The organism is Anaerotignum propionicum, from assembly GCF_024461735.1.
GTDB lineage: Bacteria > Bacillota > Clostridia > Lachnospirales > Anaerotignaceae > Chakrabartyella.
On record NZ_JANGAD010000013.1, the window covers coordinates 1 to 55,978 of the forward strand.

The following is a 55,978-nucleotide window of genomic DNA, read 5'->3' on the forward strand; positions in this document are numbered from 1 at the left end:
TAAAAGCCCCTTCTAGGGGCAGAGCAAACCACCAGCTGAGCTGGTGGTGATGATTGTTATTTATTTCTTGAGAAGACCTGCTCTGTGAGGGATTCCTATTTATAAAACTTTTTTCCCGCTTGACGATTTAAAGATATGCTCTTCACATGAGCAAACCCTTTATAGGAAAAAAAGGGAAGGCAAGCTTTACGGCTTATCTTAAGATATAAGGGAAGTTGGAGTCTTTTCTTTTTAAAAATCAATTAATAAACAATTGGGTTAGATTTTCCCTAACAGGGTTTATTGACGATAATTGTTTTTTATGCTAGAATTTTAGTAAAAAATGGTTATTTATGTATTAACAGTCCAATTTAAGGGTATTTCGGCTTAAATTATGCAAAGAAATGCAAATGCCCAAAAAGATTTTAAAACTGCTAACTGCATTTTTGTAACTGATTCTTATGTTTTATTGCTATTTAAGGCACAGGAGAGAGAATAATTTACCAACACTATTTTTAAAAGTTTATTTGTCTGATTAGCCAAGAAACAGTGATTAGAGTTTATGTGAATGAAATACATTCCTTTGACGAAACAATAATGAAGATGGTGGGAATCCTCATTTTGTTATGGCTTGATACCAAGTGAAATGAGGATATTATGAAACATATTTATAATGTTGTGAAAGAATTAAATAGTTTTTTAAGAAAAGGTAGGACGAAACCGCTGAGCTCCAGCGGTTCGTCGTGCATACAGGGGGTTTCGCATAATGGAAATTTCCTTTAAGAAGAATGCAACAAATCTTCAATGAAATAAGTTAGGCCAAAAAAACTGGAAACATTATTATATAATGTTATAAGACTGGGTAGGGATGCTAATTATGTTCTGATGCAAGGACGGAATTGTATAAGATGAATCCTTATGTAGCAGTATTCAAAACAATAATCTGATATTTCTTTTAGCAGAAGAGAAATAATCTAAGGTTAAGTAATTGCCATAGTAGCATTTTGAGGAGTTTTGAATGCTGATATTGAGCGAAAGATTTCGTAATTGGGCGTAGGGGCATGGTATTTTTATTGAGTGTTTTAATATTTATAGAATCACTTGTTAGTTTATTTTATAAGCTCTTTGCGTTTGGAATCAATCAGGGAATGGTTTCAAATGAAAGGATAAGTAAGTGTTAAAGAGGTATTGAACGATTGAGGAGACAGATATGTTTTCATTTTTAGAAATTTTAAAACAGACAATGGATTTGGGTGCATCTGATATTTTTATTGTTGCCGGCAAACCGCTGTCCTACAAAAAAGGGAAAATGATTTATCAATTAAATGAGGAAAAGGTCATGCCTGATTACTCCAAGCTTTTGGTGGAAGAAGCATATAAACTTGCCCAGCGGGAATTAACACGTTTGACAACAGATGGGGATGATGATTTTGCTTTATCAGTTCCAAACTTAGCGAGACTAAGGATTAGTTGCTATAAACAAAGAGGATCTCTGGCAGCGGTTTTGCGCATTGTGGCATATGGTATTCCTGATTATCATACAATTGGAATTCCCGAACAAGTTTTGGCCTTAGCAAATCAGAATAAGGGCTTAGTTTTGGTTACTGGTTCTGCAGGAAATGGTAAATCAACGACTCTGGCATGTATCCTTCAAAGAATTAATGAGACAAGAAGTAACCATATCATTACCCTTGAAGATCCGATTGAATTTTTGTTCCGCAATGAAAAATCCATTGTCAGCCAGAGGGAAATTGGCTTAGACACCGCAAACTTTGTAACGGCATTGCGTTCCAGCCTGCGTCAATCTCCCGATGTAATTTTGGTAGGAGAAATGCGAGATTATGAAACCATACAAATTGCAATGGCGGCTGGTGAAACAGGACATCTTATTCTTTCTACACTACATACGGTGGGAGCGGCAAATACAATAGATAGAATTATTGATATTTTTCCACCAAACCAACAGCAACAGATTCGTATTCAGTTATCAATGGTCTTAAAAACTGTTGTATCTCAACAGCTTATTCCAGCTATTGATGATACATTGATTCCTGTTTTTGAAATCATGCATATGAACAATGCAGTGCGAAATATGATTAGGGATTCCAAAGTTCATCAAATTGAATCGGTGATTGGCATGTCTGGGGAAGAAGGCATGATTTCTATGGACAATAGCTTATTCGAATTGGTTTCGAATGGTAAAATATTGGCAGAAACGGCATTGCAATATGCCCTTCATCCAGAGCTTTTAGAAAAACGAATTCGCATGAACCTAAAAAAATGATTTACGACGGCAAATAAACTGGGACATGTTGCATGGATTCCTATTGAGATTACATTCTTAAGTAGATTTGCTTTATGGCCAAGTTCATATATTATTCATCGATATGTGCATTATGCTGTTCATGAATTAGGAGACATATTTCAAAAGAAAAGAATGCTGTGAACTTATGAATGAAACGAGCCAGAGAATTATATTTCTGATTATTCTCATTTATAATACGTTAAAGCAGTATGAAAACTAAGTTTTAAGTGATAAGAAAAAGGGGGAGGCCTGTGGGCGAAGAATTTAGAGTTACATTATTAGGTGAATTTACCATTGAATATGGAAATAGTATTATTTCCGACCAAACGAACCGCTCAAAGAAAGTGTGGACACTGATGGAATATATTATTGTTCACAGAAAGCGATTTATAACCCAAGATGAATTGATAGAGTTGCTATGGTCAGACAGCAATTCTCGAGATCCAATTAACACATTGAAGGTGCTGATGCACCGTGTAAGAGCAGCTTTAGATGAACTGGATTTTGATAATAGCCGACGCATGATACTGTATCGGAATGGAGCTTATGGCTGGAATCAAGATTATAAATGTATCACCGATGCCGATGAATTTCAAAGACTAATTTATGAAAGTGAATTGGAAACAGAAGATGTTTCACGAAAGATTTCCCTTTTATTACAGGCTGAAAGCCTTTATAAAGGCCACTTCCTGCAAAAAAAATCATCAGAAGCTTGGGTTATACCAATTGCCACTTTTTATCGATCATTATATAATAGAGTTGTGGCTGATTTGGCTAAATTGTTGTTTGAGCATAAAAAATATGAACAACTTTCTGCTATTTGCCAAAAGGCTATTCTTTTAGAACCGTATGAAGAGCAATTATACATTTATTACATACAAGTATTGATATGTACAGGACATTTAGAAAAAGCCTTGGATTTATATCATCAGGTGACAGACTTATTTATGAAAGAGTTGGGAATAACGCCATCTGAGGAGTTTTTGGCGTTATATAAAGATGTTGTTCGGACAATTAAAACACCAGAGATGAATCTGGAAGTAATTAAGAACAAGCTGGATGAAAGCAAAGATGAAATTGGTAGCGTGTATTGTGAGTATGAATTTTTTAAGCTTGTGTACCACTTGGAGTCTAAAAACATAGGAAGAACAGGCGTGACATCTAATTTGTGTTTAATCTCTGTGGTAGACAAAAATGCCATTAGCATTCCCACCAGCAGAGTTTTAAATCGAGCAATGGATGCATTAAGAACGACAATTCAATACAACATACGTGGTGGAGACGCATTTGCCAGATACAGTGTGAATCAATATTTGATTATGCTGTCCAATACCACAGAAGAAACAGCAAATGTGGTTGCACAGCGCTTATTGAAAGCTTTTCGGTCTGAGTTTCCAAATATAAATATCGTTTTAAAATATTCAATACAGCAAATTACACCAGGCTCCGATCGTTTTAGATAAATTGAAATGGAGACTTAAATTTGTAGAATGAATTAAATCAATTATTCAAAAACAAATAGATTCAAAAATTGTATGAAAATTTCAATCAGGAAACAGTTTTTGATATCAACAATCGGAGTGTGGGCAGTATAATAGTTAAAAAAATGAATGTTTGAAAAAAGCCTCTTATGAAAAATCATAGGAGGTTGTTGTTTTTCATAGAAATAATTTAAATGATGTGAATATAATTTACATATCTTTTTTGTCATAAGTGAAAGCTTAAAACTCTACAATAAGCGTATTATATGGCGCAATAAAGCATGACATGCTATAACAACATTAAAAGAATCCGTTCCTCACAACTTTTTTCTGCATAAAAAGTAATGAAATATGTTTGCGATTTTATACATAATGTATAAGGCCCCTGAATGGTTTTTCAGAGATTGAAATTTAATATATATTGTTTGTGCAAAAAAACCATGGCAAATTAAATTAAAAATTGTAAGATATGGTATTTTTTTAGGGTAAATTCATTGATTAATATTTTCTTTTATGTTAAATTAAGAGTATACAATTTTTAACAGGTATTCACTCGGCATATCGTTAAATTGCCTATTGTATTTGATACCCATTATGTTATTTATGAACATGATTTTATGCTAATGTTATCGTACTTTTTATAGTGAAAGTGATTTATATAATTACATTTTGTTGAAATAGTAGCTGTGACAACGGGTATTAGTACAAGGGAGGGATAGCATCGAAAGGATTTTAATTATTTAAAAAGGCCCTCCAAAATTTGCTATGCAGAACAACGACACTGCGTTTTCAAAAGAAACATTTGGACAAGGTATGTGAGGTTTAGTCTGCAAGAAGCAAAAGGGGGGGATGTCCGTTTTGGAACGATATTCTAAAGGGATAGAGAATATTGTTTTGGAATTAAGCGGAAAGTAGAGAGTGCAAAGAAGAGGGGAAAATGAGGTGTTAGAATGAAAGTGTTTACAAAGAGTATTGCAAGAAAAATGATTTTGGCAACAATTATACCATTAGTTATTTTATTTCTAATTCTAATTATTGTGGTATCCGGTCATGTGAAGAAAAGCATTAACGTTCAATCAAATGAGGTAATTAAAACAACCTCCAATAGTGCTGCATGGCAAATTAATCAATATTTGGCTAAATATTTATCTTTGGTTGAAACTGGTTCAAAAGATTCTTTGTTTCGGGATTTTATGGTAAAGGCTACACCTGAAATAAACGTGAAGGAACTTCCAGAATTTCAAAGTGTTTTTAATGAATTAAAAGAAATTGCTAAAATTGATTCAACAAATATACAGTCAGTTTGGATGGCAGATCTTGATTCCAGCCAGCTAATTATGTCTGATGGATATGTGTCTCAATTGAATGGAGACTGGCAGATAACACAACGACCATGGTATATCAAAATGATGGAGAAAAAGGGATTAGCCATTTCTGAGCCTTATGTTGATGCAAGTACAAAAAAATTGGTCGTAACAATAGCAATTCCTGTTAATAACAATGGGCAAATTGTTGGTGCATTTGGTATTGACATGGCTCTTGATCAGGTTTCAGTAATATTGAGTAGCTTAAAGTTGGGAGAAACTGGGTATTTCTGCTTCGTTACAGAAACCAACACCATAATTTATCATCCCAATGGTGACTACGTAATGAAAAATATTGATGAGCTTCCTGTTTCTGATGATGCGAAGAATTTTGTAAAAAATGTATCTACCAGTGTTGTTCAATATGAAATAGATGGAAAAACTCTTACAGGATTTACTTCTGCTGTAGGCACAACGGGATGGAGGGTTATTTCCACAATACCACAAGAAGAGGTTGATATACCTTACGTTGAAGTGCGCACAATTTTATATTCCATTATTTCAGTAATTATGCTAATTCTTTGTGCACTTGTATATTTTACAGCAAAGAAAATGATAAGTCCTTTGCGTAAGTTGGTGGCTGCTTCAGACAGAATTGCAGCTGGTGATCTTGATGTGGAAATAGATATTAATACACATGATGAAACGGCTTTCTTAGCTGAATCTTTTGATAAAACTGTCGTCCGCTTAAAGGGCTATATCGCATACATAGATGAAATCTCCGAATTACTGAGACAGCTTGGTACAGGTAATTTTAATCTTGAGTTTAAGCAAAGCTATGAAGGTGAATTTGCAGTCATTAAAGATGCTTTGGTTTCTACTACAGAAATGATTCGGGAGACATTGATTCAAATTAATTTGGCTGCAGAACAGGTTGCTTCTGGTTCCGATCAGGTATCCAGCGGAGCTCAAGCTCTTTCTCAAGGCGCAACAGAACAAGCAAGCTCTATTGAAGAACTGTCTGCAACTATGAATGATATTTCTAATCAGATTGTTCAGACTGCAGAAAATGCAACAAAGGCAAAAGCAATTGCTCTGGAAGCATCAAATGCTACAACCTATGGTCAAGAGCAGATGAAGCATATGGTTGAAGCGATGGAAGATATCAGCCGTACTTCCAATGAGATTGGAAAGATTATTAAGAATATTGATGATATTGCGTTCCAAACAAATATCCTTGCACTGAATGCCGCGGTTGAGGCTGCTCGAGCAGGAAATGCGGGAAAAGGTTTTGCAGTGGTTGCTGATGAAGTTCGTAATCTTGCTAGTAAATCTGCTGAAAGTGCAAAGAATACAGCTACTTTAATTGAAGGTTCTTTAAGAGCCATTGAAAAAGGAACAAAGATTGTAAATGGAACAGCAAAATCACTGGAAGATATTGTTCAGGGCTCCGAACAGTCAACAAGAATTATCCAATTTATTGCTGATGCTAGCAATGAGCAGGCTCAGGCAATCAATCAGGTTAATCTTGGTGTAGAGCAAATTTCTGCGGTTGTTCAAACAAATAGTGCAACAGCTGAGGAGGAAGCAGCTGCAAGTGAAGAGCTGTCTGCTCAAGCACAGTTATTAAAAGAGCTTATGTCAAGATTTGTATTAGATGAAAATGGCTCTGGAAAGAGCAGTTATTCAAATTATTCTAATACCAAGAGCGTAGAGGAATTTGATTTTAATGGTGAAAATGACGATGAATTCAAATATTAATCGCCCTTGACTGTTATTGAAACTTAAATGAACGGATACATATAACAATGTACATGTTAACCCCCAGATCATAATCGAATGGTTTGGGGGCTTTTATATGGAAAGAAAACATGGGTTAGACGCATGTTTGAGAAGAGACTAGGGCGATAGGATAAAAGGAAATAAAAATTGTAATCAGCTAACCACAAAGATACAGGAAGATATAATAGCAGACCATTTTTCATTAAAAGAATATATTAACCCCTTTATGGGTGATTAGAATTAAAGGATAAAAAAAGCCGTTTTAGAGGCTCTATGCGAATGGCGAAATTTTAACGTGTCTAAAGGGCACGTGCCAGTAAAATCCTGCAAAGGCTAGTTCAAACCACCCGTTTATCTAGGGGTATTGATTAATTAAATCTAGAAAAAACAATCTTATTATAGGGATAAAAGAGGAATGTGAGTTACAAGACTGGGACTTTATATGGTCAGGTCTTATTTTCACATTTAGCATGACATTTCTTTAGGAATTCTTCATAATTCTGCTGCTCTTCTTCCATATCGCTTCCTTGACGCCCCATTCGGTCGCAAAAACCTAATAAAGCAATTTCTTCAATTTCGGTTTCTGCTTTCATTCCATGTATATCTCCGAAGGGTAGGCTTTTCAGGACATATAAGGGGTGCATATGATACTTTACCAGCACACTAACCATTTTAATAAATACTTCATCCTTTGTGAATTGGGATAAAAATTCAATAGAAAGCTTTGCGCCAACAGTATCATGGTCATAAGCAGTAATTTTTCCTCGACGAGTGCGGGTAGTCTGTACTTTTCCAACGTCATGTAAGAGTGCCGCCCACATAAATACTTTGGGATTTTGGCTTTTATGACGTACCACTGCTGCTTGATCTACTACAAGACAGACGTGGTTCCATACGCATCCTTCAGGGTGATGTATTGGCGATTGAGGAACCGTTTCCAATTTTTTTAACATGGAGAAGGGGAAGTCGTTAAGTCCGCCTGAATGAGATACCAAATTTAAGTATTCGGAAGGTTTGAAGTCCTCACATAAATGCTTTGTTAATTCTGTATAAAGTTGTACCGACGTCATATTTTTAATAGAGTTCTGATTATCTGAATTGTTATTTAATGCATAACTAAGCGTTTCTGTTTTTAGATTTCCCATTACGTTCACCTCAGAGATTATTTTTCACAGATGGTAAGCCACTTATACACATAAAAAGATAGAATAAAAAACGATGCAGAAACAATCCTAAATCGGACGTCTCTGCACCGTTTTTTGCAAAATTACAAAGGGAAATTTATTAATATAAAATATTAATCAGGAACGTTGAAACTACTGGTATATAAGTAATCACTAACAAATCGATCACCAACAGAATATAGAAGGGCACAGCTTCTTTAATGAAAGCCGCTGTTTTGCACTGGGTTATTCCGCAGGTAACAAACATCAGAGTTCCCATAGGAGGGGACAATGCGCCGATTGCGTTATTGAAAATATAAATCATAGCAAACTGAATTTCATCAATGCCATAGTTTGCTGCAATCGGTGCCAGCAAAGGTACAAGGATTATCATGGATGCGTTACCCTCAATGAACATACCAACAATTAATAAGAAAATATTAATAACCAATAAGAAGATATACTTATTATCAATGGTTGTTACAATCCATTCTGTTAACTGCTGAGGGATACGTTCTTTCGTCAAAATCCAAGAAAATGCACTTGCAGCTGCAACGATCAGCATAATGGATGATGTTGTGCAAACGGTTTCTCTTAAGCCTGTGAAGGTATTTTTTAAATCCAACTCTTTATAGACTGCACCAAGAATGATTGCATAAAGAATTGCGATTGCACCTGCTTCTGTGGCTGTAAAAATACCCAAACGGATACCGCCGATGATGATAATAGGCAAGCACAAAGGTAAGATTGCAGGCTTTACAGCAGCGATGAATTCTTTTGCTGGAACTTTTTCGGTATAAAGAGGTTGATATCCACGTTTTACTGAGATAAAACGTACCAGAATCATCATAGAAACACATAGGAAGGTACCGATTCCAAGACCTGACATGAACAGCTTGCCAATAGATACATTGGCAATACAGCCGTATAAAATCATGGCAATACCTGGGGGAATCAATGGTGTGATCATAGAAGAAGCTGCGGTAACAACTGTTGAAAATTCTTTGGAGAAGCCTTTTGCCTCCATTTCAGGAACTAACATTTTTGCTTCCATGGCAGCATCAGCCAAATTGGAACCAGATAACCCGCCCATTAGTGTAGATAGAAGAATGTTTACCTGGGCTAAACCACCGGACATACGCCCTGTAAGTACGGAACAAAAATCTAAAATTCTTTTTGTTACACCGGTGTAGTTCATTAAAATGCCGGCACATACGAAGAAGGGAATTGCCAACAATGATATACTTTCAACACTGGTAATTGCTCTTTGAGCAAACATAATGGTGTTTATTGTCGGATTTAGAATGAAATAAACTGCAGAACCGCCTAATACGGATAAATAAACCGGAACTTTCAAGAATAAAAGTACCAGCAAAACAATGGCGGAAAGAGCAAGAACACTATTCACTTTCTACCGCCTCCTTTGCTTCAGATTTTACACCTTTAATAAGGGCATAGAAGTAATTAAAAATCATTAAAATATAAGATACAGGTGCAATACCGTAAATAAGTGCATAAGGAATTTTTAACATAGGGGTTGTACGCCCACTGTTTACGAAAAGCTGTATAAACCCGATGCTTTGAATAAATAAGTAAGAAATAACGGCTACTACAACAGCAGAAATAAAAACTGTAAAGGCTTTCTGAATCTTTTCAGGCATGAGATCTACAATCATTTCAATTGCAACGTGATTGCCATAGCGGAATGCTGCACCCGCTGCTGCAAATACAATCCAAACCATGCATGCAAGCTGAACTTCTTCTAACCATGTAAAGGGCGCACCAAAGACACGACGCCAAACAACGCCTAAAAACGTAAGGAGGATCAGTAGTGCTAATACTATAGATGCGACCAATACGTCTAAATTAATAAGCTTAGATAATTTATTATTATTTTTCATATTCGCTCCCTCGAATCTAATTCTGAAAATTACGGCGGCGGGAGGTTTCCTGCCGCCGTAGAGGTCAGATTATTTGTGTGGATGTTATTTATTTTGCACCCATTGCAGCGCGAACTGTGTCATAAAGGCCTTCGGACCAGCCAAATTTGTCGCCCATTGCATAGAATGCTTTTGCTTTTTCACGGAAGCCAGCCATTACTTCTTCAGAAGGTTCTACAACTGTTACGCCTTCATCTTTCATCTTCTGCAGATAATCAGCTTCGGATTCTTGCTGAATCTGATTGTTGTAAATACCAGCTTCTTTACCTGTTTCAACAAGGAGGTTCTGCTGTTCTTCTGTCAAAGAGTTAAACCAGTCATTAGAGCAAACCCATGTTGTAAAGTTCAAAACGTGTGCATCTAAAATAAGGTTTTTTGCAACTTCATGCAATTTACGGCCATACAGTGTAGCAAGAGGGTTTTCAGCGCCATCAATTGTCTTTGTCTGCAATGCCTGATAAACATCACCAAGGCTCATACCTGTGGAAGCAGCACCTAAAACATCGAAGCCAAGGGACTGAATCTGGTTACTTGGTACACGAATCTTCATACCGGCCAAGTCTTCTACTTTGTTTACGGGTTTTACTGTCAAAGTATGACGAGCGCCGTATGCCCAGTTGGAAGCAATAATCTTTAAGCCTTTTTCCTGCAATTTTGCTTCCTGTCCTTTGTACCAATCGGATTCAATCAAAGTCCAGCACTGATCCCAATTGTCAAACAGGAAAGGTCCGAACACGATACCAAAATCAGGCACACCATAATCAGCGTAGAATGCACCATCAGCTAAAGTTGCTACATTTTCGCCCAAAAGCATGGAATCGATTAAGTCTGTCTTGCTACCTAACTGAGAGTCAGGGTAGAGTACAATTTCCATTGCGCCGTTTGATTTTTCAGCCAATAAATCAGACCATTTCTGCAAAGCTTGACCGATAGGCTCGGACATAGAATTTTCAAAACCAATTTGCAATGTTACTTTCTCCTGTGGAGTTTCTGCTGGTTTTGCCGCATCCTCTGCGGGCTTACTGGAACAACCTGCGAAAGAAGCGACGGAGATTGCTGCAATACACATAGAAGCTACTAATTTTTTAAATTTCATTTCTTTTTCCCCTTTCAAGTCTTGTTTTTTCCATGTTTATATGAATACACGCCAATTCTCATTGGGTGAAATCCAACACAACCTTTAGCATTTTATCAGCATTTTCAGAGAAATCTGCAAGTGCCTGTGGTCCATCTGTCCATTTATAACGATTTGTAACCACTTTATTCAATTTTACATCATTGTTCAATACTAAGTCGATTAATTCTATAAAATCTTTTTTCAATGCATTACGAGAGCCATAGATATTAAGTTCCTTTTTCTGAATGATGGTGAAGAAGAAATCTTCAATATTTTTTTTGGAAACGCCAATTAAAACAACTTTACCGCCAAAGCAAGCAGCATCGATACAGTTTTGGAATGTAACAGGCAAACCAACAGCCTCTATTGTAACGTCAAAACCATTATTGTTTGTCAATTCCGCAACACCTTTTTGAAATGCTTCGGGGGAGGTGTTTAAGAGCTTATGGTCAATTTCAAAGGTTTCGTAAGCATAATTTAATTTTTCTTCTGCAACATCACAGATGGTTACTTCGGCACCTTTTGCTTTTGCTGCAATAGCCGCCAAAACGCCAATGGTACCTGCGCCCATAATTAAGACTTTATCTCCAGCCTGAACCTCAGCACGGGATACACCGTGATAGCTGATGCAAAAAGGTTCAATTAAAGCCAAGGTTTCGGCGTCTAAACCCTTACCATCATAAATTCTTTCCACGGGCATGGTGATATATTCACTAAATGCGCCTTCACGCTGCACGCCCATAGTTTGATTATCATGACATACGTTGACTCTGCCTTTTTGGCAGGAATAGCATTCGCCGCAGTTAAAGTAGGGATTACAGGTTACGATCATGCCTGCTTTTAACCCATAGCTGTTTTCACCCACTTCGATGATTTCCGCAGAAAATTCATGTCCCGGAATACGAGGGTAAGAAACATAAGCATTTGCACCACGATAAGAGCTTAAATCACTGCCACAAATACCGCCATACAAAAGTTTTAGCAAGGCTTCGCCTTCCTTTGGGACGGGCTTTTCGATTTCGGCAATCGAAACATCGCCCGGTGCATTAATTCTTAGTGCTTTCATAATATTTTGATACCTTCCTTTTTCAGCAACAATTGGTGCTGTTTCATTTGATGTATACATCACTCTATAAAAGGAGTATAATTGGTTTTCGTGGTTGGTGTCAACTTAAAATTAATTTTCTTCTTAATTTTGAATAGTATAAACAATTTTGAGGTATGCTATTTAAACAAAATACACAATAAAAACAACTATATTACAAAAAATGTATTCTGTAAATGTTATTTCTGTATAACTATTTTTGAAGTTTGCTTATGATGTATCCAAAAGCCTTTTTCTATTCAAAAATTGTTATATTAAAATATTTACAATCTTTTTATTTTTTATTTCTTGTTGTAAAATAGATTCGAGTTATAATAGAATAATAATTGTAAAAAATCAATTCTCAACAGACGCTACGTATTTTTTCTTTGCAAGAGCAGAATTATGTAGTATACTTATGCAAATTTGGGGGAGGCACAATGAAATGTCTGGGAAAGAAAGCTTAAAGCAAAGAGCGTACCATGCAATAAAAGAAAAAATTATTTCCTGTGAATATGCACCGGGAATTATGTTGAATGAGGAGACTTTGCGGGATGAGCTGCATGTAAGCAGAACGCCCATCCGTGATGCGCTGAGTCGTTTGGAACAAGAGGGGCTTATTTCTATTTTATCGAAAAAAGGAATTGTGGTATCAGGTTTAACCATTAACGATATTAACTTTATTTTTGAAGTTCGTCTCCTTTATGAACCATATGCAATTATGAACTATGGCCCTAAAATTGGAGATGAGGTAATTCACAAATTTTTTGAAACATTTTCTTTACCGGTGAATACCCACGGGGAAGAGGAGTATTACTCTCTGGATGATGCTTTTCATGTGGCTATTGTTGAAGCCATTCAAAACCCTTATCTTTTAAAAACGTATGATTGGATTCATAATCAGAATTTACGTTTTCGTGTAATGACGGGACAATTTGTGGATTCTCGACTGGAGAAAACAAATGAAGAGCACTTAAGGATTGTAACTGCGTGTTTAAAACATGACTGGGTCCTTGCGGCAAAAGAAATGGAAGCCCACCTTCTTGCATCGAAAAATGCCACCTTTGATTTGGCATTGAATAAAAACAGCGGGATGCAAAAAGGCAGATAAGTTTTTTACTCGGGATAAAATAAGAAACTTGAGCAATTTTGCATAAAGAACGAATAAGAAGAGAAATTAAGGTATGTCTTTTTCTATGAAAAAGGCATATTTTTTTAGCATTTATTCTTACAAAAACAGATTGTATACATCAGTATAAAATAAAAAAATCTGGTTTATCCTAAAAATGCACAAAAATTTAAGTTGGATATTGTTTTGATTCAACAAAAAAACATTTTTTTTGTTTTTGTTGTATACAACACCATGTTTCTTGTTGTATACTGTTCCTGAGATTATCTTAAACCAGAATAACTTGGAGGTATAAGGTTTATGAAAAAAATAAATGAAGTATTGACTCCGCAAGCACCAGCTTTCAAGGAGAAGGTATTACAATTTGGAGAAGGAAATTTCCTTCGTGCTTTTACAGATTGGATGATTGATAAAGCAAATAGACAAGGGCATTTCGATGGTTCCATCGTTTTATGTCAGCCTATTGCTAAAGGTATGGGAGAGGTTATTAATTCTCAGGATGGTATGTATACCTTAATTATGCGTGGCATTGAAGACGGTAAGCCTGTAGAAAAAATTGAGCCAAATACATCGGTTTCCCGCTGTATGAATCCTTATGAAGATTATGAAGGGCTGTTGGCAATGGCTCGCTCTGAAGATTTAAAGGTGGTTATTTCCAATACAACTGAGGCAGGTATTTCCTATAAAGCAGGTGATAAACTGACGGATAGACCGGCACAGTCCTTCCCAGCAAAGGTTTGCGCTTTTTTATATGAAAGATATCAAACGTTCAATGGTGCAACAGATAAGGGTTTATTGTTTTTGCCTGTTGAACTGATTGACAATAATGGGGCAAATTTACTGCGTATCGTTTTGCAGTATGCAGAAGAATGGGGTTTAGAAGAAAGCTTTAGAACTTGGATAAAAGATAGCAATCATTTTTGTTCCACTTTGGTTGACCGCATCGTAACAGGTTACCCCGGTGACGAATTGGAGTATCTGTATAGTGAAATGGGCTATGAGGATAAATGCCTTGTAACAAGTGAGGTCTTTAACCTGTGGGTAATTGAAGGGAAAAAGGAATGGGCAGAAATATTGCCAATTCATAAAACAGATGCAAACGTCATTTGGACGGAAGATGTGACACCCTACAAAAAACGTAAGGTTAGAATTTTGAATGGTGGACATACGGCTACTGTTTTGGCAGCATATTTGGCGGGACACAATATTGTTTTGGAAATGATGAATGATCCATTATTTGAGAAATTTTTGGATCAGCTTCTTTACGGTGAAATTATCCCCACCTTGGATCTGCCAAAGGCGGATTTGGAACAGTTTGCTTCTGATGTAAAAGATCGTTTCCGCAATCCATATATTAAACATAAACTATTAGATATTTCTTTGAATTCTTGCTCAAAATGGTGCGCAAGATGTATGCCAAGCTTGTTGGGTTATGTGAAGGAAAAAGGCCAGTTACCGAGGGCATTAGCATTCTCTTTAGCAGCTTTTATTCGTTTTTATAAAGGGAAGATGGAAGACGGCAGCTATGTTGGTTCTCGTGCAGACGGAACAACTTATACCATAAAGGATGACAGCGACGTATTAGAATTCTTCGCTAAGCTTTGGGCAGAAAATGATGTCAATGGCATTGCAGAGGCGGTTTTATCCAATTCAGCATTTTGGGATGGCACAGATCTAAATGCCATTGAAGGTTTGACAGATTTGGTTGCATCTTATTTAAAGGAACTGGAAGAAAAAGATGTGAAGGAAGTTTTAACTTCTCTTCTGGCTTAAGGAGTGTTACACCATGAAGGATAACATAATTATTGTAAATCCAAAGGACAGTGTTGCGGTGGTTCTTTGTGATATAAAACAAGGAGCTACTTGCCAATTTGGTGAAACTACCCTCGTAGCGAAAGATGATATTGCTTTTGGCCATAAGATTGCTCTTTTTGATATCAAAGAAGGGGAAGACGTATTAAAATACGGAAGTCCCATTGGTCATGCCACAAAAAAGATTGAAAAAGGACAACATGTACATGTTCATAATGTAAAAACCAATCTAGCGGAAAGTGGTGCCTATGAATTTCACAGTACCCAGGAATACCTTTGGAATGAACAGGATGGGTTTTTCATGGGATATCGCAGAAAAAATGGTGGGGTTGGCATCAGAAACGATATTTGGATTGTACCTACCGTGGGCTGTGTAAATAAAACTGCAGAACGATTAGCAAAGGAAGCTGAAAAATTGGGTATGCCTGTACTGGCAATGACCCATCCCTACGGTTGTTCCCAGATGGGCGAGGATCAGACTACAACGCAAAAAACTTTGGCGGCTTTGGCAAAACATCCTAACGCTGGTGGTGTGCTTGTTTTGTCTTTGGGCTGTGAAAATAATAACCTTGATGTTTTTAAACCTTATTTGGGTGAGTATGACAACGAGAGAATTCGTTTTATGATTACACAAGAGGAAGAAGACGAGATGGAAAAGGGATTAGCCCTTTTAAAAACTCTTTTCCAGCTGACAGAAAAGGACAAAAGAGAAAAAATTCCTCTTCAGGAATTAATTATTGGGTTTAAGTGCGGTGGTTCCGATGCTTTTTCCGGTATCACCGCAAACCCCCTTTGCGGTCGTTTGACAGATTTGCATACATCCGCAGGAGGAAGGGCAATCTTAACAGAGGTTCCGGAGATGTTTGGGGCTGAAGACAGTTTATTTGCTCGTTGCCAGAGCAAAGAGATTTTCGAACAGGCTACAGAAATGATAAACGAGTTCAAAAATTATTATGTAAGCCATAATCAGGTTGTATATGAAAATCCTTCCCCGGGAAATAAGGCGGGGGGCATAACGACACTGGAGGAAAAATCTCTTGGCTGTATACAAAAAGGTGGTTCGGCCACTGTTACCGATGTTTTAGGCTATGCAAAACCTGTAAAAAAGGCAGGACTTTCCCTACTGACAGGCCCTGGTAACGATATGGTATCTTGCACTAACCTTGCGGCTTCAGGTGCTCATATCATTTTATTTACGACAGGGCGTGGAACACCCTTTGGCACAGTGGTACCTACATTAAAAATTTCTTCAAACTCTGCATTGGCTGAGCACAAAGCTAATTGGATTGATTTTAATGCTGGTATGATTTTAGAGGGAACAAGCTTTGAAGAAGCAACGGAAAAGCTTATGAATTTGTTAAAAGAAACTGCAAATGGAAAGCTTGCAAAAAATGAAGAAAATGAGTATAGAGAAATTGCAATTTTTAAAGATGGGGTGACATTATAATGATTCAGTTAAGACCAAAAGAAGAGTGTATGTTTGATCAGGTTTCCTTAGGTGAGGTAATGCTGAGATTGGATCCCGGTGAGGGGAGAATCAAAACAGCAAGACAGTTCCGTGCTTGGGAAGGCGGCGGTGAATATAACGTTGCCCGTGGACTCCGTCGTTGTTTTGGCTATAAAACTGCTATCTTAACAGCTTTTGCCGATAATGAAATCGGCCGTTTGATTGAAGATTTTATATTGCAAGGTGGCGTAGATACCTCTTTTATCAAATGGTTACCATATGATGGTATAGGTAGAACCACACGTAATGGTTTGAATTTTACAGAAAGAGGCCATGGTGTCCGTGGTGCTGTGGGTGTTTCAGACCGTGGTAACACAGCCATTGCGCAGATGAAGCCAGGCGATTTTGATTTTGATTATCTTTTTGGAACTTTGGGTGTTCGTTGGTTGCATACCGGCGGCATCTTTGCAGCATTATCTGAAAACAGTGCAGCAGTCACCATTGAAGCAGTAAAGGCAGCAAAAAAATATGGAACCATTGTATCCTATGACTTGAACTATCGTCCCTCTATGTGGAAATCCATCGGCGGACAAGAAAAGGCTCAGGCCGTTAACAAGGAAATTGCCAAATATATCGATGTTATGATTGGTAATGAAGAAGATTTCACAGCTTGCCTTGGTTTTGAAATTGAAGGTAATGACGAAAATTTGGTGGAATTAAACTTAGACGGTTATAAAAAGATGATGGCAAAAGCCGCAGAAACATACCCTAACTTTAAGGTAATGGCAACCACATTAAGAAGTGTAAAAACTGCTACAGTAAACGACTGGGCGGCAATGTGCTGGGCAAATGGAGAAATTTACTTCTCTAAAAAGTATGATGGTTTGGAAATTATGGATCGAGTTGGTGGCGGCGATAGCTTTGCTTCCGGTTTGATTTTTGGACTAATGGAGACCGGAGAGCCTGAAGTAGCAGTAAATTATGGTGCGGCTCATGGCGCATTGGCGATGACAACTCCTGGGGATACCAGCATGGCAAGTCGTAAGGAAGTAGAAGCATTGATGGGTGGCGCAGGTGCTAGAGTACAGCGCTAAGGAGGAAAAAATATGACTATCGCAGAAAGAATTTCTAAAATCGGTGTAGTACCTGTTATTAAATTAGAACGTCCGGAGGAAGATGCATTGCCTTTGGCGAAAGCTCTTATTGAGGGTGGGTTGCCTGTTGCAGAAATCACCTTCCGTGCTGAGGGCGCAGATAAAGCAATGAAGCTGATGCGAGAAAATTATCCTGATATCATTGTGGGTGCAGGCACAGTTTTGTATAAAGAGCAAGTTGACAGAGCGTTGGAAGCAGGAGCACAGTTTATTGTTTCTCCTGGATTTAACCCTAAAATTGTATCTTATTGTATTGAAAAAAATATTCCGATTTTCCCCGGCTGTGTTACACCTACGGAAATTGAAGCTGCCCATGACTTGGGTTTGACGACCTTCAAGTTTTTCCCAGCACAGCAATATGGTGGTTTGTCTACCATCAAGGCATTATCCGGTCCATATCATCAGTTTCAATTTATGCCTACGGGTGGCATCAGCTTGGACAATTTAAAGGAATATCTGTCCTTTAAAAGCATTTGTGCTGTTGGGGGCTCCTTCATGGTTACCGATCAATTGATTAATGCCAAGGACTGGGCTGAGATTACCTCTCTTTGCCGTAAGGCCGCAGACATTGTTGCAGAGGTAAGAGGCTAATCGTATAGCATGTCACTATAAAGGATTAGGCTTTTCTATGAAAAGTAGTTTTTTGATTCCCGCTAGTAATATTTATTTTAATAGAATCATGGATTCACCACTGCCTGAGAATACCCCGTTCATACTCTGGCAGTGGGTGTAGACACAGAAAAAAGACTGGAGCAATTTTCATGTTTGTTTGCTTCAGTCTTTTTTTGATTTATTTCATTAAATGAAGTTTTTCGAATTCGCCGCTGGGCACAGGCTTACCGAAAATATAGCCCTGCACTTCATTACAGCCCAATTTTTTTAAAATCTCCAGTTGTTCAGCATTTTCTACGCCTTCGGAAATTGTTTTTAGATTCATACCAGTTGCCATCATGATAATAGCTTGAACAATCAAGAGGGCGTTTTCATCATATGCAATGGCATCAATCAGCTCTTTCGCAATTTTCAAGCGGTCGATATTATATTTTCGAATATAACTAAGTGAGGAATATCCTGTACCGAAATCATCAATTGAAATGCCAATTTCCATCTCATTTAAGAAATGAAATATCTTTTCAATGGAATTTGTGGAAATCATAGCAACGCTTTCAGTAATCTCTAAGTCAATCCATTCCGCATGAATCCCTTCTGCCTTTATTTTCTCCTCTAACCATTCAATGAAACCAATATTTTTAATTTGAACAGGTGAAATATTAATACTCATTTTTAAATTCATGGAATAGGTCTCATTCCATTTTTTTATTTGGGAAAAAGCAGTTTCAGCAACCCATTCTCCTATATGAATGATCATTCCTGTTTCCTCAGCAATCTGAATAAATTCAGACGGTGAGATAAGTCCTTTTTTCGGGTGCTGCCAACGAATTAAGGCTTCCATGCCAACGAGCTTTTGACTTTCGATATTGTATTGAGGTTGGTAAAATAGCATAAATTCTTTATTGTAATCAGCATTTTGCAGTAAAAATTCGATTTCCTGTTTTTTATTTATTTTTTCTATAAAGTTCTTATCAAAAAATAAATAGTTGTTTCTATGATGACTTGATTTTACTTCATACATTGCAATATCTGCATATCGTATTAGAACATCTTTATCAGTAGAATCTTCCGGATAGAGAGTAATTCCAATACTTGCCGTTAAAGTAAAGATGTAAGGGGAAATAGAAATAGGCAATTGCAGTATTTCAAATATTTTATCTGCGATGTTGGATATTTCTAATTTATCCTTATAATTTTCAATGATTACGGCAAATTCATCGCCGCCAATACGAAAAGGTGTGCACTTAGCAGAGCAGAATGATGAAAAGCGGTTACCCAAGGCGGCCAAAACCTTATCTCCAATTGCATGTCCGTAAGAGTCGTTAATTGGCTTAAATCGGTTTGCATCTATGTAGAGCAGTGCAAAGTTTTCAATTTCATTGGCTGAAATTAAATTATCTAAATGATAAATCAGATATCTTCGGTTGTATAGACCTGTCAGGACATCACGGTTTGAAATTTCCTCTAAATTCTGATTTGCTAAATTTAATGCTTTTGTTCTTTCAGTGATTTGTTTTTCAAGATATTCATTGATTTCTTTCTCTGTTTTCAGCATTAGCCGATCAAGCACATTAGCTCGAATATTTGTAGATAATACCCAATAAATCACACATAACATGATAATTTGAATGTACGAATTAAAGCTTAAATAGTCAATAAAGTAAAAGAATGAAAATAATACAAGCAAAATGAATATTACTTTGTCTGGTTTTCTTAAATTTTCGGATATCTCTTTTTGTTTCTGATGTTTATGGAATGATGGATTTATCATGTCATAAAAGGTACCTAAGGAGAAAAGCACTAGGCATAGTATATATGTTATATCTACCAGTATATTAGCAGTATACTCGTTATCTATGCTAAGGAATGCATAATAAAAATCCGTCAAAGTGAAAATAAATATTCCTACTAGGATAAGTAAAAATCCAAACTCAATTTTAAAATCTTTCGAGAGACAAATGATAAGTATTTCAATTAAAACATAAAAATCTAAAAAGATATAAAATGCAATGAATGCATGATCAAAATTAAATAAAACCTTAAACTCCATACTAGAAAATATGGTTGACCAAAGCAAAAGCATACCTAGTGCACAAAAAGCCAATATATCAATAATCAATTGATATATATTCCAGTTAATGTGACTTTTATAAATGTAATGAGTTAAGAAAATAGCGAAAAAAATATTTGGAAATACATAAAGAGAATAGTAGAGAGGAATATACGTGGGATTCGCTCTTACAAAATCCTCAGAAATGAACCACAAAAAATCTGCTGCTCCCCATATAAAACAGCAAAGCAATAGTAAAATGCCCTGTATTTTGTTGCTCCTCTTATCCAATATTGAAAGAAAAATAAATAAGGAAGATAATAAGGCAATTCCAGGGGAAAGGACATCACTCCATAATTCATTTTTTAAGATAATGCTAGCTATGTAAAAGAAAAAGGCAAGAAGCAATGGAAACACTAAAAAAAGATTCCTTTGATAATTTTGCATAAGGCATATCCTCCTAGAGATATGATGGCTTAAACCCTTCATTTGAGAATAAAGTGGATTTAAAAGCTGCAAATATCAAATTGATATTTGCAGCTGATTGTTAGATTTTTTCAGTGAAACATGGGTGAAAATACGCAAGTCATTCCTTTTATGTTACATCATTCATTTACTTTCTTTTCCTATGCTACTAAAGTTTTAATTACATAATAGAATCATCAAGCTTAAATTCTGAGATAAGATCATTTAATATATTAGATTGACCAGACAGCTCTTGGCTTGCTGCTGCACTTTCCTCAGCGGTAGCAGCATTGGTTTGAACAACAGTAGAAATTTGCTCTATCCCCAAATTAATTTGTGCAATGGCTGCTGCTTGCTCCTGAGAGGCTTGGGCAATCTGTTCAATGAGAACAATGGCCTCGTTGGTAACATCGGCACTGGTAGCTAAGGAACCTGCAGTCTTTTCAGTAATCTGAGAGCCGTTTTTTACAGCATGGATAGTTTTCTCAATCAAAACAGTTGTGTTTTTAGCGGCCTCAGCCGATTTTCCAGCAAGATTTCTTACCTCATCTGCAACAACTGCAAATCCTTTTCCTGCCGCTCCTGCACGGGCAGCTTCCACAGCGGCATTTAACGCAAGGATATTCGTTTGGAAAGCAATGTCGTCAATAATTTTTATGATTTTAGAAATTTCCATTGACATAACTGATATGTCATTCATTGCTGCAGTCATTTGTCTCATATCACTATTGCTTAAAGTCATTTCTTTCCCAGCAAATTCAGCTTTTTCTTGTGCAACTGTTGTATTTGCTGCATTTCTTTCAATTTGTGCCGCTACCGCAGCAATAGATGCAGATAATTCTTCAATGGAACTTGCTTGTTCTGTGGCGCCCTGAGATAGAGCCTGCGCAGCGTTTGCTACCTGTTCAGCACCACTATGTACTTGGTCAGCAGATTGGCTGATTTGCAGTAAGGTTCCATTCAAATTGTTAACAAGAATATCCATACTATCTTTCAGCTTCTTAAATTGGCCATTATATTCTCGATGTAACGTAACTTTAAGATCTCCCAAAGAAACCTTATGCAAGGCTTCCGCTATTTCATTAATATAGCCTTGGTAATTTTCCAATTGCTCAATGGTTAGCCGAAAGGCTTTGGCAAGCTGTCCAATTTCATCTGTCGAATGTAGAGAAAGCTCCACATTGAAATTACCTTCTGCTATTTGCTGTGCTGCAGAGGTAACCTTTTGAATAGGTCTGGCGATTCCCCTGCTTATAAAATAAGTAATGATACCCACAAGCAGTAAAACCAAGGCAGCCAAAGCAAGCACAATTTTTATTGTTGCTATCAGTCCATTGGTCAAGATACTATGTACATCTTCTACAGGGATACCTACAAAATAAACACCAATGATCTGTTGTTTTCCATCATAAATGGGGCGGTAACTGGTCATGTATTTAGAACCAAGAATATCTGCTTCTCCCCAAAAGGTGTTACCCTTAGATACTTCTTCGTATGCCTTACCTGTTGTATCTAGATTAGTACCGATTACGCGGTCTCCATTTTCATCTTTGATTGTAGTAATGATTCGTTTAAAATCACTGCCTTTTTTCACAAAGACCGTTGCAACAACATTCATTTCCTCGGAAAACTTATCAATATAGGCAAAGTTTCCTTCTAAAGGCTGTTGATTCAATCCAACCAAATCACTGTTTGCATTTAAATTTAGAGTGCCAAATTGTTCCTTTAGATAAGTCTCTAGCATATTGTTTGAACTGGTCAGCCTATCCTCAATTAAGGTGTCCATAATTTGTTCCGTATATTTAAAGCTTTCTGCTACTCCGATGAATCCAGTGAGGGATGATGAAATAATTACTAAAATCAGTATGGTAAAAATAAGTTTACTTTTGATGCTTTTCAAGTTTTTTCCTCCTCAAAACCATTGTTTTCCATGTGTATGCTCTATTTCTTCAATTGACGTGTAAAAGAAATAATCTTAAGTAATAATAGATCATTTCTATTATAAACGATGTTTTTGGAAAAGTATAGATTAATTTGCCTATACCGAAGATAGGATTTTAAATAGAATTAATGCTTAATCAAAGTTATTATTTATTACAAAAAATTGCAAAAGTTACAAATTTTCTTTATTTTTACCATATTTTTGATATAATTATATTGAATTTCTTTTATTATGTAATGCTTCATTTTTTATTTAGATTCGAAAGTACCTTTTCTGATAATATAGGGGGCAATCAAATGGGTGGTTTAAGAAACAGTATAGTTAAAAAAATCGGATTGACCATATTTCTATTTATTTTTCTGTTGTTTATTATTTATTATAATTTTTTGAATGTTCAAATTAAAGATTATTTGGAGCAAAGAGGCATGGAGCAGCTTAGTAAAGAGTCTGAAAATATTTGTTCCGAAATTGAGGTCTTTTTGCAGAAATATATTTTGATTGTTGAACAAGGGAAGAATAATGAAGAATTCATTAACATAGCAAAAGAGGTGAAAGACCGTCATCAAAAAAGAGAGAACCCTTTATATGGGAAGGTGAGCAAACAGCTTGAAAATATTCGTGGTTTGGATCAGAATATTGCCCAGGCATATATAGCCCTAGCATTGGAAAACGAAGATGACTTAATTACGAATCTTTATGATTATGATATGGATCCCACATATGATTTATCAAAGAGAGAATGGTATCTTAATACGATTGAACAAGATAAAACCACAATTACAGCCCCCTACGTAGATATGATTTCTAAGAAAACTGCAATAACCATAGCCACACCCTTGAAGGATAATAATGAAATTGTGGGAGCATTCGGTTTGGATATTTTGATGGAAAATATTCATGCAATTATGGATAATTATAATGGGGAATCCGAAGCAGATATAGATTTAATATATGATTCGGGACTCATACTGTATAATGCCAAGGGAAGGGGCTCCTTTCAACGAACCAATGACTACATACAGGATATACTCCCTCCGGAATTGGTTGCAGAAGTTCTTTCAGGAAAAAGCGGGGTATCGCAATACACTTATGAAGGACAGGAGAAGTATCTCGCTTATTTCCCGGTGAAAGATACAAATATCATTGTAGTAACAGATATATTGCGCTCGAAAATACTAGCACCTATTCATAAATTTGTACTCATGAACTTGTGTATTTTATTTTTAATCATTTTGTTGTTATCGTTGGTTTTATTGATATTAAGAAAGCATTTTTCGACTCCCCTTATAAAAATTTGTGATGAGATGAATCATTTTTCTAAGAACGGTTCTATTACTCTGCCCCCTAAATATTTGGTAAGAAAAGATGAAATTGGAGTCTTATCAAATGGAATTATTTATATGCTGAATGAAATTTCCAACTATATTATGAAATTAGAAGAAAAAAATCAAGATTTATTTGATGCAAAAGAAACCATAAATAAAGAAAGGTTGTTGTTTAAAACTACAATTCATTCTTTGGGGGACGGAGTGATATCGACAGACGCAATGGGCAATATTCTAATTATGAATGATGTGGCAGAAAAATTGACAGGTTGGAGTATGGGAGATGCCCTAGGCATGCCTTTTGAAACGGTATTTCATATTGTCGATGAAAATACGCGTGAAAAGTGTATTACTCCTATAAAAAATATTGGGGAATGCAAAGAACATAATGGATTAGAAGCAAATGTTTTACTGATAAAAAAGAATGGCGAAGAGATCGCCATTGAAGAATGTGCTGCTCCAATTTTGGATGATTGGGGTAATATTAAAGGATTAGTTGTTGTTTTTAGGGACTATACAGATAAGAAGGAAAAACAAGCAAGAATATCCTATTTGAGTTCCCATGACCAATTGACAGGACTATATAACAGGCATTTTTTTGAAAATGAGATAAATAGGTTAGAACAAGAATCGGTTATTCCTTTATCTTTGGCACTCATTGATGTGAATGGTTTAAAGCTGATTAATGATGCCTTTGGTCATCAGAATGGGGATAAGCTATTACAAATTGTTTCCAGAGCATTGGTAGATATTTGCAGAAAGGATGATATTATTTGCCGTATTGGTGGAGATGAATTTGTTATCTTGCTGCCAAAAACAGATCATCAAGAAACAGAGCTTGTGATAAATAGAATTTATCATAAAATATCAAATCAAAGGCTCAATAATACGACAATTTCTGTCTCCATTGGCTGGGCAACCAAAACAACCTTAGAACAGAAAATCTCAGAAATTTATTTGAAAGCGGAAAAGGATATGTATCGGCGTAAATTAATTGAAAGTCAGCAAATGAAAGAAACTACTATACAAACTATTATACATACCTTGCACGAAAAGGATCCTAGGGAGAAGTTGCATTCTGAAAATGTTGGAGATATGAGCAAAAGGATTGGTAAGGCATTACAGTTGAATCAAGAGCTTTTACAGGAAATCGAAATGGCAGGTTTTTTGCATGATATTGGAATGATAGCCATTGATAGGGGGATTTTAGAAAAGCAGGATAGACTAACCCCTTCGGAGTATGAAATCATTAAACGGCACGCTGAGGTTGGGTATCACATACTAAAGTCGATAGACACATTCGCCTATTTATCGGACTATATTTTGGCACATCATGAGCGTTGGGATGGGACAGGATACCCAAGAGGTCTAAAAGGCAAAGAAATACCTTTGGTTTCCAGAATTATTATGGTCGCCGGTTCTTATGAAGCTATGACTTCGGAGCGTGTATACAGGTCCGCTTTCAGTAAAGAAGAAGCTATGCTGGAGCTGATTCGTTGTTCAGGTACTCAGTTCGATCCTAATATTGTGCAAGTGTTTTTGAGTATTTTGCAAAGGAATGAATGTCAATGATTCATAGTTTGCTCCGGGGGAAGATCGAATATGAGAAAGAATCTTAGCCCTAACAATTTATTTTGGTATGAGAATAAAATGAATTGTTTTATGGTATTAGAGAAGGCTTGTGCTGCTTATTTTTAAATTTGATAGGGGAAATTGCCTGTATTATTCCGTTTTATAAACATATTTTGTATTTTATTGAATCAGGACGAACATATATGACGGGACAAACATAGTATATATTAAGAACCAAAGAAAGGCAGGATAAAAGCAAAAAAGATCTATTTTTCAGTTGAACATGGGATGGCCAAATCCATGAATAAAGCAAAAGCCTATAAGAAAACTCCTTTTTACCCTTTCGAGCAGACTCCAAATACATTCCGTTTTGTAGCGATGAACAAACGGGACTGTGCGGATTGTTACGAAAGGGTTATAATTTTTTATAGTAATATAAAAGTTTTTTTGAGCTTGAAATAAAAAGACCTTATTGATATTAAGGTCTTTTTTTGGTTTATAGAGTTCATTTTTAATTATCGAAAATTATTTTGTTATTTATTTCTGATTTTTTAAAACTACTTTTGGAGGCAATGTAATAATATATAAAATGATTAAATCCAGTTAAATTTACAAATATTGGATAAAAAATTGATATATACACCTTTTCACAAAATAAAATCATCATCTTAGCAATATAATTTACTATTAGAATAGTTAGGGTGATATCAGTGTTTAATAAAATTGAAAATTTAGTTTTTGAGGGTGGAGGAATACTTGGAGTATCATATCTAGGTGTATTAGACTATTTATTTCGTAATGGTCATATGGAAGATGTTACTCGGATTGCGGGCACATCAGCCGGTGCTGTCACAGCATGTATTACTAGCTTTAACCTTCCTTTTGGGGAGAGCCGGAAAATTTGCAATACCTTGGATTACAGGCTGGTCCCGTCAAAAGGAAAGATAGAGAATTTTGGTTTTATGCCAGAGGAAATAAACGAACGGCTTGAAAAATTTTTGGGAGACATGAGTTGTGTTTATCGTTTAATAAACCGATATGGCTGGTTTTCTACAGAGTATTTTTATGATTGGATAAAGGGTGTGATTGGTGACCAATTTGATCCTACAAAAAAAGCGCCGCCTTATACTTTTGCTGATTTTAAAGATCCAATGCTCCATAAAGACGGCAGACCATTTCTGGATTTGTATGTGGTTGGAACGGACATATCTCTAAAAACAACGCAAATTTTTTCCTATGATACAACACCAAAAATGGAGGTCGCCCAAGCAGTACGAATTTCTATGTCAGTTCCTATTTTTTTTGAGGCTGTCATCAGGGAAAGAACCAATACTTTGGGAAATTCCGTTATAAATGTTTTTTGTGATGGGGGGTTATTGCATAATTACCCTTTAAATATTTTTGACTATCCCATGTATAGTGATAATCTTTACGATGGTGTAAATATGTCAACCCTTGGTGTTCGATTCAAATATAAATATGGTCATACCCATATTGATAACCTTTGGCAATATATAGATAGCCTTTTGCGTGCCTCTACTTATATTCAGCAGCAAATTTATGAAAGTAATCCATTAAATAAAGAACGCTCTATTACAGTTGATACAAGCGACATCCAAGCATTAGACTTTGACATTGATGTTAATGATGTAGCCTATCGCTTTTTATATCGCCAAGGCTATGAAGCAGCAAAAGAATTTTTTAGCGATGGCAGATATGGAGCAGAGATTCAATGAAAGAATGGTGGACAGCTCTTCTACCGAAACATTTTGCAATTGGATTTTTCTAATCCAACGGAATGGAATGTCAGCAGATTCTTTTTATTAACCATATGTCAGCTTCAAGAGGATATTTGAGGTGATTACTAAGAGATGAGAAAAAAATGCATACTTGTTTTTTGCCCTGTCTTTGTGGCATACTATTTCTAAGTATATATGTTTCTAACCAATACCATGCTGTTTTCTAAGAAATTTAAACAAATGAAGAGAGGATGAAATAAGATGGGAGAATTAGCGAAACTTGTAAATATTGGAGTGGTCATTGAGGAACAATTGAATTCTGCTGGAATAACAACGTATGATCAACTAAAGGAGCTAGGGAGTAAAGAAGCATGGTTAAAGATCAGGGCCATAGACTCATCGGCATGCTTACACCGCCTATGTGCCTTGGAAGGTGCCATTCAGGGTGTTAAAAAGAGCCTGCTATCTCAAGAAAGTAAGGCGGATTTACAAGACTTTTACAGATTTTTTAATTCATAAAGGAATGGCGTGATGATTAGTTATTAGCCATTAAGAATCCTTTTACTTTCCATCTCTTGTTATGGAAGTTTTTGATTGATTTAGATGTCTAAAACAGCTGATAGATTTTTCTTATCTATCAGCTGTTTTTATATCTTTCCATTCAGAATACGTTCTTTGAGATTCAATATCTTTGTTTCAATTAGCGCAATGGTTTCTATGAATGTTTCATAATCCAATCCCCAATCCTCCCGATGCTTGCAGGCGAGGGTGGGACATTGCACATTATAACCCATGGTTACAACGATATCCACCGGTGAGATGTCTGCAAGAAGCTTGCTAAACTTGGATTCCTCCATATCAATTTCGTGATACTGCTTTATAAGTCGCACTGCAGCGGCAAAATATGAATTAGAATGAAAAATCCGTCATAATAAAAATGATGGATACAAGAAAAAATATTAATTTCTACGATTACTATACCATAAAATGAGGGAAAATTCAAGTCTTGTACTCATTCCCGTTTAGGTGTATTAAGTATAAGAGGTGATTTAGAATGGAAGAAAAAAGTGTGACTGCACTGGCTTGTGCATTCTCAAGAGCGTACCATGTTGAAAATAACAAAATCAAAATTTTCGATGACAGCATAGCTAGGTTACTCTTGAGTAAGGAAGAATATTTTCAAATATCAAGAAGTATGGCAGATGGGATTGGGTTTTTTAATCCCAATTTTACAGGTACTGATGAGGAGGCATTAAAATGGATTGTTGACAACCAACTTTCTCAAACGCCCCTTGCAAGAGGAATATTCACTGAAACGGCACTGCAAAGGGCTGTAGCCATTGGCGCAGCTCAATATATTATTTTAGGTGCAGGATATGATACATTTGGGTACAGACAACCTGATTGGGCGCAGAATATACAAATTTTTGAAATAGACCATCCTGCCACAGCAAAGGATAAGAAAATTCGTCTTGAAAAAGGAAAGATTGACATACCCAAGAATGTTCACTTCATTCATGCTGACTTTACAAAAGAACTATGGCAAGAGGCATTGATAAAATATAGCTGTTTTGAAGAAAGCAAAATTAGTTTTTGCAGTATTCTTGGTGTTGTGTATTATTTATCAAAACAAGCTTTTGAAAAATTGGTCTCCATCCTTAGTGCTATTTTACCAAAGGGAAGCACCCTTGTTTTCGATTACCCTGAAGAAATTAAAAATACAGATATTGCAGATGAACGTTGGAGTAAACAGATTTTGCTGGCAGAATCCGCAAAGGAAAAGATGCTTGCTAGCTATTCCTATAAAGAAATAGAAAACATTCTTTCAGAACACGGATTTTTGATTTATGAGCATTTAACTCCCCAACAAATGACAAACCAATACTTTGATGTCTATAATCATGAAAATCCCACCCATCCTATGTCTGCAATTGAACATGTGAATTATTGTTTGGCAGTAAAAAACTAAAAAAACCATGAAATAGTGATCTTTGAAGTGGAAAAAGCAATAAAATAAATTTTATTTTAAATAGGCCTTGCAAATGATTTTTAATCGTTATATGCTTTCCACAAGGATATCCTTTATATATCTAAAGGAGGAAATAGAAGTATGAATGAAGAAAAAATCAAAGAATTTGATACAATAATTCAAAGAGACTACCAAAACATAGCCGGCATTGTTGCCGAAAAAAAGGGTGTTAGAGTATATGAAAACTACTTTAACGGGTATACCTCTGAACATACTGTTCATGTAGCTTCGGTAACAAAGAGTGTTTTTTCGGTGTTGCTCGGGATTGCTATAGAATTAGGGTATATTAAAAGCATAGAACAAAAGGTATTAGATTTTTTTCCTGAATACCAAACTCACTCAGAAGAAAAGACCATACAGAAGATTACTATAAAAAATTTGCTTACAATGACTGCTCCATATAAATATAAGGTGGAGCCTTATGAAATGTTTTTTACAAGCCAAAACCCCATTCAAGACGCGTTAAATTTCTTAGGGGGAGATAACCCTATTGGAGAATTTTATTATTCTGCTGTGGGTGGAACTCATATTTTATCAGGAATTCTCATGAGGTCCACGGGGCAGTCTGTTCTTGAATTTGGGAAGAAGCACTTATTTGAGCCATTGGGAATAGACGTAACCCAAAATGTGATATTACGCAATAAGGAAGAACATATTTCTATAATGAATGATAAATACACAAGGGGATGGGTTGTTGACCCTCAAGGTAGAAATATGGCAAGCTGGGGTCTTTTTCTGACACCGTCTGATATGGTCAAAATAGGTAATTTATATGAAAATGGCGGTATGTGGAGCGATAAGAAAATTGTAACGGCAGATTGGATTGACAAGAGCACAATGGAACAGAGCAGATGTGTTGAGTGGGGCAATCTGGGGTATGGTTATCTTTGGTGGATTATAGACCAAAATTCCTATGCCGCTTTGGGAGATGGTGGAAATGCAATTTATGTCAATAGGAAGAAAAATATTGTTGTCTCTATTGCATCCTTTTTTATGCCCGATGCCAAAGATAGGATTGCTTTAATCAAGAAATATATCGAGCCTATGATTGAAGATTCTTGGAATTGATTTTTTAACTATGGGTGCTTTTCAGAAATCAGAACAGCAGTGATTATTATAAAAACAACCTTTCAAATGGAAAGGTTGTTTTTTATATGAGTAAAAATTAGAACAAAAGATGAATTAAGTAGACAATAGATTTTAGATATTGATTTGATTTCAATAATAGTAAGCAAAAGAAATTATCAAAACACATAATTTTTACAAATTCATTTATTAGAATAAATAAAAAATGGTAGGAGTGGATGTTAAATGAAACTTTGGTGCTATCTAAGAGAAGCATTGAAAAGATACGTAATACAACTTGAAAAATCAAATCAAGAGGTTTTCGGAAACCAAAAGCCGGATTGCTGTAGTTTAAATCGACAGAAAGGGAGAAACCTCGGCTATAAAAACGTAAAAGAAAATACACAAAAATAGGAGGTCTTTTATGGAATCCTCTATAAAGGAAAAACGGCTTTTCATCCGTGGAATGACATGTGTAAGCTGTCAGAATAAAATCGAAAAAACACTTCGTAATACAACTGGAATAAAATCGGTTCAGGTGAGCTACATAGATGGTTTTGCAGATATCTCTTTTTTCGAGAATGAAATCACCCTCCAGAGAATTACTACGCTGATTCAGGGACTGGATTATACTGTGTTGCCAAACAAAGATTCCCACCAAATTCAAAAGAAGCAGGTGGCGGGAGTTTTAGTCATTATCCCTTCGTTATATTATCTAATGCAGCAATTTGGCATTCTAAATTTATTTACACCAGGCCAGTTGGCAGATGTCAGAATGGGGCATGGCATGCTCTTTATAATTGGACTTATGACGTCTGTGCATTGTGTGGCGATGTGTGGAGGTGTTAATTTATCTCAATGTGTTCAAATTGAAAAGACTGGGAACGGGAAAAATGATGCTCTTTCTACGCTTAGACCAAGCCTTTTGTATAATTTGGGTCGGGTGATTTCTTATACTGCCGTTGGTTTTGTTGTAGGCGGATTAGGCTCCTTGATTACGTTTTCAAATACCATGCAGGGGACAATTAAATTGATTGCGGGAATCTTTATGATAATTATGGGATTGAATATGTTGGGAATCTTTCCGTGGTTACGACGGTTTCAACCGCGGATTCCCTTTCTATTTTCCCATTCCATAGAAAATAAAAAAGTTGGAAAGGGTCCATTGTTGGTGGGTCTGTTAAATGGGCTTATGCCTTGCGGCCCATTGCAGGCAATGCAAATATACGCATTGTCCACGGGGAGCCCCTTTGCTGGTGCACTTTCCATGTTTCTGTTTAGTTTGGGAACGGTGCCATTGATGTTTGGACTAGGTGCACTGAGTTCTTACTTAGGGAAAAGGTTTACCAATAAAATTTTGACAGTAGGGGCGGTATTGGTTGTCGTTCTGGGGATGTCAATGTTTTCTCAGGGCTGGAGCTTGTCGGGTTGGGGATTTCCTCAAATATTTTCAGGCAGTCTATCTTCTAAAGCCGACACTGACAAAAATAACGTGAAGATTGAAAATGGTGTTCAGATTGTAAATAGTACTCTTGCATCAGGTAGTTATCCGTCTATTACTGTAGAGAAGGGAATGCCTGTAAAATGGATCATTGATGCGCCTGAGGGTAGTATCAATGGTTGTAACAATCGAATTCTCATTCCAGAGTATAACATTGAGTATCAATTTAAGACTGGGGAAAATATCATTGAATTTACTCCTTCCAAAGCAGGTAGCTTCCCTTACAGCTGTTGGATGGGAATGATAAGAAGTTCAATTCGTGTTGTGGAAGGGGATTCCGCTATTGCTGAAGGGGATAAATCTTTGGAACAGAGGGATGTTTCTGGTGAACCAGTTCCCTCGGATTACATAATTCCCACAGAGGAGATTGGGCTTGGAGAAAAGAGAGATAACATTCAGCGGGTAACTGTTGAACTGACTGATGATGGATTCAAACCTGGGGTAATTGTTCTACAGAAAGATTTGGAGACAGAATGGATCATTCTTAATTCTTCATCGAAGGAAAGTAATTCTATGTTGCTGATTCCCTATTATGTGGCTCAGATTCCTTTGAATACCTCCGAAAACTCGCTCCTAGTCTATCCCACGGATGACTTTGCATTTTCAAATGGGGATAGCAGCTTCTTTGGATATGTAAAAGTGGTGGAGGATACTTCAAATATAGACACCAATGCCATTAAGAAAGAAGTAACTGATTTCCAGCCTATGATCTGGCCTCCTCAGACATTTGCAGGAAGGGGTGGGGCATCCAGTTGTCATTGATGTGAGTTTTAATTCAATTAAAATCCACAGACTATGCCATAAGAAGGCTGTATAATTTAAGCTCATAGGTATTTATATAAATAACATTTTAAGGAGGCATGATATATGGATTTTTTCATAAGTCATTGGCATTGTATACTTCCTATTGCAGGAATTGTCATCGCATTTTGTTTATTATCAGACAAAGGAAAAGACAGAAACAACAAAAAATAAATAGAATTTTACACACAAATCAGGAGGAAATGATTATGAAAAGAAATAAAAACACACTCAATAATAAAACAAGAAAATTAGAACCCAAAAGGAAATTCTCCATTAAGTCAACATCAATGTTTATCATGTTACTGGTTGTTGCATCTTTTGTATCTGCTTGCGGAAGTACGCAGACTGTTGAAGAGCCAAAATCTACGGTGAAAGATAGTTCTGCAGCTATCCCAGCGGATCAGGACATTGTAATACCCATCAGTGAGATAACCGAGACAGCAAAATTCTATCCTGTTGATGTGGAGGGAACAACCTTAGAGGTGGTGGCTGTGAAAGCATCAGATGGTTCTATTCGAACAGCATTTAATACCTGTCAGGTTTGTTATGATTCAGGGAAAGGATATTATGAACAGCAGGGAGATTTGCTTGTTTGTCAGAACTGTGGAAACCAATTTTCCATGGATCGGGTAGAAGTTGAAGCCGGCGGTTGTAATCCATGGCCCATTTTTGATGAAAATAAGACCGTGACAGAGGATTCTATCACGATCTCATATGGCTTTCTCAAAGAATCCAAAGGGATTTTTGCAAATTGGAAAGGTTCTTATTAATCATTTGTAGACAGATGCATTTTCATTGAGCAATTAATTTCTAGACCACTTTTTCTCAAATAATCTTGTCCCCAGCTATACATAGCCTCCAAAATGGGTCGCATGCTGATTCCTAATTCTGTCAGACTGTAATCCACCCTTGGAGGTACTACGGGGTACACTTTTCGCACAATGAGTTTGGCTTCTTCTAATTCCCGCAATTGTTGGGTAAGCATTTTAGGGGTTGCCTGGGGAATTAATCTGCTAAGTTCTCCGAATCTTAACGTAGAGTCAATTAGATGCCACAAAATAAGTGATTTATATTTTCCGCCGATGATGTCTATGGTTGTTCCCACGGGACAGTTGATTTGCGAAGCATTACATTTCATTCAATTCCCTCCAATACTATCTTTTTGGGTAGTATATCACAATTAAGTGCGTACTTGATAAATCTGTATTAACTGTCATAATAATATCATCAGAATGATTCTTGGTCAAGGATAACATAAGTAAGAAAAATTAGGTTTTCGCATGGAGCCATGACATATGGGCAGAATAAAATGGATTGGTAATTTATTGAATTGAGATGAAAAACTGAAAAATAGGTGAAAACATATTTTATGATTTATATAATTTGAGAAGATTATTGTAAAATGGAAGCGTTCGGTTATTCATGGGGAACGGTTCTATTTGGAAAGGAGTTAATATGGACAGTCAAGTATTGAACATCAGAGGGATGACCTGTGCCGCTTGTGCCCAAAGAATTGAAAAAACGGTGAGGAAGTTATCTGGAATAGAGGAGGCATCCGTAAACCTTGCTAGTGAAAAGCTATTTGTAGAATACGACGAAAATGCCCTTTCTCTTACTGCAATTAAAGAGGCTGTGAAAAAGATTGGGTATGAGGTGGAAGAAAAGGCTAACAGTAGCGTAACAATACCTATAGGTGGAATGACCTGCGCCGTTTGCGCCCAGCGTGTGGAGAAGGCAATGAAAAAGCTGGATGGTGTGACAAGTGCTTCTGTTAATTTTGCTTCGGAAAAAGCGACGGTGGTGTATGAGCCTCAAACGGTGCGTTTGTCTGCCATTCGTGAAGCAATTGAAAAAGCAGGATACGAGGCCTTAGAAATAAATAAAGAGGACGCAGCAGATGAGGATAGACAAAGAAAGGAAAAAGAAATTAAAATTCTTCAAACAAAGCTTGTTGTTTCTGCATTGTTTTCCGTTCCACTTTTATACATTGCTATGGCACCTATGATTACATTTGTTCGCCTACCTTTTCCTGAGGGGCTTGATCCTATGGGATTCCCTTTGCTTTTTGCATTGGTGGAGCTATTACTGGTAGCACCCGCAATTGGTGTGGGCTATAAATTCTATACGGTAGGCTATAAATCTTTATGGCAACGCAGTCCAAATATGGATTCTTTGATTGCCATAGGTACCACTGCCGCTGTGCTATACAGCCTTTATAATACTTGGTTGATTGCCAATGGCAATTTTGGAGCAGTGGATCATCTTTATTATGAATCGGCAGGTGTAATTATCACTTTAATTCTCCTGGGTAAGACTCTTGAGGCTATTTCAAAAGGACGTACTGGTGAGGCGATTAAAAAGCTCATGGGGCTTGCACCGAAAACTGCTATAATAATAGAAGATGGTAAAGAAAAAGAAATCCCCATTGACGAGGTAGAAATCGGCGATATTATTGTTGTAAAACCCGGTGGTAAAATTCCAGTTGATGGTTCGGTGATTGAAGGGCATACTGCCATTGACGAGTCTATGCTTACTGGTGAAAGTATGCCGGTGAATAAAAAGGCAGGAGACCCTGTTTATACAGCCTCCTTAAACACTACGGGCACCATTCGTTTTCGAGCGGAGAAGATTGGCAGTGATACTGCTTTGGCTCAGATTATTAAGCTGGTTGAGGATGCACAGGGCTCCAAGGCACCCATTGCCCAGATGGCGGATATTGTATCAGGATATTTTGTACCTGTGGTATGCGTCATTGCCCTTGTGGCTGGAATTGGTTGGTACATCGGCACTGGCAATATTGAGCTTGCGCTTACCATTTTTACTGCAGTTCTCGTGATTGCCTGCCCTTGTGCTTTAGGCTTGGCGACCCCAACAGCCATTATGGTTGGCACGGGTAAAGGTGCCGAAAACGGTATTTTGATTAAAGGCGGCGAGGCATTGGAAACTGCCCACAAAATTGACACCATTATCTTTGATAAGACAGGAACGATTACCGAGGGCAAGCCTACTGTGACGGATGTGATTACTATAGAAGGTGTGGAAAAGAACCAACTATTGCAAGTAACTGCTTCAGCAGAAAAAGGCTCAGAGCATCCATTGGGGCAGGCAATTGTTCGTGGGGCAGAGGAAAAGAGTTTGGAAATGCTTCCGATGGAACATTTTGAATCTCTCACAGGCAGAGGCATTGAGGCACAAATGGACGGGCAAACTGTATTGGCAGGAAATCGCAAGCTGATGGAGGAGAGAAATATTTCTCTAAGTGCTTTGGAAGCAGAAAGTGATAGGCTGGCGGAAGAAGGAAAAACACCTATGTATGTGGCTTTGAATGGTAAGCTTTCCGGTATTGTGGCAGTTGCCGATGTTGTGAAGCAAAGCAGTCGAGACGCCATACGGGAGCTGCATAATATGGGAATAGAAGTTGCCATGATTACGGGAGACAATAAGAAAACTGCATCTGCAATCGCCCGACAGGTGGGCATTGATCAAGTTTTGGCTGAGGTACTCCCTCAGGACAAATCCAATGAGGTGAAAAAGCTTCAGGCCCAAGGCCGTAAGGTTGCCATGGTTGGCGATGGTATCAATGACGCTCCGGCGTTGGCGCAAGCTGATATTGGGATTGCTATAGGCTCAGGTACTGATGTTGCTATGGAATCTGCCGATATAGTACTCATGCGATCAGATTTGATGGATGTTCCCACTGCGATTCTTTTAAGCAAGAAAACCATCCGTAATATAAAACAAAATTTATTCTGGGCGTTTGGTTATAACGTAATTGGTATACCCATTGCGGCAGGCGTTCTTTATCTCTTTGGAGGACCACTGCTGAATCCTATATTTGCGGCGGCGGCCATGAGTCTAAGCTCTGTCTCTGTACTTACCAATGCTCTAAGGCTTAAGAGATTTAAAGCAACAGTCAGAAAAGAAGGGGGGGTATCGGCATGAAAAAAAATTCAAAGCTAATTTGGGGAATTTTAATCGGTGTAGTTATTCTTGCCTCAATCATATTTGTTTTTCTTAGAGCCGCAGGAGGAAGCATCGATGTTGTTGGAACAGGCTCTACCGCTTCTTTTGAAAAGATACTCACAGCATCCAACGATAGGGTGAGGGTTGATGAGAAAAATGTAGGTTGGTCTCTGGAAGCGCCTGATGGTTCTGTAAGATTTATCTGGAGTGGTGATTACAGTAAAAGCCCTCTTTATGATATTATGTTAGAAATAGATGAAGAGCCTTTTATTCAGGCCGGTTTAGATGTATCAAAACTGCCGGAATATTATAATGCCTCCGAAGGAATGCTTACAGTGGGGGTAAAACTTACCAATGATAAGCTTACCCATGAGAGTGATTCCACTCCATTGGCTGGCTATAAGCAGATTGTAGAGAATGATAGAAAAACATTGGGTTATCATATGGCGCTGGATCATTATAATGTGAGTCTTGGTAATGGGAATATGTTTGAATGGGCAAAGGATATGCAGGAAAATGGAGTTACAAAAGAAAAACAGGATAAGGATATTGTGTTTGTCCTCAATCCGGAGCCTCTGATTGCCGCTGGTGTTGACCCTGAGAAAGTTGAGGGATGGGTTTATACGACGGTTAACGTTGAAATGAACGGAAAAGCCCAAGATGTTTATAAATTCTTGAAACCCGTTGATTTAGAGTGATTGGAAGGCAAAATCGTTCTTTTAAGGGACGTTGAAAAATAATATAAAATTTATATGAATGATGGGAGGAACAACAATATGGAAGAAACAGTATTAAAAGTAGAAGGTATGTCCTGCGAGCACTGCGTGAAAGCGGTTCAAAAAGCCGTTGGGGCATTACCTGGGATAGAGAATGTCTCTGTAGATTTGAAAGGCAAAACGGTTTCGGTAAAATATAATCCAGAGCAAAGTACGCTGGATAAAATTAAAGCAGAAATTGACGATCAGGGATATGATGTGATTGGCTGATTACAAGGGGGGATACGCTGATAAAGCGCCCCCCTTTGTGTTTTTAAGATGAGAGGTGAGAGGTTTTGCGTGTGGAGAATAAAAATATACTGGTTGTAGATGACGAGCCGAAAATTTTGGAGGTTGTATCCGCTTTAATGACTAGCAAAGGTTTTAAGGTTTTTTCTACCGACAATGGAGAAGAAGCTTTAGAAATATTTAACCGTCAAAATATAACCTTGGTAATACTAGATTTAATGATGCCGGGTATCACCGGGGAAGAAGTATGTGCCCAGATTCGAAAAAGGTCACGTGTACCCATTATTATGCTCACAGCCAAGGTAGAGGAAGAAGATGTGGTGCAGGGTTTGGAGCTTGGTGCGGATGATTATATTATAAAACCCTTTGGTTTAAAGGAATTGTATGCTCGAGTAGAAGCACTTCTTCGTAGATCAAGAGACGATTTGATTCCTTTGTCGTTACGCAATTCATGGAACAGTGGGGATTTGGTTGTTGATTTTGAGAAAGGGCTTCTTTTAAAGAAGAATGTTTCGGCTGTTCTGACACCAACGGAAATGAAAATTTTGTCTGCGCTGTTGAAATATCCAGGTAAGGTTTTTACCAGAGAGGAATTAATCATAATTGCATTAGGGGACGATTTTGATGGGTACGATCGGGCTATTGACAGCCATATAAAAAACATTCGGCAAAAAATTGAAGATGATCCTAAAAACCCTGTATATATATTGACGGTTCATGGTTTGGGCTATAAGTTTGGAGGGGAATAATTTGGGGAAAAGTTTGCGCTCTCAAATTTCATTATATATTTTGACTATTGTTTTGGTGGTGGTGACCCTTGTCAGTTTTCTTGCCAATGCCGCTGTCAATCAGCAGTTTGAGGAGTACATGATTAATCAGGAACGAGGGCAAAGAGAAAAAATCGTAAACGATTTGGAAAATCTATATAACGGTATGACGAGAAGTTGGAATTTAGATTATATTCATGCCATAGGGATGTATTCGTTATATGATGGTTATGTTTTGACTGTATATGACACTGAAGGGAAGATGATTTGGGATGCAGCAAGTCACGATATGGCTCTTTGCAAACAAATTATGAGGGATATTACAGAACGCATGAGCCAGAGGAACAATAGCGGATTTACAACGTATTCTTATGATTTGATGCAGGGTGACCGAAAGGTTGGTACTGCTTCTATACAAGCTTATGGCCCCTATTTTTTGAATGAAAACGAGTATCAATTTATAGATGATCTTTCTGAAATTTTGCTGATAATTGGGTTGCTTTCCTGCGTTGTTTCTATTGTTGCGGGAACGATATTAGCCCATAGAATTGCCCGCCCAATTACCAAAACTGCTGAAATTGCCCAGCAAATATCTAATGGCGACTATAATATAAGACTTGAAAATGAAACAAATACAAGAGAATTAAATATGCTTTTTTCTTCTATGAATCACATGGCGAATTCTCTTAGCAGGCAAGAGCAATATCGAAAACAGCTTACGGCCGATGTTGCGCACGAGCTTCGCACACCCCTTACTGCCCTTCGTTCTCATTTGGAAGCCATGTCAGAGGGGCTTTGGGAGCCTTCTGTTGAAAGATTGAATGGTTGCGTGGAGGAAGTGAAGCGGCTAAGCAGTTTGGTGATTGATTTAGATGGTTTGGCAAAATTGGAGCAGGAAAATCTTCAGCTAAAAAAAATAGAAGTAAATTTACTTGAAATTGTGGAAAATGTTTGCGTTAATTTAGAAAAAGAAGCTGACAATAAGAATATAAGCATTCTTGTAGATGGGGTACCTTCTAATATCTTAGTTGACAAAGATAGAATTATTCAGGTTATAATCAATTTGTTATCCAATGCAATTAAATACACACTGGAAGGTGGGAAAATAAATGTTTGGGTAAAGGATGAATTCGATAGAGGAGTAGTGATAATTGAAGATAATGGAATTGGCATTTCTCAAAAAGACTTACCCTATATTTTTGAAAGATTCTATCGTACTGACCAATCTCGTAATCGGAAAACGGGAGGAGCAGGCATTGGATTGACTATTGCAAAGTCTATCATTGAAGCCCATGGGGGAAAAATAACGGTGGAAAGTAACAAGGGGACTGGAAGTAAATTCACTGTTGTACTACCGAAATAGGAAGCAAAATTATATTCTGAGACATTCTTTAAAGGCAGTATTTTCAATAAATATGAGGAATGGAGATTTTTTCAGACTTTTTGTTCATGAAAGTGCCGATCAGTTTCTTGGAACTAAAATAAAAAGATAGTATGGGAAAAGGGGATCAGAAGAAAACTTCTGATGCCTTTTTATTTTGTAGCAACAAAATAGTCTGCCTGAAGATAAAATGCGAGTGAGAATTTATGTGGTTTGAAAAAGAAAACCTTTCTTTATTTTGTTAGCCCTCGTTCAAATAATTCAGAAATGAGTTTTGAAAGAAAGGCTTGTTTCTCTAAGAAAATGTTGATTTGGATAGGGCGGGTTTTGGAGTTAGAAGAGGTATAAACTAGGTTAATAAAAATTCCCTAAATATTTACATTCTCCAAGCGGAGACGAATTTTGGAGTATTTTGAAGTTTTTTTTGTTATTGAAATTACGTGTCTCAATTTGTAACATTAGTTTGTATCATTTATTCACAAATTTTGAGCTTGATTTTGTGGCAAAAACTATAAGAAACTAATAAAAAATAAAGTTTTATGAGGAATATTGATGCGTAACTGACTCTTTGGCATGATAGTTGCTTTAATATTGTGTGAAGAGATAAGCAAAGTAGAAAAGAAAATATGTATTCATATTTTCGTTATCATTTGTCTAGCGTGTTTTGTGAAAAGCAATAAGAGACGAGGCAAATTGACTATAAGGAGTATCCAGTGTAGTACACCTGAAAAAACCTAGAAAAACAGCTAAACAAGAGGATTTTTTACTTTCTACTTTTTTTGTGTGGGCAATCGTAACATTTGTTCTTCTATATTTTATGATAATGTGCTACGATAAAACACGAAAGATATTTGTATAAAAAGAGAGAAAAAAGTCTACAAATGGAGACGTTGTCGCAAAATGGAGAATTAATTCTCTAAACGGAAACAATCTTGCATGTTGAGATTCATAATTACGTTTTGAACAAGGCATACTATCGATGGAAAGTAGTCAATTATTTTATTGCAAATTTATAAGAAGCGCCATTCAATTTCATGGAAAGGAAGAACTTTTATGGAAACCAATCATAACAGATATAAGTACATATTTGACGAAATACTTAGTCTCTCGGATGATGGATTTATTGTGGTTGACACGAAAGGGATGATTACTGATATCAATGATCAGTATTGTAAGTATCTGAAAACCACAAAGGAAGAAGCAGTTGGAAGATGCATCAAAGAAATAATACCAAACACAAAAATGCTTGATATTATTAAGAATGCATACAAAGAAGAGGGGGCGATTTTGCGGCTTCAGGAACAAAGAGACGATGTGGAGGATGCAACTTTTTTGGTAAACCGTTCATGTGTTTACGATGATAACAAAAAGGTTATTGCTGGGGTTGCTCAAGTAAAATTTAGACTTCAAACCTTAGATTCTGCGAAGAAGTTAATTCAAGAGTATGCGGAGTTTGAATTTTATAAAGAAGAATACCGTAAAAAGAATACAGCAGGCTATTGCTCTTTCGATACGGTGTTGGGAGAAAGCCAAAAGTTCAGAGAATTGAAGAAACGTGGTATAAAAGCCGCAAGGACATCATTTTCTGTACTTCTCACCGGAGAAACAGGAACCGGTAAGGAGGTATTTGCCACAGCAATTCATTATAGCAGTGATCGTAGAGAAAAACCTATGGTTAGCATAAACTGCGCAGCTATCCCTGCAGAGCTTCTTGAAAGTGAACTCTTTGGATATGAGGAAGGTGCATTTACTGGAGCCAAAAAAGGTGGAAAAAAAGGTAAATTTGAACTTGCCAACAAAGGGACATTGTTCCTCGATGAAATTGGAGATATGCCATTAGGAATGCAGGCAAAGCTCTTAAGAGTTTTGCAGGAACGGGAAGTTGAGAAAATAGGAAGCTACAAACCTGTTCCCGTTGATGTGCGAATCATTGCAGCTACCAGAAAGAATCTATATGAAATGATGCAAAACGGCGAGTTCCGTGAAGATTTATATTACAGATTAAATGTAATTAATATCGAGATGATTCCCCTCAGGGAACGTCGTGAGGATATCCTTGAGTTGGCAAATCATTTTCTAAAACGGTTGAATAATGATTACAAAACTACAATTGCCATTTCGAAAGAGGTAAAGGAGTGCTTTAAAAATTATTCATGGCCGGGCAATGTTAGAGAACTGGATAATGTGATAAAAAGTGCATACGCTGCATGTGAAAATTTCACCATTCAGCTTTCAGATTTACCCAGTAAAATGGTTTCAAGACATCGATTTGGTTCTTTTGAAGAAAGCGATGGAAAGAAACTAAGTCAGATGATGGATGAGTATGAAAAGAATTTGATTACTGAAGCATTAGTAAGCAATGAATGGAACTGCCAAAGTGCTGCAGAGGAGTTAGGTATTCATCGCAGTGCAATTTACAAAAAAATTACGAAATATGAAATTAAGCAATTTTCAAGAAAAACACAAGAGTGATATAGGCTAACAAAATAACAAAAATTTACATTAAAATTATGCAGATTGCCATGCCGTAATTTTGGTGTTATTTTTGCACACTTTTTCAGGGTGTATGTAGAAAAATACTAAAATAAAAGCTAAAATTTATGCAAGATATACAAAAACCGTTCAATTTATATTTGTTTTGAAAAAGGGGACTAGAAACATTTTACAGGAACTTTTGACAAACTAGATTGCGTGATTTTGGCAATGATCGATGGATTGAAAAGATACAAAAGACTTATGACCTTTGCTCTGCTAAAGAAGTGAAGAAAATATTTAGAATACATGCATTTTAATAACGAAGCACCTGAATTTAGATAATTATTTATTTGGCTTATGCTTGTTTTAAGCGGAGTCACTGAAAAATGAAATGATTCGAGGTAAAAAAATGAAAAAAATCAAGATTTACAGTGCAGAAGAAGCCGCTCTGCTCGTGAAAGACCAAGACACCATAAGCGTAAGTGGCTTTGTAGCTTGTGGTTTGCCAGAAACATTAAACGCAGCTTTAGAGAAAAGATTTATTGAAACTGGTTCTCCTAAAAATTTGACACTGTTTTATGCCGCAGGTTTAGGTAACCGCGATGGCAGCGGAGCAGATCACTTTGCCCATGAGGGCATGACAAAAAGAGTAATCGGCGGCCATTGGAATTTGGCTCCTAAACTTGGTCAATTAGCGATTGATAATAAAATCGAGGCATATAACTTTCCCCAAGGTACCCTTTGTCAGCTATATCGAGATATTGCAGCACATAAGATGGGAACCATAACCCATGTAGGCTTAAACACCTTTGTAGATCCCAGAAATCAAGGTGGCAAGCTGAATGATATCACTACCGAGGATATGGTCAAGTTGATTGAAATTGATGGGAAAGAACAACTTCTTTACAAAGCAATTCCTATAAACATTTGCTTCATTCGTGGTACATATGCAGATGAGTATGGAAACATCTCTCTGGAAAAGGAAGTCGCACCATTTGAAGTTACTTCTTTGGCACAGGCTACAAAAAATAGCGGCGGAAAGGTTATTGTCCAAGTACAAAACGTTGTTCGTGGGGGCACACTGGATCCAAAGCTTGTAAAAATTCCTGGTATTTATGTGGATGGCATTGTTTTATCCAAAGAGGAAGAGCACCAGCAGTGTCTAAATGGCAAGTATGATCCGAGCCTTTCTGGTGAGATTCGTATTCTGACAGATAGTACCAACACTTTGAAATTAGATGCAAAAAAAATAATCGCAAGACGTGCGGCGATGGAACTGCAAAAAGATACTGTTGTAAATTTGGGAATTGGTGCTCCTGAATATGTTTCAGCCGTTGCAAACGAAGAGGGTATTGGCGATTTTATGACACTTACCGTTGAGGTTGGCCCTGTGGGTGGTATTCCCCAAGGTGGTACACGTTTCGGTGGCAGTATCAATGCGGATTGTGTTTTGGATCAGCCATATCAATTTGATTTTTACGATGGTGGTGGCGTAGACCTTGCATTCCTTGGTCTTGCACAAACAGATGGTGAAGGAAATGTAAATGTAAGTAAGTTTGGCCCAAGAATTGCTGGCTGTGGTGGATTTATTAATATCACACAGAATGCAAAAAAAGTGTTTTTCTGTGGGACATTTACTGCAGGTGGTTTAAAAACAGCAGTAGAAAATGGCAAAATGCTTATTACAAAAGAAGGGGCTGAAAGAAAGCTTGTAAATGCCGTAGAGCATATCACTTTTAGTGGTAAATATGCAAACAAAACGAATCAGCCTGTTATGTACATAACGGAAAGAGCTGTTTTTGAACTAAGACAAGATGGTGTGCATCTGATAGAGGTTGCTCCCGGAATTGATATTCAAACACAGATTATTGATCTGATGGGATTTGTCCCTAAAATGGAAAAGGAAGTTCAGCTTATGGACGAAAGAATTTTCAAGGACGAGCCAATGGGTCTTGCTAAATAACTATAAAACTTAAGAACTTTAACATTAAACAAAGGAGATGTCATAATTGAAATTAGCAGAACTGAAAGACAGCATTAAAAACATTATTATCGAGATTGAGGGCGAGGTAGCTATTTTAACAATGAATAGACCAAAAGCACTGAATGCGCTCAACGCTGAAACCATGCAGGAAATGATTAAAGTTATGGAATGTATTGGTTTAGATGATTCCATTAATGGTGTTATTATCACAGCAGAAGGCAAGGGCTTTATTGCAGGAGCAGATATTACACAGTTTGTTCCTCTGGATGCTTTGGGCGGAAGAGATTGTTCTGAGCTTGGACAGATGTGCTGTAGTTCTATTGAAAGACTTGAAAAACCCGTTATTGCCGCTGTAAACGGCTATGCTCTTGGTGGTGGAAACGAAGTTGCTATGGCATGTGATATTAGAATTGCCAGCACAAATGCAGTTTTCGGACAGCCAGAAGTAAACCTCGGAATTATGCCTTGTTTTGGTGGTACACAGCGATTAACAAGACTGGTAGCTTATGGTGTTGCAAAAGAACTTATTTTTACAGCAAGACAGGTTAAAGCTGATGAAGCTCTTTCCATTGGACTTGTAAACAAAGTGGTTGCTCCTGAAGAATTGCTATCTTCTGCAAAAGAAATGATGGCTACTATTCTTACAAAGGCACCAAAAGCAATTTCTATGTGTAAGGTTGCAATCAACAGAGGTAAAGAAATGGATTTGGTAAACGCTCTTGAACTGGAAAGAGATGTAACAGGCCTTTTGTTCTCCACAGCTGACAAGGTTGAAGGTGTTGCTGCTTTCCTTGAAAAAAGACCTGCTAAGTTTATTGGCAAATAATCAATTCGCTTAACTTCTTTTTTGCGCAGGATAACCCGGGATTCTTGCGCATAAAAATCTACATAATAAAACATAAATTGCTAATGAATTCATATTAAATTTTTGCGCAAAACTCAGAACTTGCGTATTTAAATAAATAACAGACAGAATAGGAAATATTCTAAAAGGAGTGGTAGGGAAGAAGAGAATTTTTTGGGGTTTGTGTTTTTCTAACATAATTTAGGAGGATTAAAAATGATTGGATTTATAGGTATTTTATTATCATTGTGCCTTTTGATTTATCTGGCGTATAGAGGTTGGTCAGTTATACTTTTGGCACCAATTTTGGCTCTGCTTGCAACATGCTTTTCCCTTTTTGATGGTGGAGAAGTTCATCTTTTGGCTACATACACAGAAACATTTATGACTAATGCAGCAAACTACGTAAAGAATTACTATCCTGTATTCTTATTAGGTGCATTGTTTGGTAAGGTAATGGATGATACGGGAACAGCGAATTCCATCGCTATGTTCATTGCAAAAAAAGTTGGTAAAGGTAAAGAAATTTGGGCAATCGTAATTGCTGGTGGCATCATTGTTTATGGTGGTGTTTCTATGTTCGTTGCAGCTTTTGCCCTTTATCCAATTGGTGCTGCTTTATTTAGAGAAGCTAATATTCCAAAGAGATTGTTGCCCGCAACTATTGGTATGTGTACACTTACTTTCTCTATGTCAGCACTGCCTGGTTCACCACAGATTCAGAATGCTATTCCCATGAAATATTTAGGTACTGACCTTTTTGCTGCACCTGTTTTGGGTATTGTAGCAGCACTGATCATGTTTTTTGGTGGCACTCTTTGGATTATCTCTAGAGCTGTAAAGGCTAAGAAAGCTGGCGAAGGTTATGGAAATCATCCTAATGAAAATTTAAACACTGTAGATGCAAATGATTTGCCTAGTTTTGGTACAGCAATTATTCCTATTTTAATTGTGTTAATTGGAAACTTTGTTCTTTCAAAGATTGTTTTCCCTGGTATGGATTTTAGCTATTTGCAGGACAAGTATAATATTGCTCCTTCTGCAGTTCTTGGAAACTGGAGTTTGATTTTATCTTTAATTGTAGCAATCGCTTTTGCAATTTCATTAAATGTTAAGAGATTCAAAAAGGGTATTATGTCCACTTTAAAAGAAGGGGTTCAAGGATCATTCCTTGCTATTATGAACACTGCCAGTGAAGTTGGTTATGGTAATGTTATCAAAACCCTTGCAGCTTTTGGTATTGTTGGCGGTGCATTGATGGGTATATCTTCAAACCCTCTTGTTACAACAGCTATTTCAAGTTCTGTGCTTGCAGGTATCACAGGTTCTGCTTCCGGTGGCGTAAGTATTGCTCTTGAAGCATTTGGACAAACCTTTATGGATCAGGCTATGGCAAGAGGCATTGACATTCAAGTTCTCCATAGAGTTGCTGCTGTTGCCTGCGGTGGTTTGGATAGCTTGCCTCATAATGGTGCGGTAATAACACTTCTTGGCATCACAGGCATGACACATAAGGAAAGTTATGCTCATCTTGGTATGGTTACAGTAGTTATTCCTACCATTGCAGCAATTGTAATAGTTACTTTAGGATCATTTGGTATTGTATAATTAATTATGATATAAGTTTTAAAGCCGCCTGACAAATCAATCAGATTTGTCAGGCGGCTTTTTTGCTAATATTTTGATTTCTTATGATTAATTGGAATAGTCTACCTTCAATTTGGAAAACTAATTTAGATTAGAATAAAGACGAGGAGGCTAATTTATGGATAATTCAATGTTTTGTTATCAATGTGAACAAACATTAGGTGGAAAAGGCTGTGTGAAATCTGGTGTATGTGGGAAAAATCCCACTGTTGCAAATTTACAAGATGTTTTGATTCACGAATTAAAGGGAATTGGGTTTTATGGTCAGAAAAATTTAGAGAAGGGGTTAAAGATTAGAAGTGAAATTAACAAGTTCGTTGTTGATGGCATGTTTTCAACGCTGACAAATGTAAATTTTGATCCAACACGATTTGTAGAATATGTGAAAAAGGCTGAGGAAATAAAAGAAGAACTGAAAAAAGCAGTTGGCGAAATAATGAATGTTCCGGAGGCTGCAAAATATAAAGCTCCGGATACCATGGAGGGAATGCTGGAAGATGCAAAGAATATTGGCATTATGGCTGATGAAAAGCTGGATATGGATATTCGTGCATTAAGAGAGCTATTGATTTATGGTTTTAAAGGAATGGCGGCTTATGCTCACCATGCATATATTCTAGGCAAATTTGATGATGAAGTGAATAATTTCTTTTATAAAGGCTTATCAGGAACAATTGATGATAGCCTAAGTGTTGAAGATTTGTTTAACTTAAATATGGAACTGGGGAAAACAAATATTAAGTGCATGGAAGTTTTAGATTCAGCAGTTACAGGGGCATATGGTAACCCTGAACCTACTCAGGTTCTAATTACAAAGAAAAAAGGTCCCTTTATTATTGTTTCGGGTCATGATTTTAAGGATTTAAAAGAATTGTTGGAGCAAACAGAAGGAAAGGGCATTCAAGTTTATACCCATTGTGAAATGCTTCCTGCAAATGCTTATCCTGAATTAAAAAAATATAAACATCTTGTAGGAAATTACGGCGGAGCTTGGCAGAAACAGCAGGAGGAGTTTGATGGAATACCCGGTTGCATTTTAATGACCACCAACTGCGTACAAAAGCCAAGGGATAGTTATAAAGATAGATTGTTTACAACAAGCATTGTAGGAATGCCCGATTGTCCCCATATAGATGAGGTCAATGGCAAAAAAGATTTCACCCCAATTATTGAGAAGGCTTTAGAGCTGAAGGGCTGGCAGGAAGATGAACCTGAAAAAAGAATCACCATAGGTTTTGCTCATCATGCCATTTTAAGCCATGCAGGCGAAATTGTAGATGCAGTAAAGAGCGGAAAAATCAAACATTTCTTCTTAATCGGTGGTTGTGATGGGGCAAGACCTGGTAGAAACTATTATACAGAATTTGCTGAAAAAACACCAAAGGATACAATTATTTTAACACTGGCTTGCGGCAAATTCCGCTTTAACAAGCTGGATTTGGGAACAGTAGCAGGTTTTCCTAGGGTGCTGGATTGCGGACAATGCAGCGATTCCTATTCTGCGGTAAAGGTAGCTATGGCTTTAGCAGAAGCGTTTGAATGTGGTGTGAATGATTTACCTCTGTCCTTAGTTCTTTCTTGGTATGAACAAAAGGCGGTGGGAATCCTTTTGGCATTGCTTTCCTTAGGAATAAAAGATATTCGCCTTGGACCATCCTTACCAGCATTTATTACACCGAATATCATGCAAGTTTTGGTGGATAAATTTGACTTAAAGCCGATTTCGTCTCCCGATGATGATTTGAAAGCGATTTGGGCAAAATAAGAGATACAAAATCACGGATGTGGTTACGTTTTGTACTATATTGCAATAGGTAGAAACAGGATACTATTTATGGTAAAACAGGAAAATTACACTTGAAGGATGGAAGCTGTTGAATCATTGAAAATCATGATTCAGCAGCTTTTTCATTTATAATCACTAAGTATCAGCTTTTGATAATTGGTTAGAAATCTAAAAACCATGATAGTATCCTTAAAGAAGTGCAATTTTTAATATAATTTCATTGCAATGGGGACCATCTTATGGCAGTATAATAACAGACTGAGTTCATGTGAATGGCCCACCGTTTAGACAGTTTTTTAAAATAACTGTTGGTGTTCAGCAAAGAAAAACACATTTCTGATTAAAAGTAGAGCTAAATTCCTTAGTTTTTATCAACAAAAATAATAAAGGAGAGATGAATTATTATGAAGTTTTTATGGACAACATTACATGTGAAAAATCTAGAAGAATCGATCACTTTCTATTCCCGAATTATTGGCCTTCAGGTAGTGAATCGCTTTAAAGCGGGAAAAGGCGTGGAAATTGCATTTATGGGCAATGGAGTTGAAGGAGAAACGTTGGTAGAACTATTAGAAGATGAGAATCATGATAACGTTTCCTTTGGTGGAGCTGTCTCAATAGGTTTTTCCATTACATCTGTGGAAGATATGATGAAATCTTTGGAAGAGAGAAATATTAAAATATATGGGGGTCCTTTTGAGACTCCTGATGCATTGTTCTTTTTTATAAAAGACCCCAGCGGTTTCACTGTTCAGCTATTCCAATATAAATAAGTAATTATATTAGCGTTATGGGTATGAACAATTAATCACTTCATTAAATTGTGAGAAGATCCTGTAGAGTAAGGAAATTTCTGTATTCTCAAAATTTCCTCTAGGTAACAAGGCTCATGCTTTTTATAGACATAGAAAAAGTTGTTTACTTCAATAAAGTAAACAACTTTTTTTCGTAATGACTTTTTAGATTTGTATAATAAGGGAAGTTGGAAAGGTAAGATAAGCATCTTTGCATGCCATACCATTAAATAAAGTATATCAGTCTCAAAAGTTATAATTTGAATCAAATTTTGTCTAAAAGTCTTAAATAGAGAAACAGTCAAATTTCATATAAAATGCAATTCTTACAAGCACTTTATTATTAATAAACCAATTTTTAATTTTGTATTTATATTAAAACACAATTTCTATATAACATAAACGTTAAAATATAATCAATCTGAAGAAAGGTTATTTATTTAAAAAATGAGGAATCTTCGTTTTCAATCGTGTTTGCATTTAAAGATAATACAAATTATTGTTAAGAAACTTTTTATGTTGTTTTTCTTTCAAAAATCAAAGTAAATATTGATAGTACTTTATTTTTGGTCAAGAGTTTAAGACAGATAACGCCCTATTATAGGGGAATATTGTACGTTAAAATATACTTAAAGTACAAGTAAAGTTTTAAAAAGGGAGGGATTTGTGTGGAAGTGGCGGAGTTTCAAAAGATTATAAATGGATACGATATTTGGCTTTGTGTCATTATTATGATTGCTATTGTAATATTACAATCTGTTTTTTTTATGAAAGAGGCAATAAAAGAAGCTGCAAAAATTGGGATTTCTCAAGAAGCAAGGAAAGCAGCAATTCGTTCCGCCAGTATCACAGCCATTGGTCCTTCACTCTCTCCAATAATTATAATGATTGCTATGAGCGCAATGCTTGGTACACCCTATACCTGGTTTGTTTTAAACAATGTGGGAGCAGCCCGAACAGAGTTGGCGGCAGCTGCAATGGGAAGTTCTGTTGCCGGAGTAACGGTTATGGATGGGAATATAGGTATAAAGGCATGGACTTATGGGATATGGGCCGGCGTGCTAAATAGCGCTGGTTGGTTGATTTTTGTCTTTTTGTTTAATCATAAAATGGAAAACATGGTAAATATCATGTATTCCAAATATGATAAAAAGTGGATTAAGGCTCTTTTGGGCGGCGCAACCCTAGCCTTATTTGCTTATTTGCTTAGCAGTCAGCTGGTTGGAAAGTCGACAGCCAATTATGCTGCTGCAGCAATTGCAGGGGTATGTAGCTTTGTACTTGGTACGGTATTAAAGAAGTACAGTCGGCTACAAGAGGTTTCTCTGGGATTATCTATGTTGGTGGGTATGTTTTTGACCCAGTTTTTGTTTGGATAGATAATCATAAAAACTTTTAATTAAGGTAGAAACACATTTTATTCATTTTTTAAGGAGGCGAAACTATGGAATTTCAACAAATGATTAATAGCCCCGGACTATGGATTGTTTCAAGCTTTTTAGTCATTATATCCGTTTCTCAGGCGGTTGTTTTTATGAGGGCTGCATTAAAGGAAGCATCTTCAATAGGAATTGATAAAGATAGAAGAAAGGCTGCTATTCGTTCTGCTAGTATTACGGCATTGGGACCATCTCTATCCCCTGTAATTACGTTGTTATCACTAATTGTTGTAGTAGGTGCACCGACAACTTGGATGCGTTTATGTGACGTTGGTGCCGCAAGAACAGAATTAGGCGTTGTTTCATTGACCTCAACCTTAGCAGGGGTTGAAGTAGGCAGTGCCGCATTTGGTTCACAAGCTTTTTCTTATGCTCTTTGGGGTATGGCTCTAAATAATTTCGGGTGGCTCTTTGTTGTATTCATTTTGGGTCATAGAATGAGCAAGGTTGTAACGAGTATGAATGAAAAATATGATCCAGCGTGGGTTAAAAAGCTAATGGCAGGTGCAACAGTTGGTTTGTTTGGTTATTTACTGGCAAATCAGATTAAAGATATGGCAATGCCTAAGTTGGCACCTGCAATTATTTCAGCGGCTGTAATGTATATTTTAACCACAGTATTCAAAAAGAATCAACGTTTACAAGAGCTTTCTTTGGGCATTGCAATGCTTGTTGGTATGTTTGGAGCACAATTATTATTTTCATAAATAGATAAGAGGTGACAATTATGTATGATAGTAAAATGGTAAAGATAGGTAGAATCTCCATGGGCTTGGCGATTATTGCAAACTTTATTCCTGCAATTTATATTGGGCTTCGTTATGGAGAAATGCCATCTATGTCGGTTATATTTAAAATCTGGGGGTTGGTTGCCGCAACGTATGGCATTAGCTGGATTGTACAGCCTATTGCATATTATCCAACACTGGGAGCCACTGGCTCATATATTGGTTGGTTAGCTGGTTCTGTTGGTGATATCCGTATGCCTGCTGCATCAATGGCGCAAAAAATTGCGGGGGTAGAGCCCGGCACCCATGCAGGTGAAGTCATTGGCACCATTGGTACTTGCTGTTCTGTATTGGTGTCAGCAACGATGATTACTGTGTTCACCGTCATCGGTTCACAGGTAATTCCGCTGTTACCGGAATTTGTAACAAGCTCTTTCACCTATATTCTTCCTGCATTGTTTGGTGCCATTTATACAGATATTGCGAGAAAAGATATTCGTGCAGGTATTTCTACAATTATCATGGCACTTTTACTTATGATTTTTGGGGGCAAGATTGGTATTCCCGGCGGTGTTCTCACATTGGTTATCGTTTTAGGCGGTGTTTTAATTACAAGAGGTTTCTTTGTTATTGATAAGAAAAAGGCTTCGGAATCATAAATTAAAATAATTTGACCCTTATAAAATAGAGAGTGATTTATTTAATAAGCACATACCTAGATTTTTATGGGGATTTATTGATAAAGCTTTGGGAAAGGGGATAGAAATAATGTTTGATATTAAAATTGTAAATGGAACTATTTTGGACGGTACAGGCGAAGCACGCTTCAAAGGTGATGTAGGCATTATAGGAGATAAAATTACTGCCATTGGGGACTTAACAAATGCAGAGGCAAAGCAAACAATCAATGCTGAAGGGAAATTCGTTTCTCCGGGATTTATTGATTTTCATACGCACTCTGATTTATCCTTGGTTTATGACAGATATACAAGAAGCAGAATATACAGTGGAGTAACAATGGATGTTGTGGCCAATTGTGGAATTGGAGTGGCACCCATTAGAGAAGAAAGAAAACAGGAGCTGATAGATTATCTTGGTACAAGAATTATTGGAACTATCCCTGCGAAATTGGAATTGCCATGGAATACAATGGAGGAATATTTCAATTATTTAGACACAAATACTCCTGCAGTAAATGTTGTTGGTTATGTGGCACACGGACCTGTGCGTATTGACGAAATGGGATTTTCTAAAGAAAAAGCAACACCTCAGCAGTTGGAGAATATGAAGGCAGAGGTAAGAAAAGCCATGGAGGCAGGCTGTGTTGCTTTATCCTCTGGTTTGGTATATTTACCTGGGGCATATACTACAAAAGAAGAATTGGCAGAACTGTGCAAAGAATTAATACCTTACAACGGCTACTATATTTCTCATATCCGTGACGAAGGGGATGAGGAGATGGAAGCACTGGATGAAGCAATTTATATTGCAAAAACAGCAGGTGTTCCTCTTCATGTTTCTCACTTAAAAATAATGGGACATCGTAATTTCGGTAAAATTGATGAAGTGTTCGCAAAACTGGATGTTGCAGAGGCTGAAGGTATAGAGGTAACCTTTGATTGCTATCCCTATGCGGCAGGTATGACCTCCTTGGGGGCACTTCTACCACCATGGGCATTTGAGGGTGGTGTGGAAAACATGATTCAGAGGTTATCGGTTCAGGATAACAGAGAAAGAATTGTGAAAGAGTTAAAGGAAGGGATTCCAGGTTGGCAGTGCTTTTACCGCATGGCAGGAGGCTGGGACGGCGTAGTACTTGCCTCTGTTATGACGGAAAAAAACAAGTATATGGAAGGTAAAAAGATGTCAGAAGTGGCAGAAATAAATGGAGAAGACCCATTTGATTCATTCTTCCGCCTTCTCATCGAAGAAAAAAGTAAAATTCAGGTGGTTGTTTTTACCCAGGGTCAAGAAGATACAGATCGGGTTGTTTGTCATCCAAAGACATGTTTTGGTTCTGACAGTATGGATCTTTCTATGGAAGGATTGCTTTCCATCGGGAAACCCCATCCCCGTGCTTTTGGTACATTTGGACGCATTTTTGCCTATTATGTTAGAGAAAAAGGCCTGTTGACCTTTGAAGAGGCAGTAAAAAAGATGACATATATTTCTGCAAAAACGCTAGGAATTGTAAATGAGAGAGGCTTGCTAAAAGAAGATTATTTTGCAGACATCACGATTTTTAATCCTGATACCATTGCCGATAAAGCTACTTATGATGATCCAAAGCAATATACTATTGGTGTGGACTATGTTATTGTAAATGGGCAGGTTGCTCTTGCAGAAGGAAAGCAAACAGATATTTGTGCAGGTCGAGTGATTAAAAATCCAAGTCGCTTTGGAAAAGAGAAAGCGTGAAAGCTGTGGTTTTATATAACTTCTCGGCTTGACAATAGATAAGAATTTCTTAGGTATATTCATTTATTCCAATAAGTAATTATGGCCAGCGCCAAAATGACGCTGGCTTTCACTTTTTGTAAATTCAGAAGACATATTCCTGTAATTGTCCTTTTAGTAACGTGGCACTTCTCATGTGCGCACTATTTGCCATAAAGATGATGTAACTATTTGTAGCTATCTAGCAGTAAAATAATGTTTTTTTCAAGCTACCCTTTCGTGGCAGAGTCAAGTTAATCTCTTAAAATTACCATAAAATAAAAAGGAAAGGTCTTTTTCAGTGAAATCGTTTATAATAGAAGTATTCAAAAGATAAAGGGGGAAATATATGAAAATACTTTACGTGGGTCCATCTATGATTACTGATAAGCTTTTATTGGTAAGTCAGAAGAATTTCCCGAATCTGGAAACCGGGTGTCTAAAGTATAATAGATATATTGAAGTGCCGGAATTAATGGATCAATATCAAGGAAAAGCAGATGCTGTACTTTTTGCTGGAAAAACACCGTTTAAATATTATGAAAAATCGCGAAGTGATTTTGTATTATGTGACTATTTACCTCGTCATGAAACTACCTTATACCGAGTTCTTCTGGAGATTACGTATTTTCTAAAATATGATATTAGCCGATTGAGTGTGGATACTTTTGACAAGAAGATGACCAAACGGCTCTATAAAGAAATTGGTGTTGAATTTCGGGATGAGAATATGTATTTTGCGGAACAAAAATATCTCGAAGAAAGCTACACTGATTTTATAATTGAATTTCATAAAAGTAATTTTAACAACAATAAGGTTTGTTGTTGTATTACTGGGCTAGAAGAGGCGTATTATATTTTGAAAAAAGAAGGACTTCCTGTGGTTTTAGCCACCCCCTCGGAAGATGTAATGCTCCAAGGTATCCAAAGCACCATGATGCGTTGTATTGCTCAAAAAAACAGTGAAAATCAAATCGTAGTAGTTACAATTAAATTAAATATACCGTCGGAATACTCATTGATGAAAGACGATGAATATGCATATCTCTCCCAAAGAATTAAGGTTCTGGATAAACTCTATCATTTTAGTAGTCGAATTGATGGGGTATTGGTGGAGCAGGGTAGAAGCGAATTTATGATTTTTACAACAAAAAAAATTATTGAATTGGAAACAAAAAACTATCGAGATATTTATTTATTGGATTTACTGAAAGAGGTTTCTGTTATTAATACTTATATTGGAATTGGGTATGGAAAAACGGCAAATGAAGCTAAATTTAATTCTTATGAAAGTATCAAGCTGGCACAAAGGCATGGGAATCAAACTGCATATGTGGTTTTCGAAAATAGTCAGATTCTCGGTCCATTGGAGCCAATTTCATCAGGAAAAAAAGAGGATAATTTTGATGAGCGTTTTTATCAAATTGCAAAAGAGACAGGATTAAGCGCCAATACGGTTTATACAATATTCAGTAATATTACAAAGGAAGAAAAGACTGAATACACTTCAAAAGAATTAGCAGATATTTGCCGTGTTAGTATTCGAACAATGGATAGAATTATTTTACGCTTAACAGATGCTGGGTACTGTCAGGTGGTTGGTGAAAAATTAATGAGCAAATATGGTCGACCTAGTAGAATTCTACGATTTAAACCCTTCTTGTTATTTTGATGTTGATATTCCTTTCTTTTCTAGTTGAAAAGATAATGGTCAAAGCAGTGGGAGTGCACGCAGATAGTTTTCTTTGAGGGAATAAAAATCAGATGTAGGGGTCTTTTCGATTATGCTTATAAGTGAAACATATTTTATAAGGTCTGGATATTGGATGTTTTTTAGAGAATTGTATAGAGAATTGATAGACTTTATAAAAAGTAACAGAAAAGGACATTTTATCCTTGACAGAACAGAAAGGGCATGTTATTATAAAC

At 36.8% G+C, this 55,978-nt stretch carries 41 protein-coding genes; 32 read left to right on the plus strand and 9 right to left on the minus strand.

Annotated elements, in window-relative coordinates:
- Positions 1 to 1,189 precede the first annotated feature (1,189 nt).
- The 3 genes from NE558_RS13445 to NE558_RS13455 all read left to right on the plus strand — a co-directional run bounded on the left by NE558_RS13445 (position 1,190) and on the right by NE558_RS13455 (position 6,830).
- Positions 1,190 to 2,263, plus strand: a complete 1,074-nt coding sequence (locus tag NE558_RS13445; RefSeq protein WP_256150661.1) for a type IV pilus twitching motility protein PilT — start codon at positions 1,190 to 1,192, stop codon at positions 2,261 to 2,263.
- A gap of 272 nt (positions 2,264 to 2,535) precedes the next feature.
- Positions 2,536 to 3,747: a BTAD domain-containing putative transcriptional regulator gene (locus NE558_RS13450; protein WP_256150662.1), complete on the plus strand. Its 1,212-nt coding sequence runs from the start codon at positions 2,536 to 2,538 to the stop codon at positions 3,745 to 3,747.
- 968 nt (positions 3,748 to 4,715) lie between these two features.
- Positions 4,716 to 6,830 (plus strand): methyl-accepting chemotaxis protein, encoded by a 2,115-nt coding sequence (locus NE558_RS13455; protein ID WP_256150663.1) that lies wholly within the window; start codon positions 4,716 to 4,718, stop codon positions 6,828 to 6,830.
- Between the two features lie 467 nt (positions 6,831 to 7,297).
- Here NE558_RS13455 and NE558_RS13460 read toward each other — a convergent pair whose 3' ends face one another.
- The 5 genes from NE558_RS13460 to NE558_RS13480 form a co-directional block, all read right to left on the minus strand.
- Entirely contained in the window at positions 7,298 to 7,996 is a 699-nt protein-coding gene (locus NE558_RS13460; protein WP_256150664.1) for an HDIG domain-containing metalloprotein, read from the minus strand.
- A gap of 139 nt (positions 7,997 to 8,135) precedes the next feature.
- Positions 8,136 to 9,422 (minus strand): TRAP transporter large permease, encoded by a 1,287-nt coding sequence (locus NE558_RS13465; RefSeq protein ID WP_256150666.1) that lies wholly within the window; start codon positions 9,420 to 9,422, stop codon positions 8,136 to 8,138.
- Positions 9,415 to 9,915 (minus strand): TRAP transporter small permease, encoded by a 501-nt coding sequence (locus NE558_RS13470; RefSeq protein WP_256150667.1) that lies wholly within the window; start codon positions 9,913 to 9,915, stop codon positions 9,415 to 9,417. The genes NE558_RS13465 and NE558_RS13470 overlap by 8 nt, the downstream gene beginning before the upstream one ends.
- An 88-nt stretch (positions 9,916 to 10,003) precedes the next feature.
- Positions 10,004 to 11,050, minus strand: coding sequence for a C4-dicarboxylate TRAP transporter substrate-binding protein (locus NE558_RS13475; protein WP_256150668.1), 1,047 nt, complete (start codon positions 11,048 to 11,050; stop codon positions 10,004 to 10,006).
- 58 nt (positions 11,051 to 11,108) lie between these two features.
- Positions 11,109 to 12,137 (minus strand): zinc-binding alcohol dehydrogenase family protein, encoded by a 1,029-nt coding sequence (locus NE558_RS13480; RefSeq protein WP_256150669.1) that lies wholly within the window; start codon positions 12,135 to 12,137, stop codon positions 11,109 to 11,111.
- A gap of 463 nt (positions 12,138 to 12,600) precedes the next feature.
- Here NE558_RS13480 and NE558_RS13485 point away from each other — a divergent pair, with 463 nt between their 5' ends.
- The 5 genes from NE558_RS13485 to NE558_RS13505 all read left to right on the plus strand — a co-directional run bounded on the left by NE558_RS13485 (position 12,601) and on the right by NE558_RS13505 (position 18,288).
- Complete coding sequence (locus NE558_RS13485) at positions 12,601 to 13,266, plus strand: GntR family transcriptional regulator (RefSeq protein ID WP_256150670.1); 666 nt, start codon at positions 12,601 to 12,603, stop codon at positions 13,264 to 13,266.
- Positions 13,267 to 13,584: 318 nt separating this feature from the next.
- Positions 13,585 to 15,057 carry a tagaturonate reductase gene (locus NE558_RS13490; RefSeq protein WP_256150672.1) on the plus strand — a complete coding sequence of 491 codons (1,473 nt, stop codon included), beginning with the start codon at positions 13,585 to 13,587 and terminating at the stop codon, positions 15,055 to 15,057.
- Between the two features lie 13 nt (positions 15,058 to 15,070).
- Positions 15,071 to 16,543: a UxaA family hydrolase gene (locus tag NE558_RS13495; protein WP_256150673.1), complete on the plus strand. Its 1,473-nt coding sequence runs from the start codon at positions 15,071 to 15,073 to the stop codon at positions 16,541 to 16,543.
- The gene (locus tag NE558_RS13500) at positions 16,540 to 17,637 is read left to right on the plus strand and encodes a sugar kinase (RefSeq protein WP_256150711.1); all 1,098 of its coding nucleotides are present in this window, start codon (positions 16,540 to 16,542) and stop codon (positions 17,635 to 17,637) included. Before NE558_RS13495 ends, NE558_RS13500 begins: the two co-directional genes overlap by 4 nt.
- Before the next feature lie 12 nt (positions 17,638 to 17,649).
- Entirely contained in the window at positions 17,650 to 18,288 is a 639-nt protein-coding gene (locus tag NE558_RS13505; protein ID WP_256150674.1) for a bifunctional 4-hydroxy-2-oxoglutarate aldolase/2-dehydro-3-deoxy-phosphogluconate aldolase, read from the plus strand.
- A gap of 199 nt (positions 18,289 to 18,487) precedes the next feature.
- Here NE558_RS13505 and NE558_RS13510 read toward each other — a convergent pair whose 3' ends face one another.
- The gene (locus NE558_RS13510) at positions 18,488 to 20,806 is read right to left on the minus strand and encodes a putative bifunctional diguanylate cyclase/phosphodiesterase (protein WP_256150675.1); all 2,319 of its coding nucleotides are present in this window, start codon (positions 20,804 to 20,806) and stop codon (positions 18,488 to 18,490) included.
- A 199-nt stretch (positions 20,807 to 21,005) separates the two neighbouring features.
- Positions 21,006 to 22,724 carry a methyl-accepting chemotaxis protein gene (locus tag NE558_RS13515; protein ID WP_256150676.1) on the minus strand — a complete coding sequence of 573 codons (1,719 nt, stop codon included), beginning with the start codon at positions 22,722 to 22,724 and terminating at the stop codon, positions 21,006 to 21,008.
- Positions 22,725 to 23,062: 338 nt separating this feature from the next.
- Between NE558_RS13515 and NE558_RS13520 the strand changes: the two genes are divergently transcribed.
- From NE558_RS13520 to NE558_RS13530, 3 genes are all read left to right on the plus strand, one after another.
- Complete coding sequence (locus NE558_RS13520) at positions 23,063 to 25,663, plus strand: HD domain-containing phosphohydrolase (RefSeq protein ID WP_256150678.1); 2,601 nt, start codon at positions 23,063 to 23,065, stop codon at positions 25,661 to 25,663.
- 710 nt (positions 25,664 to 26,373) lie between these two features.
- On the plus strand, positions 26,374 to 27,399 hold the full coding sequence (locus NE558_RS13525) for a patatin-like phospholipase family protein (protein WP_256150680.1): 1,026 nt from the start codon (positions 26,374 to 26,376) through the stop codon (positions 27,397 to 27,399).
- A 264-nt stretch (positions 27,400 to 27,663) separates the two neighbouring features.
- Positions 27,664 to 27,921: a TfoX/Sxy family protein gene (locus NE558_RS13530; protein ID WP_256150681.1), complete on the plus strand. Its 258-nt coding sequence runs from the start codon at positions 27,664 to 27,666 to the stop codon at positions 27,919 to 27,921.
- 128 nt (positions 27,922 to 28,049) lie between these two features.
- Here NE558_RS13530 and NE558_RS13535 read toward each other — a convergent pair whose 3' ends face one another.
- On the minus strand, positions 28,050 to 28,259 hold the full coding sequence (locus NE558_RS13535; protein WP_330643496.1) for a hypothetical protein: 210 nt from the start codon (positions 28,257 to 28,259) through the stop codon (positions 28,050 to 28,052).
- 197 nt (positions 28,260 to 28,456) lie between these two features.
- On the opposite strand from NE558_RS13535, the gene NE558_RS13540 reads away from it, so the two are divergent.
- The 5 genes from NE558_RS13540 (at position 28,457) to NE558_RS13560 (ending at position 33,571) form a co-directional block, all read left to right on the plus strand.
- Positions 28,457 to 29,371 carry a class I SAM-dependent methyltransferase gene (locus NE558_RS13540; RefSeq protein ID WP_256150682.1) on the plus strand — a complete coding sequence of 305 codons (915 nt, stop codon included), beginning with the start codon at positions 28,457 to 28,459 and terminating at the stop codon, positions 29,369 to 29,371.
- Between the two features lie 141 nt (positions 29,372 to 29,512).
- Entirely contained in the window at positions 29,513 to 30,499 is a 987-nt protein-coding gene (locus NE558_RS13545) for a serine hydrolase domain-containing protein (protein WP_256150683.1), read from the plus strand.
- 243 nt (positions 30,500 to 30,742) lie between these two features.
- Entirely contained in the window at positions 30,743 to 30,910 is a 168-nt protein-coding gene (locus tag NE558_RS14790; protein ID WP_256150685.1) for an LDCC motif putative metal-binding protein, read from the plus strand.
- Positions 30,911 to 30,920: 10 nt separating this feature from the next.
- Positions 30,921 to 32,759: a sulfite exporter TauE/SafE family protein gene (locus NE558_RS13555; RefSeq protein WP_256150687.1), complete on the plus strand. Its 1,839-nt coding sequence runs from the start codon at positions 30,921 to 30,923 to the stop codon at positions 32,757 to 32,759.
- A 248-nt stretch (positions 32,760 to 33,007) separates the two neighbouring features.
- Positions 33,008 to 33,571 carry a DUF2318 domain-containing protein gene (locus NE558_RS13560; RefSeq protein ID WP_256150688.1) on the plus strand — a complete coding sequence of 188 codons (564 nt, stop codon included), beginning with the start codon at positions 33,008 to 33,010 and terminating at the stop codon, positions 33,569 to 33,571.
- Here the strand turns inward: NE558_RS13560 and NE558_RS13565 are convergent.
- Positions 33,568 to 33,939, minus strand: a complete 372-nt coding sequence (locus tag NE558_RS13565) for a winged helix-turn-helix transcriptional regulator (protein ID WP_256150690.1) — start codon at positions 33,937 to 33,939, stop codon at positions 33,568 to 33,570. The genes NE558_RS13560 and NE558_RS13565 overlap by 4 nt on opposite strands.
- 317 nt (positions 33,940 to 34,256) lie before the next feature.
- Here NE558_RS13565 and NE558_RS13570 point away from each other — a divergent pair, with 317 nt between their 5' ends.
- From NE558_RS13570 to NE558_RS13645, 16 genes are all read left to right on the plus strand, one after another.
- Complete coding sequence (locus NE558_RS13570; RefSeq protein WP_256150691.1) at positions 34,257 to 36,743, plus strand: heavy metal translocating P-type ATPase; 2,487 nt, start codon at positions 34,257 to 34,259, stop codon at positions 36,741 to 36,743.
- Entirely contained in the window at positions 36,740 to 37,462 is a 723-nt protein-coding gene (locus NE558_RS13575; RefSeq protein ID WP_256150693.1) for a hypothetical protein, read from the plus strand. Before NE558_RS13570 ends, NE558_RS13575 begins: the two co-directional genes overlap by 4 nt.
- Before the next feature lie 78 nt (positions 37,463 to 37,540).
- A complete protein-coding gene (gene copZ / locus NE558_RS13580; RefSeq protein ID WP_256150694.1) occupies positions 37,541 to 37,750 on the plus strand; it encodes a copper chaperone CopZ in 210 nt (69 codons plus the stop codon).
- A 71-nt stretch (positions 37,751 to 37,821) separates the two neighbouring features.
- Positions 37,822 to 38,517, plus strand: a complete 696-nt coding sequence (locus NE558_RS13585) for a response regulator transcription factor (RefSeq protein ID WP_330643497.1) — start codon at positions 37,822 to 37,824, stop codon at positions 38,515 to 38,517.
- A 1-nt stretch (position 38,518) separates the two neighbouring features.
- On the plus strand, positions 38,519 to 39,898 hold the full coding sequence (locus NE558_RS13590) for a sensor histidine kinase (RefSeq protein ID WP_256150696.1): 1,380 nt from the start codon (positions 38,519 to 38,521) through the stop codon (positions 39,896 to 39,898).
- A 1,071-nt stretch (positions 39,899 to 40,969) separates the two neighbouring features.
- A complete protein-coding gene (locus NE558_RS13595; RefSeq protein WP_256150697.1) occupies positions 40,970 to 42,388 on the plus strand; it encodes a sigma-54 interaction domain-containing protein in 1,419 nt (472 codons plus the stop codon).
- Between the two features lie 412 nt (positions 42,389 to 42,800).
- Complete coding sequence (locus NE558_RS13600; protein WP_256150698.1) at positions 42,801 to 44,354, plus strand: acyl CoA:acetate/3-ketoacid CoA transferase; 1,554 nt, start codon at positions 42,801 to 42,803, stop codon at positions 44,352 to 44,354.
- Between the two features lie 121 nt (positions 44,355 to 44,475).
- Complete coding sequence (locus NE558_RS13605) at positions 44,476 to 45,201, plus strand: enoyl-CoA hydratase-related protein (protein ID WP_420314602.1); 726 nt, start codon at positions 44,476 to 44,478, stop codon at positions 45,199 to 45,201.
- A 234-nt stretch (positions 45,202 to 45,435) separates the two neighbouring features.
- Positions 45,436 to 46,827 (plus strand): GntP family permease, encoded by a 1,392-nt coding sequence (locus NE558_RS13610; protein ID WP_256150701.1) that lies wholly within the window; start codon positions 45,436 to 45,438, stop codon positions 46,825 to 46,827.
- A 157-nt stretch (positions 46,828 to 46,984) separates the two neighbouring features.
- On the plus strand, positions 46,985 to 48,631 hold the full coding sequence (hcp, locus tag NE558_RS13615; RefSeq protein WP_256150703.1) for a hydroxylamine reductase: 1,647 nt from the start codon (positions 46,985 to 46,987) through the stop codon (positions 48,629 to 48,631).
- Positions 48,632 to 49,056: 425 nt separating this feature from the next.
- Positions 49,057 to 49,425, plus strand: a complete 369-nt coding sequence (locus tag NE558_RS13620; RefSeq protein ID WP_256150704.1) for a VOC family protein — start codon at positions 49,057 to 49,059, stop codon at positions 49,423 to 49,425.
- A 689-nt stretch (positions 49,426 to 50,114) separates the two neighbouring features.
- Positions 50,115 to 50,825, plus strand: coding sequence for a DUF5058 family protein (locus NE558_RS13625; protein ID WP_256150705.1), 711 nt, complete (start codon positions 50,115 to 50,117; stop codon positions 50,823 to 50,825).
- A 65-nt stretch (positions 50,826 to 50,890) separates the two neighbouring features.
- Positions 50,891 to 51,592 carry a DUF5058 family protein gene (locus NE558_RS13630; RefSeq protein WP_256150706.1) on the plus strand — a complete coding sequence of 234 codons (702 nt, stop codon included), beginning with the start codon at positions 50,891 to 50,893 and terminating at the stop codon, positions 51,590 to 51,592.
- 20 nt (positions 51,593 to 51,612) lie between these two features.
- The gene (locus NE558_RS13635) at positions 51,613 to 52,272 is read left to right on the plus strand and encodes a hypothetical protein (RefSeq protein ID WP_256150707.1); all 660 of its coding nucleotides are present in this window, start codon (positions 51,613 to 51,615) and stop codon (positions 52,270 to 52,272) included.
- A gap of 109 nt (positions 52,273 to 52,381) precedes the next feature.
- Positions 52,382 to 54,031, plus strand: coding sequence for an N-acyl-D-amino-acid deacylase family protein (locus tag NE558_RS13640; protein ID WP_256150708.1), 1,650 nt, complete (start codon positions 52,382 to 52,384; stop codon positions 54,029 to 54,031).
- 367 nt (positions 54,032 to 54,398) lie between these two features.
- The gene (locus NE558_RS13645; RefSeq protein ID WP_256150709.1) at positions 54,399 to 55,721 is read left to right on the plus strand and encodes a hypothetical protein; all 1,323 of its coding nucleotides are present in this window, start codon (positions 54,399 to 54,401) and stop codon (positions 55,719 to 55,721) included.
- The last annotated feature ends 257 nt before the right edge of the window (positions 55,722 to 55,978 follow it).

Excerpts from the sequence above, each read along its gene's own strand:
- NE558_RS13610 (WP_256150701.1), top strand. The coding sequence starts at position 45,436 with ATGATTGGATTTATAGGTATTTTATTATCATTGTGCCTTTTGATTTAT.
- hcp (WP_256150703.1), top strand. The coding sequence starts at position 46,985 with ATGGATAATTCAATGTTTTGTTATCAATGTGAACAAACATTAGGTGGA.
- NE558_RS13605 (WP_420314602.1), top strand. The coding sequence starts at position 44,476 with ATGAATAGACCAAAAGCACTGAATGCGCTCAACGCTGAAACCATGCAG.
- NE558_RS13455 (WP_256150663.1), top strand. The coding sequence starts at position 4,716 with ATGAAAGTGTTTACAAAGAGTATTGCAAGAAAAATGATTTTGGCAACA.
- NE558_RS13630 (WP_256150706.1), top strand. The coding sequence starts at position 50,891 with ATGGAATTTCAACAAATGATTAATAGCCCCGGACTATGGATTGTTTCA.
- NE558_RS13645 (WP_256150709.1), top strand. The coding sequence starts at position 54,399 with ATGAAAATACTTTACGTGGGTCCATCTATGATTACTGATAAGCTTTTA.
- NE558_RS13640 (WP_256150708.1), top strand. The coding sequence starts at position 52,382 with ATGTTTGATATTAAAATTGTAAATGGAACTATTTTGGACGGTACAGGC.
- NE558_RS13555 (WP_256150687.1), top strand. The coding sequence starts at position 30,921 with ATGGAATCCTCTATAAAGGAAAAACGGCTTTTCATCCGTGGAATGACA.
- NE558_RS13560 (WP_256150688.1), top strand. The coding sequence starts at position 33,008 with ATGAAAAGAAATAAAAACACACTCAATAATAAAACAAGAAAATTAGAA.
- NE558_RS13535 (WP_330643496.1), bottom strand. The coding sequence starts at position 28,259 with ATGGAGGAATCCAAGTTTAGCAAGCTTCTTGCAGACATCTCACCGGTG.
- NE558_RS13495 (WP_256150673.1), top strand. The coding sequence starts at position 15,071 with ATGAAGGATAACATAATTATTGTAAATCCAAAGGACAGTGTTGCGGTG.
- NE558_RS13460 (WP_256150664.1), bottom strand. The coding sequence starts at position 7,996 with ATGGGAAATCTAAAAACAGAAACGCTTAGTTATGCATTAAATAACAAT.
- NE558_RS13570 (WP_256150691.1), top strand. The coding sequence starts at position 34,257 with ATGGACAGTCAAGTATTGAACATCAGAGGGATGACCTGTGCCGCTTGT.
- copZ (WP_256150694.1), top strand. The coding sequence starts at position 37,541 with ATGGAAGAAACAGTATTAAAAGTAGAAGGTATGTCCTGCGAGCACTGC.
- NE558_RS13530 (WP_256150681.1), top strand. The coding sequence starts at position 27,664 with ATGGGAGAATTAGCGAAACTTGTAAATATTGGAGTGGTCATTGAGGAA.
- NE558_RS13505 (WP_256150674.1), top strand. The coding sequence starts at position 17,650 with ATGACTATCGCAGAAAGAATTTCTAAAATCGGTGTAGTACCTGTTATT.
- NE558_RS13520 (WP_256150678.1), top strand. The coding sequence starts at position 23,063 with ATGGGTGGTTTAAGAAACAGTATAGTTAAAAAAATCGGATTGACCATA.
- NE558_RS13510 (WP_256150675.1), bottom strand. The coding sequence starts at position 20,806 with ATGCAAAATTATCAAAGGAATCTTTTTTTAGTGTTTCCATTGCTTCTT.
- NE558_RS13565 (WP_256150690.1), bottom strand. The coding sequence starts at position 33,939 with ATGAAATGTAATGCTTCGCAAATCAACTGTCCCGTGGGAACAACCATA.
- NE558_RS13490 (WP_256150672.1), top strand. The coding sequence starts at position 13,585 with ATGAAAAAAATAAATGAAGTATTGACTCCGCAAGCACCAGCTTTCAAG.
- NE558_RS13475 (WP_256150668.1), bottom strand. The coding sequence starts at position 11,050 with ATGAAATTTAAAAAATTAGTAGCTTCTATGTGTATTGCAGCAATCTCC.
- NE558_RS14790 (WP_256150685.1), top strand. The coding sequence starts at position 30,743 with ATGAAACTTTGGTGCTATCTAAGAGAAGCATTGAAAAGATACGTAATA.
- NE558_RS13540 (WP_256150682.1), top strand. The coding sequence starts at position 28,457 with ATGGAAGAAAAAAGTGTGACTGCACTGGCTTGTGCATTCTCAAGAGCG.
- NE558_RS13575 (WP_256150693.1), top strand. The coding sequence starts at position 36,740 with ATGAAAAAAAATTCAAAGCTAATTTGGGGAATTTTAATCGGTGTAGTT.
- NE558_RS13545 (WP_256150683.1), top strand. The coding sequence starts at position 29,513 with ATGAATGAAGAAAAAATCAAAGAATTTGATACAATAATTCAAAGAGAC.
- NE558_RS13635 (WP_256150707.1), top strand. The coding sequence starts at position 51,613 with ATGTATGATAGTAAAATGGTAAAGATAGGTAGAATCTCCATGGGCTTG.
- NE558_RS13445 (WP_256150661.1), top strand. The coding sequence starts at position 1,190 with ATGTTTTCATTTTTAGAAATTTTAAAACAGACAATGGATTTGGGTGCA.
- NE558_RS13600 (WP_256150698.1), top strand. The coding sequence starts at position 42,801 with ATGAAAAAAATCAAGATTTACAGTGCAGAAGAAGCCGCTCTGCTCGTG.
- NE558_RS13470 (WP_256150667.1), bottom strand. The coding sequence starts at position 9,915 with ATGAAAAATAATAATAAATTATCTAAGCTTATTAATTTAGACGTATTG.
- NE558_RS13480 (WP_256150669.1), bottom strand. The coding sequence starts at position 12,137 with ATGAAAGCACTAAGAATTAATGCACCGGGCGATGTTTCGATTGCCGAA.
- NE558_RS13485 (WP_256150670.1), top strand. The coding sequence starts at position 12,601 with ATGTCTGGGAAAGAAAGCTTAAAGCAAAGAGCGTACCATGCAATAAAA.
- NE558_RS13595 (WP_256150697.1), top strand. The coding sequence starts at position 40,970 with ATGGAAACCAATCATAACAGATATAAGTACATATTTGACGAAATACTT.
- NE558_RS13620 (WP_256150704.1), top strand. The coding sequence starts at position 49,057 with ATGAAGTTTTTATGGACAACATTACATGTGAAAAATCTAGAAGAATCG.